Below are 55,767 nucleotides of genomic sequence, written 5' to 3' on the forward strand. Positions count from 1 at the left end.
AAGGGATCCACTCGCTTCCCGCGCTCGACTTGCATGTATTAGGCACGCCGCCAGCGTTCGTCCTGAGCCAGGATCAAACTCTCCATAAAAGTAGTTTGACTTGCTCATCTGCACACCGAATGTGCTTTGTTTCAAATTCCTTCATTAAAGAAGAAATGTTTTGACGTACTGGTTGGTTCGTTCAGTTTTCAAAGATCAAATGTTGTCTGCCGTTTGAAAACAGCGACTTAATCATCTTAACATGTGTTGTTTTTCTTGTCAACAACTTTTTAAATTAATTTGATCAAGTGTTCGGCTGTCGTTTTGGCGACAAATACTAATTTACCATGTCTGAGAAGCAGTGTCAACAACTTTTTTAAATTCAAATTTGAATTGGTTAGTAAGTCGTTTTGTTTCCCGACAACGTTTAATAATATAGCACAGGATTTAAAACATATGCAATACTTTTTTGCTTTTTTCTAATAAAAAAATCCTGTTCGGATGACAGGATTTTTCGATCTGCTAATTCTGCTTCTTTTTCCTGGGCATATACTGCAGGCATTCTTCCCTTGCAGCAAAACGGCGGAAGATCTGAAAAAGGACTTCATACCGTTCTTCCATGGCCTTCTTCATTCCTTGATCAATCCGGGGATCACCCAGATCAAAAGTGATTTCCTCCATTTCCCGCTTTAACAAGTACTCTATCTCACGGCGCTCCTGTTCATTAATAATTAACCCATGCATCTGAAGTACCTCCCTGATAAACAGCTCTATTTATTTCTACCCTAATTTCATTGTTTTTAGCATAGGTTGTCCGCTATTTCATATGTATAGAACATATTGGTAGGAAAGGAAGTCGATCCATGAGCTTTTACACGTGGAAAACCGAAAGACTCAAGCGTTACGGCATTGTCGCTCTCCTTGCTTTATTTTGTGCTCTGGCCCTGTGGATCGGCCGTTGGGAGCAGCTGCCCGCTTTTTCCAATAACGGGGAACCGCGTGCTCTTATACAGGGGAGCGGCGATCAGGATCATATCGCGCTTACCTTTAACATCAGCTGGGGAACGGACAAAGTCAATGAAGTGTTAAAACAGCTGGAAGCCCACCAAGTACAGGCCACGTTTTTCCTAAGCGGGGAATGGGCGGAAAGACACCCGGATATCGTCAAAACCATCCAGGAAGGAAAACATGAAATCGGGATGATGGGCTACACGTACGAAAGCTACCTTGAAAAAGAACCGAACCAAGTAGCCGGGGATTTAAAAAAAGCAGATGAGGCTTTTGCCAAGCTGGGCCTTGATGATATCCAATGGATACGTCCCCCGCACGGTCATATGAATAAGGATGTTCTGAAAACCATAGAACAAAACGGCATGCAGGCTGTCCAATGGAGTCTGAATCCACGGGACTGGGAAAATCCAGGCACGAATACCATCATTGATGCTGTATTAAATGAAAGCTCAAAAGGCGATATCATTGTGATGCACGCTTCGGATTCGGTGAAACAGACCCCTAAAGCTCTTGAAGTGATTCTTCCGGGCCTGAAGCAGAAAGGACTTACCTTCGTCAGTATTACCGAATTAGCCAGCGGAGGGGAAGCCAAAACAAGTCAAATCCAATAATAAAAAACCGCCGTATACGGCGGTTTTTTAAGCTTTTTCAGTATGGTCCTGTCCTGTAAGACGGTGGAGCAGAAGAAGCTGGTAGGCATTGCAGATGAACAAGGGAATGATCATCAGCCATACGTAGTCACTTCCGACAGCTCTAAGCGCCGGCACCCATTCAACCGTTGTGACCACCACCATGAAGAAAAGAGCCGGAAGAAACGCATGAGCATTCGTTTCCTTTGCTTTTATGTAAGCGATAATAAGCGACAACACCAACAGAACAGCCGCTGTCACGATATATCCCCATACAGATGAACCATCCTCAGAAGCCTGATAACGAAAATAAACCAGATCGAAAAGCGTAAAAGCGATTAAAAACAGCTGAACCGGTGTCCAGGCGGAACGGAACAGACCTTTCCCAAATTGGTTGACGGTCAGATAAGCGAAGAAGCCCATCTGACTGATAATGCTGAATATGAAACCCATACCTGCAAAGAATAAAAGCAGACCGAAAAGTTGAAACAATTGAAAGGGCTGCCAAAACTCGGCATACGAATCAAACTTAAAAAAGAAACTGGCTGCCAGGGTGACCCCGCCGCCGATCCATAACGTTGATAAGAATAATTGAACCCACTTACGACTGTTCACAAGCGCTCCCCCTATATGTACAAAAACTTTCTTCCCGTATTTTATCATGAAGCCTGCTTCTTTGCCTCCGAACGCATAAAATTTGTCGAAACGCGAATAGTAAGTGTATGGAGAACATAAGAAAGGGGACATGCAATAATGTCCAGACTCCGTATATTGCTGCCCGTTCTCATTCTTGTTTTCCTGGCCGCTTGTAATGGTTCATCAGGAGCAAGTGAACAGGCGGACTATGATACCACCAAGAAAATGATGGTTGATATCCTTAAATCCGACGATGGAAAAAAGGCGATGACTGAAGTTCTCTCCGATGAGGAAATGCAGCAGTCCATGGCCCTTGAGTCCGAAGTTGTCTCCCAGGCTGTACAGCAGACGTTGATATCTGAAGAAGGCAAAGCTTTCTGGAGTAAGCTTTTTTCCGACCCCACGTTTGTCCAGGAATTCAGCAAAGTTCTGGAGGATCAGCAGAAAGAGCTGATGAAGGGACTCATGAAGGATGCAGAATATCAGAAGTTGATGATTGAACTTTATAAAAACCCCGAAATGATGGAACAAATGGTTACTGTTATGCAGGGGCAGAAGTTTAAGGCCCACTTGGAGACCACGATTGAGGAAACATTAAATAGTCCTGTCTTCCAAGCTAAGATGACAGAAACGCTGTTAAAAGCAGCAGAGGAAATGAGCAGCGGGGAACAGAGTGAACAATCCGAGGAAAGCGGCCAGCAGAGCGGCGGAAGTCAGTCTGAAAGTGGCAGCGAACAAGGCCAAAGCGGTTAACCCCATAAAAAATCACGCGCCCCTTTTCGGGACGCGTGGTTTTTATTAATATTTATCGATCACTTTAGCGGCCATATTCCGATAAATGACACCGATCGGGTGGTCGGCCTGATAAACAGAAGGAGCAAAGACCTCTTCTTCTTCATAAGGCTGCTGCAAGGGAACGTGTCCAAGAACGGCAGTTTGGAGTGTGTCCGCAAGTTTCACACCGCCCCCACGGCCGAAGATAAACTCTTTGTTTCCTGTTTCTTTACTTTCAAAGTAAGCCATGTTCTCCACAACACCAAGGATTTCATGCTCTGTCTTAATAGCCATCTGTCCGGCACGAGCCGCTACGAAAGCAGCTGTCGGGTGCGGCGTCGTTACGATGATCTCTTTGGAAGAAGGAAGCATGGAATGTACGTCCAGGGCTACGTCTCCCGTACCCGGAGGCAGGTCAAGAAGAAGATAGTCAAGATCTCCCCACTCCACTTCCTTAAAGAAGCTTGTCAGCATTTTCCCAAGCATCGGTCCACGCCAGATGATCGGAGAGTTATCTTCAACAAAGAAGCCCATAGATACAACTTTGACGCCAAAGCGTTCAACCGGAATGATTTTTTCTCCACGGACGACCGGGCGTTCTTCCACGCCCATCATATCCGGCACGCTGAAACCATAAATATCCGCATCGATAATTCCAACCTTCTTACCCAGACGCGTTAACGCAACAGCAAGGTTTACAGTTACGGTGGATTTACCAACACCGCCCTTACCACTGGCGATGGAAATAAATTTCGTCTTCGTATTTCCGCTCAGCAAAGAAGCATCCTCTGATTCCTGAGCTGGCTGGAATTTCTGAACGACATCATCAGAGAGTTGATCGAAGCGAAGACCTACTGTAGCCGCTCCGCCGCTTTTCAGGGCATTGACGATCGTCTGCTGCAGTTCCATCTGCTCTGCCGTGTTCGTCTTTCCTATCAGGATTTTCACACTGACGTGGTTTTTCTCCTCCTTAATTTTCACTTCTTCCACTCCACCGGTTTCTTCCAGCGTTCTATGTAAAAATGGATCTTGAATAGGGTTCAGGATTTCTAGTACTTTCTCTTGTGTTAACAAGCCGGTTCACCATCCTTAGAATATGATCGTTTCCTGTAGTATAACATACATGAAACGCTTTCTAAGTGATTTGCTCAAGATCCATTTTCATCAGGGAATTCCCGTTCAGTTACATATCGCAGCACGCCTTGATAGATCGAAGCTGCCATCTGCCTTTGATAATCCTCGGATTTCAATAATTCGCGTTCACGGTCATTGGATAAAAACCCAGCTTCTACCAGAGCCCCCGGTGCCTCCGCATGCTTCAGGATATAGATATTGCTGAGCCCCAGAGCCTCGCGCTTCGTATTGCCCATATTGGTTTGTATCTCAGCCTGGATAAACTTGGCGAGGTATTCACTCTCCTCACTCTCCGGATAGTAAAAGGTCTGTGCCCCGCTCCATTTACCAGATGGGATGGCATTTAAGTGCAGGCTCAAATATAAGTCCGCTTCTTTTTCTTCTATGAATTTCACACGATTGCTTATATCTTCCGACTTTCTCCTGGAAAGCCCGGACGTTCCCTCTGAAGCGAGATCAGCATCTTCGTACCTGGTCATATATACAAGAGCTCCTGCCTGCTGGAGATAATCCTGCAGGTATTCCGCCATCTTCAAGGTAATGACTTTTTCCTCTGTCCCATCTCCACCGATGGCTCCTCCGTCCGGTCCTCCATGGCCGGGATCAAGGACGATAACTTTTCCGGACAGCGGCGATGACCAAACCGTCCACGCATCCTTCACTTCCTGTATCGGATAGGAAACCATGCACACAAGGACAATAACACCAGCCAGCCAAAAAAAGGTCTTCAATCGTCGACTCACAATCGCTCACACTCCCTTGTACTTCCCCTGACTCCATTTATATGGGACAGGAGTCGGGAATATGAGCAGTACAACCTGAACACCGACCTTAAAGCTGAACGTCCAGGAAGATGGAAACACCCCTTTGTTCAGGCTGTGGAAACTGCATCAGAGGAATAAAAAAAGACTCCCAACCATCTGGTTGAGAGTCTTTCGGATCGTCCAAAACTTAACGCTTGGAGAATTGTGGCGCGCGACGAGCACCTTTAAGACCGTATTTCTTACGCTCTTTCATACGTGCGTCACGAGTCAATAGACCTGCGCGTTTAAGTGGTGTACGGTATTCTGGGTCAGCTTTAAGCAATGCACGGGCGATACCGTGACGGATTGCTCCTGCTTGTCCTGTGAATCCACCGCCGTCTACGTTTACGTAAACATCATAGTTACCTTCCGTTTCTGTTACAGCAAGAGGCTGCTTAAGAATCATACGAAGGGTTTCATATGGGAAAAAGTCTTCAGCATCACGTTTGTTAACTACTACACGACCAGTTCCTGGAACAAGACGTACACGAGCTGTTGAGCTCTTACGACGACCAGTACCGGAGTATTGTACTTGTGCCACTAGATTACCTCCTTTAATTATCCGCGAAGTTCGTAAACTTCTGGTTGTTGTGCTTCATGCTTGTGCTCAGATCCAGCATATACATGAAGTTTCTTGCCCATTTTACGTCCAAGACTTCCTTTTGGAAGCATGCCTTTAACAGCAAGTTCAAGCATCTGCTCTGGATATTTCGTACGCATTTCGTTAGCCGTACGGGACTTCAGACCACCAGGGTGGTTGGAGTGACGATAGTATACCTTATCGTTGATTTTGTTACCTGTTAGTTCGATCTCACCAGCATTGATGATGATGACGTGGTCACCAGTGTCAACGTGTGGTGTGTATGTTGGTTTGTTCTTACCGCGAAGGATCGCAGCAACTTCGCTCGCTAAACGGCCGAGTGTCTGCCCTGCAGCATCCACAACATACCATTTACGTTCAACGTTGTTTTCATTTGCCATGAAAGTTGTGCGCATATCGGTTTCCCTCCTGAAATGTTTTATTATCACATAGACTGATTAACTGCTTTATCATTTATCTCAAAGTACGATTAGTTTTCCGGGGCTAACCGTGGTACAGAAATAAAATGCCATAGAATATAATATAACACTCTATATTCATGTGTCAAGGGAATGCACACCTGGATTCGTTGTTTTTTTCCTGAGAAAAAGGATCCAATGACTGGAAAGAAGTCAATCCCCGTCAGTAATCAACCTTCCAGAGGAATAACCCCTGAGGAGGCGCCGTCCTCCCCGCTGATTCACGGGAGCGGGCTTCAAGAATCCCGGGGATATCCTCCGGGGTCCGCTCTCCTTTTCCGACTTCAAGCAGTGTGCCGACGAGAATTCTGACCATATTGTATAAGAAACCGGACCCTTTAAAGGTGAACATCACTTCTTCTCCGCTGCTTTCTACATCCGCTTTAAAAATCGTACGCACCTTGCTCCCCTTGATATCTGTCTTCGGGGAGCAGAACGACGTAAAATCATGTTCCCCTTCAATATAGGCGCACGCCTGTTTCATAGCTGCGACATTGAGAGGGGCTTTGACGTGAGAGGTATAGTGACGGCGGAACAAATCCGGATCCGGGTGGTTTCTCACAAAATACCGGTATTCCTTGCCCGTTGTATCATACCGGGCATGAAAGCCGTCAGCCGGCTGATCGGCTTGCTTCACCTGGATATCATCCGGAAGCATTGAATTCAGCGCCCGCTTCCAATTACTGAGCGGGATTTCAAGCGGCGTATCAAAGTGGATGACCTGGCCGACCGCATGGACACGGGCGTCCGTTCTACCGGAAGCTGTCACCTTTACGGGACTTCCTTTATGAATCTTTTTCAAAGCCTTCTCCAGCTCCGCCTGGACGGTGTTACCGTTCGGCTGGACCTGATAACCGGCATAACGGGTGCCATCGTATGCGATGATCATACGTATCCGATTCATGAACAGCACCTCCGATCATTGACGGGTCAGGAAGAGAGCCGCTGCCAGCAGAATGAAAACCGCATACAGCAGCCAGTCCCTCCGTTCCAGTTTTAACTCTCTCAACTTCGTCCTTCCTTCGCCTCCCTGATAGCCACGCGCCTCCATCGCCATAGCGAGCTCCTCAGCGCGTTTAAAGGCACTGACAAACAAAGGGACCAGTAATGGCACAACTGCCTTCACACGGTCTTTAAAAGCGCCTGTGCGGAAGTCCACGCCTCTGGAAGCCTGTGCTTTCGATATTTTCTCTGTCTCCTGCATCAGCGTCGGAATGAAGCGGAGGGAGATCGACATCATAAGCGCCAGTTCATGTACAGGGAACTTCACTTTTTTTAAGGGGCCCAGCAGTTCTTCGATCGCGTCCGTAATCTCAATCGGCGTTGTTGTTAACGTAAGCAGAGAAGTAACGAGAATCAAAAGGAAGAACCTCAGGGAAATCGCCGCCCCCTGAACCAGCCCTTCCTCATAGACCGCCCAGCCAAACAGCCGGAACGCCACTTCTCCTTCTCTTGTTACAAACAAGTGGAGCAGGAACGTGAAGATCACCAGGAACCAGACCGGCTTCAACCCTTTCATAATATAAGTCAATGGAACCTTTGATAAAAGAGCGCTGGTCAATGCGAATAACGCGAGCACCCCATAGCTCATAACAGAGTTAGCAAAAAAGACGATCACGACATAAAAAAAGATGACAGCGATTTTGGAGCGGGGATCCAAACGGTGGATGACAGAATCGGATGGAATATACTGACCGATAATCAGTGAACTACTCACGATCGCCGCCCCCTTTCACTTTCAGGGCTATTTCCTTTGCTAACTCCGCTATCGTCTGGCCTTCGTATTCCAGAGCAAGTCCGAAATCCCGGGCCCTTTTCAAAAAGGAAACAACTTCAGGCACATCCAGCTGCACATCTTCCAGTGCCTGCTGCTGTTTGAAGATGTCCAGCGGGCTTCCTTCCCTGTAGATCTTCCCGTTGTTCATGATGATGATGTGATCGGCATAAGCGAGGGCATCCTCCATACTATGGGTCACAAGAACGGTTGTAAGCCCCTTTTTATGATGCAGATCATAAAACATATCCATAATCTCTTTACGTCCGTTGGGGTCAAGCCCGGCGGTCGGTTCATCCAGAACAAGCACCTCCGGATTCATAGCGAGCACCCCGGATATCGCCACCCGGCGCATCTGACCTCCACTTAAATCAAAGGGAGAGCGTTCCAATAGTTCCTCCGGGAGTTTTACCGCCTGGACAGCTTCCTTCGTCCGGCGCTTGATCTCCTCCGACTCCACACCGAAGTTCTGTGGACCAAAAGCAATATCTTTCTCTACGGTTTCTTCAAACAACTGGTGCTCAGGGTACTGAAATACGACCCCGACGTTTTCACGCAGCTTCATCAGCTGCTTGTTTTTCTCTCCGGCCTTCATCGCATAGGGACCTACCTGCACCTGTCCCTCTGTCGGCTGAAGCAGACCGTTCAAGTGCTGAATCAATGTAGACTTGCCTGATCCGGTATGACCGATGACCGCCACGAAAGAACCCGAGTGGATCGAAAAGGACAAGTCGTCCAGAGCTCTGTGTTCAAATGGTGTATTCGGCTGATAGGTGTAACTTACATGGTCGAACGTGATGTCCATAATTCCTCCAACAACTCCTGGTGATTCAATGGCTCACGGTTAAGCGGCACACCTTCTGCTTTCAGGTGATCGGCCAATTTACTAACAAACGGAGTATCCAAGCCAATTTCTTGTAAGTGTTCTTTTTTGGAAAATACGTCTCTAGGTGAGCCCTGCATCCAAACCTCACCTTTATTCATGACAATCACCCGGGAAGACTGAGTGACCTCATGGAGATCGTGAGTGATGGTGATCAGGGACAGGTCCCGTTCTTCCTGAACGTGACGGACCGTGTTCATAATTTCCTTCCGCCCTTTCGGGTCAAGCATGGCAGTAGCCTCATCAAGAATGATGAATTTCGGTGACACGGCAAGAACGCTCGCAATGGCCACCCGCTGCTTCTGTCCGCCCGACAGACGGTGGGGTTCCTGCTGTTCATAATCAGCCATTCCTACGGCCGACAGACTCTCTTTGATTCTTTCGATCATCAGTGCCCTGGGCATGCCGTGATTCTCCATACCAAAAGCGACATCATCCTTCACCGTGGTCCCGACAAACTGGTTGTCCGGATTTTGAAAGACCATGCCGACCTGTTTTCTTACATCCCAGATGGTTTCTTCGTTGACAGGCATGCCATCAACCAGGACTTCCCCTTCCTGAGGAAACAGCAGTCCATTCATTAATTTAGCTATGGTCGACTTACCCGAGCCATTATGACCGATGACAGCCACCCATTCATCCGGACCGATCGTAAAGCTTACATTTTTCAATACCCAGGGCATATCCTCCTGATATCGAAAAGATACGTTCCGGAACTCCACTTGTCTCTCTCCCATCTATGTTCCTCCTCTGCTCAGCTGACAATTTCCCGGGAAATATGACACCATTTCCCGTTATAAAGTGAATTTCCCCCTTTATAACGGGAGGTAATCCCGCTGGAGTAAAAAGGTATAAAAAAAGGGCTGGATGTAACCTCATAATGAGATTCACTCCTGCCCTTTTACCCCGATGGTAATCATTATACTAGTTCGATGATTGCCATTTTAGCTCCATCACCTTTACGCTCGCCAAGCTTCAATACGCGAGTGTAACCACCTTGACGGTCCTCGTAGCGTGGGCCGATGTCAGAGAATAGTTTCTGCAGTGCAGTCTGCTCTCCCTCTTCATCAGCTTGTGCATTGTATAGGAATGCTTCCGCTTGACGACGGGCATGAAGATCGCCGCGCTTACCTAGTGTAATCATTTTTTCTACAACAGACTTAAGCTCTTTCGCTTTAGCTTCTGTTGTTTCCAAACGTTCGTGTACGATCAAATCAGTAGCCAAGCCGCGAAGCAAAGCCATACGCTGATCCGTAGTACGTCCTAGTTTTCTAGCCATTGATAATCCCTCCCTTAACTGGAATCTCTTAGATGTGTTCTATCAATCGTCTTTTCTTAGTCCAAGACCTAGTTCGTCCAGCTTGTGCTTCACTTCTTCAAGTGACTTGCGGCCAAGGTTACGAACCTTCATCATGTCTTCTTCAGACTTGTTGGCAAGTTCCTGCACAGTGTTAATACCTGCGCGCTTCAAGCAGTTGTAGGAACGAACAGAAAGGTCAAGTTCCTCGATCGTCATTTCAAGAACTTTTTCTTTTTGGTCCTCTTCTTTCTCAACCATGATTTCAGCTTTTTGAGCTTCATCAGTCAGGCCGACGAAAATGTTGAGGTGCTCCATATAAATTTTAGCGCCAAGAGAGATCGCCTCTTCTGGACGGATGCTGCCATCCGTCCAAACATCCAATGTAAGTTTGTCATAATTAGATGTTTGACCGATTCGAGTATTCTCTACTTGATATGTCACACGGGAAACCGGTGTGAAGATAGAGTCTACGGGAATCACGCCGATGGGTAGATCCTCATGGTTATTTCCTTCAGCCGGACGATATCCTCGACCGCGTTCTGCTGTAATGCGAGCACGGAAGCTGGAATTGCTGTCGAGTGTGGCGATATGAAGATCTGGATTTAATACTTCAACGTCACTATCATGCGTAATATCAGCCGCGGTAACCTTACCTTCACCCTGCACATCAATTTCTAAAGTCTTCTCTTCGTCAGAATACACTTTCAAAGCGAGTTTCTTTAGGTTCAAAATGACAGTTGTTACGTCCTCAACGACACCTTCAATAGTAGAAAATTCATGAAGAACACCGTCAATTTGAACAGAAGTGACAGCAGATCCGGGAAGAGAGGATAATAGGATACGACGCAAGGAGTTCCCTAGAGTTGTACCATACCCACGTTCTAGCGGTTCTACGACGAACTTACCAAAAGTAGACTCATCGCTGATCTCGACCGTTTCAATCTTTGGCTTTTCAATTTCGATCATTTACTCAAAACCCTCCTTCAAAACGTCGAAACCCCGGTTAGACGACAGGTCTAACCGAAATTCCTCAGGTAGGCAGTCCCGATATAAGATAACTGCTTTATGGCTCTGTCTACTGCGGTACTGATTTAAAAGCTATCATAACCCATTATAGACAGGGTGACAAATTCTATTCAGAACTTATTATACGCGACGACGTTTTGGTGGGCGGCAACCATTGTGTGGTACTGGAGTTACGTCACGGATTGCCGTAATGTCAAGACCTGCTGCCTGTAGTGAACGGATCGCAGCTTCACGACCTGCACCAGGACCTTTAACTGTAACTTCAAGAGTTTTCATGCCGTTGTCCATAGCATCTTTCGCTGCTGCTTCAGAAGCCATTTGTGCAGCGAATGGAGTAGATTTACGGGAACCTTTGAAACCAAGAGAACCTGCACTGCTCCAGCTGATTACGTTACCTTGGACATCAGTGATCGTTACGATTGTGTTGTTGAATGTAGAACGGATATGAGCCATACCCGTCTCTATATTCTTTTTCACGCGGCGTTTACGACTGCGAGTGTTTCCTTTACGTGCCATAGGATGAGTTTACCTCCTTTGTATTGTTTATTATTTACGTTTGTTAGCTACTGTACGACGTGGACCTTTACGTGTACGGGAGTTGTTCTTCGTCTTTTGTCCGCGAAGTGGAAGACCACGACGGTGACGGATTCCACGGTAAGAACCGATTTCAATCAGACGTTTGATGTTTAGAGAGTTCTCACGACGAAGGTCACCCTCTACGTTGTGCTTTTCAACAGCTTGACGGATCTTAGCCAGTTCGTCTTCAGTAAGATCGCGAACGCGGGTACTCTCAGATACGCCAGCATCAGCCAGGATGTCTGCAGCAAGGGATTTACCGATACCGAAGACATAAGTTAATGAAACAACCACGCGCTTATCGCGGGGAATATCTACACCTGCAATACGTGCCATAAGTTACGTGCACCTCCTTTAAGATTAACCTTGTTTTTGTTTATGCTTAGGGTTTTCACAGATAACCATGACTTTACCTTTACGTTTGATGACTTTGCATTTTTCGCAAATTGGTTTTACAGAAGGCCTTACCTTCATCATCCATACCTCCTTTAAGATCGGAGTTTTATTTATAACGGTACGTGATACGTCCTTTTGTCAAATCATAAGGAGAAAGTTCTACCGTTACTTTGTCCCCAGGTAAGATTCGGATGAAGTGCATGCGAATTTTACCGGAAACATGAGCAAGAACGGTATGACCGTTTTCAAGTTCAACCTTGAACTGAGCGTTCGGTAAGGTTTCAACGACGGTCCCTTCTACTTCAATTACATCGTCTTTCGCCATCGAGTTGATCTCCCTTCTTCAAATCAGTCACTGCTTCATTGACATATTTTGATACGGCAAATCGAAGCTTGCCATTTGTGACCCGACCAGTTTCCAGAAGGCTGTCCTGGACTTCCGGAGAGACGAAATCCATAAGCTCAACGTGCTGCAAATTCTTTTTCTTTGGTCGATCATACTTACGTTTCTCTCCGTCGGCAAGCAGCACAAAGCGGCCATCCAGCACACCGATCACCACTGCGTACTGTCCTGCCTCACGCCCCTGCACAATACGAACAATTTGACCTATTCGCGGACTCGACTCAGATTCGTTCAAAAACGATCACCTTCATTTAGGATTTTGTTAATATTTCGTAACCCTCATCCGTAATCGCAATGGTGTGCTCAAAATGTGCGCACATCTTTCCATCCTGCGTGACAACCGTCCACTGATCACCCAGCGTTTTCACATAACGTGAACCTGCATTGATCATTGGTTCCACAGCTAATACCATTCCAGGTTTTAATCGGGGGCCTTTGTTGGGAGGTCCGTAATGAGGGATTTGTGGATCCTCATGAAGTTCCTGACCAACGCCGTGACCGACATATTCCCTTACTATGGAGAAGCCTTCAGGCTCCACATAGCTTTGGATGGCATGCGATATATTTGAAAGGCGTTCACCTGGTTTTGCTTCATCAAGTCCTTTGAACAATGACTGCTCTGTAACTCTCAGCAGCTCCAATGTGCCCTCATCAACAGTGCCGACCGGATACGTCCAGGCCGAATCACCGTGATAGCCTTTATATTTTGCCCCAATATCGATACTGATAATATCACCATCGTTCAGGACCCTGTCTCCAGGAATACCATGAACAAGTTCTTCATTGACAGATGCACAGATACTGCCACGGAATCCATTATAACCTTTAAAAGAAGGGATTGCATCCATACTGCGTATGAATTTATCAGCAATCTTATCCAATTCTCCAGTTGTTATACCCGGACGAATGTTTTCTTTCATCTTTTGGTGCGTCAGGGCGACGATGCGTCCTGCTTCACGCATAATATCTAATTCCCGCGGAGTCTTACATATAATCATTCAGCTAGTGCTCCAAGCTTTTGATCAATGTCAACAAATACTTCATTGATGTCTTTATCACCTTCGAAGGAGACCAGATAGCCTTGATCCTGATAGAAATCAAGAAGCGGCTGCTGCTGTTCTACGTTGACCTCGAGGCGTTTCTTAACGGTTTCAGGCTGATCGTCCTCCCGCTGAGTCAATGCTGAACCATCGTTATCGCAGACCCCGTCCTCTTTAGGAGGGTTGAATACAACGTGGTACGTAGCACCGCAGGTCGGGCAGATGCGTCGTCCAGTAAGACGCTCGATAAGCTTCTCTTTTGGAACATCAATATGCAGAACATAGTCCAGTGAACGTTCCATATCAGCCAGAAGGTTGTGAAGGGCTTCTGCCTGGGCAATGGTTCTAGGGAAACCATCCAGCAGAAAGCCTTTCTGACAATCCGGCTTACTTAGACGCTCGCGAACAATCCCGATGGTAACTTCATCCGGAACGAGCTCGCCTTTGTCCATATATGATTTGGCCTCTTGGCCAAGGGATGTTCCTTCTTTGATAGCTAAACGGAACATATCTCCAGTTGAGATATGAGGGATGTCATATTTTTCGACTATTTTCTCTGCCTGAGTACCTTTTCCGGCACCAGGGAGACCCATTAGGATTAAATTCAACGTCTTCCCCTCGCTCTCATTTATTCATTAGCAGGATGTTTATTATTTAATGAATCCTTTATAGTGGCGTTTTACAAGCTGACTTTCAAGCTGTTTCATCATTTCAAGGGCAACCCCTACAACGATGAGCAGGCTTGTTCCTCCAATTTGGACCGTCGGCGGCAGTTGCGCCAGCGAACCAAGAATGATTGGAAGGATAGAGACAGCTGCAAGGAAAATGGATCCTACAAAGGTTAATCGGTACATAACTCGGGTCAGATACGTTTCGGTATTGGCCCCGGGACGAATCCCTGGAATGTAACCGCCCTGCTTCTTCAGGTTTTCTGCCATCTGCTCCGGATTGACCTGAACAAATGTGTAGAAATACGTGAAGGCAATAATTAACGCAACATAGATAATCATTCCAGGCCAGTTCTGGTAATCAAAGATATACTGGATAACAGAAGCTACTTCGCTGTCTTCAAAGAAGCCGGCGACGGTTCTCGGAGCGATAATAAAGGATATCGCAAAGATGACCGGGATAACTCCTGCAGCATTCACTTTGAGTGGAAGGTGTGTGGAATGTCCGCCTACAGGGGAACGATTCACCAAACGCTTCGCATACTGGATTGGAATTTTACGAAGGGCCTGCTGGATGAAGATAACTCCAACCACGACCGCAACGATGACTAGTGCTATCAACGCAATGATCACCAGGTTGATGAACAATTCCTCTCCTGCACCGGAGATGTACTGATCATACAACTGATTCACACCATTAGGAATCGCAGCAACGATACCTGCGAAGATTAGTATAGAAATACCATTCCCTACGCCATGTGCAGTGATTTGCTCGCCAAGCCACATTAGAAAAGCTGTTCCGCCTGTCAGCACAAGCGCAATGACTAAGAACTTGGTAACACCAGGATCCGAGATCAATTGACCTCCTGCCAGAGCGTTAAAACCAATGGACATACCAATGGCTTGAACGAAAGCGAGAACAATAGTTCCGTAGCGGGTAAACTGAGCTAATTTTCGACGGCCAACTTCACCCTGCTGTTTCCATTCAGCAAACTTCGGGACTACATCCATCTGCAGCAGCTGCATGATGATGGAGGCAGTAATATAGGGCATGATCCCCATAGCAAAGATGGAGAAGTTCTGTAATGCCCCGCCTCCGAACGTATTCAGAAAACCAAATGCGTTCTGTTCGTCCATGAATGTGATGGCGTCTCTATTTGTGAAAGGCACCGGGATGAAGGTTCCCAGGCGGAACACAACGAGCATCAGCAAAGTGAAAATGATTTTCCGTCGAATATCACCCACGCGCATAAAATTGGAGATTGTCCGGAACATTAAATCACCTCAGTTTGACCGCCCGCCGCTTCAATTGCTTCTTTTGCGGAAGCAGAGAACTTGTGAGCTTTCACTGTAAGTTTCTTCTCGATAGAACCTTTAGCCAATACTTTGATTCCTGCTTTTTGGTTACTTACCACGCCGGATTCAAGTAGAAGCTCAGGAGTAACCTCTGTACCTTCTTCGAAACGGTTCAGGGCATCAAGGTTAACGATCGCGAACTCTTTACGGTGAATGTTTGTAAAACCACGCTTAGGCAGGCGCTGGAATAGTGGCATCTGTCCACCCTCGAAACCTGGGCGTGTTTTGCTGCCGGAACGCTGACCTTGACCTTTGTGTCCACGTCCGGATGTTTTACCATTACCAGAAGCCATACCACGGCCTACACGGTTGCGCTCTTTACGAGTACCTTTAGCCGATTTAAGTTCATGCAGTTTCATGCGTTGCACCTCCTTATTACTTATCTTCTATTAAACTTCTTTAATCGTAACTAGGTGAGACACCTTATTAGCCATACCTCGGATCGCCGGGTTATCTTCAACTACGACAGTTTGTCGGATCTTGTTAAGACCAAGAGCCTTGACCGTAGCACGCTGATCTTGTGGTCTACCAATAACGCTGCGCGTGAGGGTAATTTCTAACTGATTAGCCATTTTATTTCCCTCCTTATCCTAGTTCTTGTACAGACTTACCGCGAAGTCTTGCAACGTCTTCTGCGCGCTTAAGCTCGCTAAGTCCAGTGAGTGTAGCACGTACCATGTTGATTGGCGTGTTAGAACCAAGAGACTTAGATAGAATGTCTTGAACACCTGCAAGCTCAAGTACCGCACGGACAGGTCCACCAGCGATAACTCCAGTACCTTCTGCTGCCGGTTTCATAAGAATGTTACCTGCACCAAAACGTCCGTTGATTTCGTGTGGAATCGTCGTGTTCTTCACTGGTACTGTGATTAGATTTTTCTTAGCATCATCAATGGCTTTTTTGATCGCTTCCGGTACTTCCTGGGCTTTCCCTGTACCGAAGCCTACATGACCATTTTTATCTCCAACTACAACAAGCGCAGCAAAACGGAAACGGCGTCCACCTTTAACTACTTTCGCTACACGGTTGATAGTGACTACGCGTTCTTCAAGATCAAGTTTGTTAGGGTCGATGTTTAAATTCATTTGTGTCCCTCCTTTAACTATTAAAATTCAAGTCCGGTTTCGCGGGCTGCTTCAGCTAGTGCTTTCACACGGCCGTGATACAAGTAACCTCCGCGGTCGAATACAACAACTTTATAGCCGTTATCGATTGCGCGTTGTGCTACCATTTCGCCGACTTTCTTAGCAGCTTCCACGTTACCAGTCTGGTCAAGGTCAAAACCTTTATCTACAGTAGATGCACTTGCTACTGTTACCTGGCTCTCATCATTGATGAGTTGAGCATAGATGTGGTTGTTAGAGCGGTATACGTTCAAGCGTGGGCGTTCAGCTGTGCCGACAACATTTTTACGAACGCGGGCGTGGCGCTTCTTACGTACGACATTTTTATCTGCCTTCGTGATCATCTTGGTCACTCCTTTCTATACGTTACCTTAGAACCTTATTTAGCTGTTTTACCTTCTTTACTGCGTACACGTTCGCCTTCGTAACGAATTCCTTTGCCTTTATAAGGCTCTGGAGGACGGATAGCACGGATGTTAGCAGCAACAGCACCAACGAGTTCCTTGTCGATACCTTTAACAGTAACTTTTGTGTTGGAAGGAACTTCGATTTCGATTCCTTCGCGCTTTTCGATTTCTACAGGGTGGGAATAACCAGCGTTCACAACAACTGTTTCGCCCTGCTTCTGAGCACGGTAACCGACACCGATGATTTCAAGGTTCTTCTCGAAACCTTTAGATACACCTTCAACCATGTTGCCGATCAGGCTGCGTGTTGTACCGTGAAGAGCGCGGTGCTCTTTGTGGTCGCTTGGACGCGATACAGATAGAACGTTATCTTCAACTGTAACAGTGATGTCCTCGTGGAACGTACGAGTCAGTTCCCCTTTTGGACCTTTCACTGTAATCGTTTTGTTATCCTGGATGATTTCTACACCTTCAGGAATTTCAAGAGTTTTTAATCCTACGCGAGACATATTTTTGCACCTCCTGTCTTGTTCGTTTTATTACCAGACGTAAGCTAGAACTTCGCCGCCGATGGCTTGTTCACGAGCTTCTTTATCTGTTAGGACACCTTTTGAAGTGGATACAACGGCGATACCAAGTCCGTTAAGAACTTTAGGAAGCTCTTCGGAGTTCGCATACACACGTAGACCTGGCTTACTGATACGTTTCACGCCAGTGATTACGCGCTCGTTGTTTTGGCCGTACTTAAGGAAGATGCGAAGAACACCCTGTTTGTTGTCTTCTACAAATTCGTAGTCACGTACGAAACCTTCACGCTTAAGAATATCAGCGATTTCTTTTTTCACATTGGAAGCTGGAAGTTCAAGCTTCTCGTGGCGAACCATGTTCGCATTACGGATACGAGTCAGCATATCTGCAATTGGATCTGTCATTGTCATAACTCTTTTACCTCCTTCCCTGTTACGGGTTTACCAGCTGGCTTTTTTGACACCAGGGATTTGTCCTTTGTATGCAAGTTCACGGAAACAAATACGGCAAAGCTTAAACTTACGTAGTACGGAGTGCGGACGTCCGCAGCGTTCACAACGAGTGTATTCGCGTACTTCGTACTTCTGTTTACGCTGTTGCTTCGCGACCATTGATTTTTTAGCCACTATTTTCCCTCCTTAATGTCAGCTCATTATTTTTGGAACGGCATGCCGAATTGAGCTAATAGTTCACGCGCTTCTTCGTCAGAGTCAGCAGATGTGACAATAACAATATCCATTCCGCGCACTTTGTTTACTTTATCGTAATCGATTTCTGGGAAAATCAATTGCTCTTTAACACCAAGAGTGTAGTTTCCACGACCATCAAAAGCTTTCTTAGAAATACCACGGAAGTCACGCACACGTGGTAGTGATACGGCGATCAGCTTTTGTAGGAATTGGTACATACGCTCTCCGCGAAGGGTTACTTTCGCACCGATCGGCATACCTTCACGTAGACGGAAGCCTGCGATTGATTTCTTAGCCTTCGTAATCACTGGTTTCTGACCAGTAATCATTGTTAGTTCTTCAACAGCTGTATCAAGTGCTTTCGCGTTTTGAACAGCATCACCTACACCCATGTTGACAACAATCTTCTCAACTTTTGGTGTCTGCATGATGGACTCATATTCAAATTTGTTCATCAGAGATGGAACAACTTCTTCTTTATATTGTTTCTTTAGTTCGTTCATCGTGTGGCCCTCCTTTCATCTATGGGTTATTTGTCCAGCGCTTCACCGGATTTTTTCGCGATACGAACTTTCTTATCGTCTTCGACTTTGTAACCAACACGAGTCGGTTCGCCGGTCTTAGGATCAATCGGCATAACGTTTGATACGTGGATCGCAGCTTCTTGAGTCAAGATACCACCCTGCGGGTTTTCTTGAGACGGCTTCGCGTGCTTTTTCACTTCGTTCACGCCTTCAACAAGAACACGATCTTTCTTTGGATAAGCTTCAAGGATAGTCCCCTGCTTGCCTTTATCCTTACCGCTAATGACCATTACTTTGTCACCTTTTTTTACGTGCATTCTTCGCGCACCTCCTTAACAAGGCATTTCATTCAGGCTTTTATAATACTTCTGGAGCTAGAGATACAATCTTCATGAATTTAGCATCACGAAGTTCACGAGCTACCGGTCCGAAGATACGAGTACCGCGTGGTCCTTTGTCATCACGAACGATTACTGCTGCGTTTTCGTCGAAACGGATATAAGAACCATCTTTACGGCGCATACCGCTCTTAGAACGTACGATAACAGCTTTAACTACTTCACCTTTTTTAACAACGCCTCCTGGTGTTGCCTGTTTCACAGTAGCAGTGATGATATCACCAATGTTAGCTGTTTTACGGCCGGATCCACCCAAGACTTTGATCGTTTGGATTTCACGTGCACCAGAGTTGTCTGCAACTTTCAGACGAGATTCCTGTTGAATCATACCATGTAACCTCCCTTCGGATCATCTCCGAGCGAACTTTATTTAGATAATAACAGACTCTTCAACAACTTCTAGAAGACGGAAACGCTTGGATGCGGACAATGGACGAGTTTCCATGATGCGCACGATGTCGCCGTTTTTCGCCTGGTTGTTTTCGTCATGTGCTTTGAACTTTTTGGAATACTTTACGCGTTTGCCATAAAGTTTGTGGAACTTATAAGTTTCTACCATAACAGTGATTGTTTTGTCCATTTTGTCAGAAACAACACGGCCGGTATAAACCTTACGATTATTACGTTCAGTCATGTGAGGGTGACCTCCTCTCATCTATTAGTTATTTACGCCTAGCTCACGTTCACGAGCAACAGTCTTCATACGGGCGATGGACTTGCGAACTTGACGGATACGTGCAGTGTTCTCAAGTTGACCTGTTGCCAATTGGAAGCGTAGGTTGAAAAGTTCCTCTTTAAGAGACTTAACTTTTTGTTCAATTTCGGCAGTGGTTAATTCACGGATCTCATTAGCCTTCATTGATTTCACCACCAATTTCTTCACGTTTTACGAACTTCGTACGGATCGGAAGTTTGTGGGAAGCAAGACGAAGTGCTTCGCGGGCTACCTCTTCAGAAACTCCTGCGATCTCAAACATAATTTTCCCTGGTTTCACAACTGCTACGAAACCTTCTGGAGCACCTTTACCGGAACCCATACGTACTTCTAGGGGCTTAGCAGTATAAGGCTTATCAGGGAAGATTTTGATCCAAACTTTACCGCCACGCTTCATGTAACGAGTCATCGCGATACGCGCTGCCTCGATCTGACGGGCTGTGATCCAAGCTGGATCGATAGCTTGCAAACCATATTCACCGAATGCAACTTCAGTACCGCCTTTAGCACGGCCCTTCAAGCTTGTACGGTGTTGACGACGATATTTAACACGTTTAGGCATTAACATAATGCTGTTCCCCCTTCCTTATTTATCAGTTTTTGTTGGAAGGATTTCACCACGATAGATCCACACTTTAACACCAAGCTTACCGTAAGTGGTGTCTGCTTCTGCAGTACCGTAATCGATGTCTGCACGAAGTGTATGAAGTGGTACAGTTCCTTCACTGTAGTATTCAGCACGAGCGATATCTGCGCCACCTAGACGACCAGATACCTGGGTACGGATCCCTTTAGCTCCTGCACGCATTGCGCGTTGTAGTGTTTGTTTCTGAGCACGACGGAAAGATACACGGTTTTCCAATTGACGTGCGATATTGTCAGCTACAAGTGTAGCGTCAAGATCTGGTTTCTTCACTTCAACGATGTTGATGTGAACTCGTTTACCAGTGAGCTGGTTTAGAGCTTTACGAAGTGCTTCGACTTCAGAACCGCCTTTACCGATAACCATTCCTGGCTTAGCTGTGTGCACAGTAATGTTTACACGGTTTGCTGCGCGTTCGATTTCGACCGTGGAAAGAGCAGCATCTTTAAGACGATTTTCAACATATTCACGAATCTTAATGTCTTCATGTAACAAGTCTGCGTAGTCTTTACCAGCGTACCACTTGGACTCCCAGTCACGGATAACGCCGATACGAAGACCTACCGGATTAATTTTTTGACCCACTGATTATCCCTCCTTTTTTTCTGATACGACCACAGTGATGTGGCTTGTGCGTTTGTTGATCTGGCTTGCGCGGCCCATTGCACGAGGACGGAAACGTTTAAGAGTTACGCCTTCGTTTACAAACGCTTCGGAAACATATAGGTTTTCCGGATCCATTTCATAATTGTGTTCAGCGTTGGCGATCGCAGAGTTAAGAAGTTTCTCAACTACTGGAGAAGCGCCGCGGTTTTTCAGGCGAAGTGTAGCTAGAGCTTCACCCACATTTTTTCCTCGAATTAAATCAATTACAAGACGAGCTTTACGAGGAGCGATACGAACGGTTTTAGCAACTGCTTTAGCTTGCATTAGAGTGCCTCCTCTCTATATTAGCGTTTTGTTTTCTTGTCATCGCCAGAGTGTCCCTTGAACGTACGGGTTGGCGCGAATTCACCTAGTTTATGACCTACCATGTCTTCAGTAACATAGACAGGTACGTGTTTACGACCATCATAAACGGCAATTGTGTGTCCTACGAAGTTAGGGAAGATAGTTGAACGACGAGACCAAGTCTTCACGACCTGCTGTTTGCTATCTTCATTAAGCTTCTCGATTTTCTTCATCAAATGATCATCTACAAAAGGTCCTTTTTTCAGGCTGCGGCCCATGAATAAACCTCCCTTCGCGATTGAGAGACGGGTCCTACTGCCCGCCCGACAATCCCGTTATTTTTTACCGCGTCTACGTACGATATATTTATCAGACGGCTTGTTGCGTTTTCTTGTCTTGTATCCAAGAGTTGGTTTACCCCATGGAGATACAGGAGATGGCATACCGATTGGCGCGCGTCCTTCACCACCACCGTGTGGGTGATCACTAGGGTTCATTACGGAACCACGTACAGTAGGGCGCTTGCCTTTCCAACGAGAACGTCCAGCTTTACCTACGCTGATAAGTTCGTGCTCAAGGTTACCAACCTGACCGATTGTTGCACGGCAAGTGGATAGTACAAGGCGAACTTCACCAGATGTCAGGCGTACTAGAGTGTACTTGTTTTCACGGCCTAGGATTTGGGCAGAAGCTCCTGCAGAACGAACCAATTGTCCGCCGCGTCCCGGCTTAAGTTCTACGTTGTGTACGATTGTACCAACTGGAATATCTTTAAGTTGAAGAGCGTTACCAGGTTTGATATCCGCACCTTCACCTGAAATGATTTCTGTGCCAACCTTAACACCTTTAGGAGCAAGGATGTAGCGTTTTTCACCATCAACATAGTTGATTAGTGCAATGTTAGCGGAGCGGTTCGGATCGTATTCTACTGTAGCAACGCGTCCAGGTATTCCATCTTTGTCACGTTTGAAGTCGATCATACGATACTGACGCTTATGGCCTCCGCCCTGATGACGAACTGTCAGCCTACCCTGGTTGTTACGTCCACCTTTTTTGTGAAGTGGAGTGATAAGGGAGCGTTCAGGTTTGTCAGTTGTGATTTCAGCGAAATCAGATACTGACATGTGTCGACGACCGTTTGTAATCGGTCTGAACTTTTTAATCGCCATCTTTATTTCCCTCCTTCATTATCAATTTGTTAATTATACTTCAAAGAATTCTAGTTCTTCACTGTCCTGAGTCAACTTAATAACTGCTTTCTTACGATCAGAACGATAGCCGCCGTAACGACCCATACGCTTGAATTTACCTTTAAGGTTCATTGTGTTGACGGATTCAACTTGAACACCAAAGATTTCTTCAACTGCTTTTTTAATTTCAGTTTTGTTAGCTTTCGGGCTAACTTCAAACGTATACTTCTTTTCTCCCATAAGATCGGCAGATTGTTCAGTAATGACAGGGCGCTTAATGATATCGCGTGGTTCTTTCATTATGAGAGCACCTCCCCTGCTTTTTCAGCTGCTTCCTTAGTAAGGATCAGCTTGTCATGCGTCAGCAAGTCTAACACACTTACCTGCTCTACAGGGAGAGCATTTACTGTAGGGATGTTATTAGAAGAAAGAGCTACGTTCTTATCTTCTCCTGCTGTAACGATTAAAGCCTTCTCGTTTACGTCTAGTGCGCTAAGCATGTTTACCACTTCTTTTGTTTTTGGAGCGTCAAGAGACAGGCTCTCAAGAACAATTGCGTTACCTTCCTGTACTTTAGAAGAGAAAGCAGATTGAAGTGCAAGACGACGAACTTTTTTCGGCATCGTGTAGCTGTAGCTGCGTGGTGTAGGACCGAATACAGTTCCACCGCCAACCCATTGTGGTGAACGGATAGACCCTTGACGTGCACGGCCTGTACCTTTTTGGCGCCATGGCTTACGGCCACCGCCGGATACTTCAGAACGTCCTTTTACTTTGTGTGTGCCCTGGCGAAGATTCGCGCGCTGCATCAACACAGTTTCGTGTAATACGTGAGTATTAGGTTCAATCCCAAATACGGCTTCATTTAGTTCGATTTCACCAACGTTAGAACCGCTTTGGTTTAATAGTGCTACTTTAGGCATGACATATCCTCCCTTCGTTAATTATTTGCTAGCCTTATTTGCACTTGTAATCTTAACGTAAGATTTTTTCGCGCCTGGTACATTACCTTTGACTAGAAGCAGGTTACGCTCAGCGTCTACTTTAACTACTTCAAGGTTTTGAAGAGTTACCTGCTCACCACCCATTTGTCCAGCAAGGCCTTTGCCTTTGAACACTTTGGATGGGTCTGCACCTTGTCCCATAGAACCGGAACGGCGGTGGAAACGGGAACCGTGTGTTTTAGGTCCAGTGGATTGGTTATGGCGCTTGATTGCACCTTGGAAACCTTTCCCTTTAGAAGTACCTGTCACATCGATTGCGTCACCAGCTTCAAACATATCTACCTTAACCTCTTGACCTAGTTCAAAGTCATCAAGGTTCGCATTACGGAATTCACGAACGTAGCGCTTAGGTGTTGTGTTTGCTTTGTCAGCGTGCCCTTGAGCAGCTTTCTTCAAACGGTTGGATTTTTCATCAGCAAATCCAAGCTGGATCGCTTCATAACCATCATTTTCTGTAGTTTTCTTTTGAAGAACTACGTTCGGCTCAGCCTGAATAACAGTTACAGGGATCAATTCACCGTTGTCAGAGAAAATCTGTGTCATGCCGACCTTGCGTCCTAAGATTCCTTTCGTCATCCGTTACACCTCCTATTATCTTAACGATTTATTATAGTTTAATCTCGATATCCACACCAGATGGTAGATCCAAACGCATTAGTGAATCAACAGTCTGTGGTGTTGGATTAACAATGTCAATCAGACGTTTGTGTGTGCGCATTTCGAACTGCTCACGAGAGTCTTTGTACTTGTGAGTCGCACGAAGTACTGTGTATACAGAACGCTCAGTTGGAAGCGGGATCGGACCAGACACTTCCGCGCCGGAACGCTTAGCTGTATCAACGATCTTCTCTGCAGACTGATCAAGAACTCTATGATCATACGCTTTTAAACGAATACGAATTTTTTCTTTTGCCATGATATTCCCTCCTTCTTCGCCCATTTTTAAAATAGACATTCTCCGCGAAAAAACTTGACCACCAGCCATGGCAAAGGGGCCGGGTGTGTCAACAACCTTTCGCTTCATCGCCTTTTATGACCAACATTATTTATTATAAAGAATAATCCAGGTCAATGCAAGGAAAAATCCATAAATAATTTATCTATGGACACTTTTACTATTATACTGATGTTTGCCGTACATTTCAACCGTCTCTTGCAGATCGACGGTGATCGGTTCTCCGCAAAAATTCCATTATATATTAAAACAAATTTGTACGATTGTTTCAAGTGATAACATAAAAAAAGCAGCAGCCGGATGGCTGCTGCTTTCTAAAATAAGAAAGATCTTATTTAGTGATTGTAGATACAACGCCTGAACCTACAGTACGTCCACCTTCACGGATAGAGAAACGAGTTCCGTCCTCGATCGCGATTGGGGAAATAAGTTCAACTGTCATTTCAACGTTGTCCCCAGGCATAACCATTTCTACGCCTTCAGGAAGTTGAATAACACCAGTTACGTCCGTAGTACGGAAGTAGAACTGTGGGCGGTAGTTAGAGAAGAATGGAGTGTGACGTCCACCTTCATCTTTAGCTAGTACATAAACTTCAGCTTTGAAGTTTGTGTGTGGTGTAATAGAACCAGGCTTAGCTAGTACTTGACCACGGTTGATGTCTTCACGCTTAACACCACGAAGAAGAGCACCGATGTTGTCGCCGGCTTCTGCATAGTCAAGAAGCTTACGGAACATTTCTACACCAGTTACGGCAGTCTTGAAGGATTCTTCAGCCATACCGATGATTTCAACTTCGTCACCGACTTTAACTTGTCCACGCTCAACACGGCCAGTTGCTACTGTACCACGGCCAGTGATAGAGAATACGTCCTCAACCGGCATCATGAATGGCTTGTCAGTGTCACGGTCTGGAGTTGGGATGTGCTCGTCAACAGCGTCCATAAGGTCGTAGATTGCCTGCTCATATTTCTCTTCGCCTTCAAGAGCTTTAAGAGCGGAACCGCTGATTACTGGTACATCGTCACCAGGGAAGTCATATTCAGATAGAAGATCACGAACTTCCATTTCAACTAGTTCAAGAAGCTCTTCGTCGTCTACCATGTCAACTTTGTTCAAGAATACAACGATAGCTGGTACACCTACGTTTTTAGAAAGCAGGATGTGCTCACGAGTTTGTGGCATTGGACCGTCAGCTGCAGATACAACCAAGATCGCGCCGTCCATTTGAGCAGCACCAGTGATCATGTTCTTAACGTAGTCAGCGTGACCTGGGCAGTCAACGTGTGCATAGTGACGAGTTTCTGTTTCGTACTCAACGTGTGCAGTGGAGATAGTGATTCCACGCTCACGCTCTTCAGGAGCACCGTCGATCATGTCGTATGCCATAGCTTCACCAGAACCTGATTTCTTATGAAGAACAGTAGTGATCGCTGCAGTTAGAGTAGTTTTACCGTGGTCAACGTGTCCAATTGTACCAATGTTAACGTGGGACTTGGACCGGTCGAATTTTTCTTTACCCATTGTATATTTCCTCCTTTAGATAAGTAACAATTATAGTTTAAGATTTATATGCAGCTCAGGAGTGTCAGCCACTCCTAAGCTTACATTACAAGTTATACTGTAACTTGTTTAAAAAATCAATTATTGTCCAGAATTTTTCTTGATGATTTCCTCAGAGATGCTCTTCGGAACTTCTTCGTAGTGGTCGAAGTGCATTGTATATGTTCCGCGGCCCTGAGTGTTGGAACGCAACGCTGTTGCATAACCGAACATTTCAGAAAGTGGAACGAATGCTTTAACCACCTGTGCATTACCACGAGTTTCCATACCTTCCACACGTCCACGACGGGAAGTTACGTCACCCATGATATCGCCCATGTATTCCTCAGGAATAACAACTTCTACTTTCATCATTGGTTCAAGTAGAACAGGCTTACACTTGTTTTTCGCCTCTTTAAGTGCCATGGAAGCAGCAACTTTAAAGGCCATTTCGTTGGAGTCGACATCGTGGTAGGAACCGTCATAAAGCGTTGCTTTGATGTCTACCATTGGGTAGCCGGCCAATACACCATTCTCCAAGGATTCTTTAATACCTTGTTCAACGGATGGAATGTATTCACGCGGTACAACACCACCAACAATCTTGTTGACGAATTCGAAACCAGCGCCTTCTTTGTTCGGCTCGAACTCAACCCATACGTGACCGAATTGTCCACGACCACCGGATTGACGTACGAACTTACCTTCCACTTGTGCACTAGCGCGGAATGTTTCGCGGTAGGCAACCTGTGGAGCACCAATGTTCGCTTCAACTTTGAACTCACGCTTCAGGCGGTCAACGATGATGTCAAGGTGAAGCTCACCCATACCAGCGATGATCGTTTGTCCTGTTTCAACGTTAGTTTCAGTCTGGAACGTTGGATCTTCTTCCGCAAGCTTACCAAGGGCAATTGCCATTTTATCTTGGTCAGCTTTGGATTTAGGCTCGATAGCTACAGAGATTACCGGTTCAGGGAACTCCATAGATTCAAGGATGACAAGGCTCTTCTCATCACATAGAGTGTCACCTGTACCCGTGTCTTTAAGACCTACCGCACCAGCGATATCACCAGCATATACTGTGGAAATCTCCTCACGGGAGTTTGCGTGCATCTGCAGGATACGACCTACACGCTCACGCTTATCCTTCGTGGAGTTTTTCACGTATGAACCAGCGGAAAGTGTTCCGGAATATACACGGAAGAATGTCAATTTACCAACGTACGGGTCTGTGGCAACTTTAAACGCCAGACCGGAGAATGGCTCGTTGTCATCAGCTTTACGTACAATGTGCTCTTCCGTTTGTGGTACGTGACCTTCAATTGGAGGTACATCCAATGGAGATGGTAGATAATCGATAACACCATCAATTAGAAGCTGTACACCTTTGTTCTTGAAGGCAGAACCACAGAAGACTGGGTAGAAGTCAACACTTAGAGTAGCTGTACGGATAGCCGCCTTAAGCTGTTCGTTCGTGATTTCTTCTCCCTCCAGATACTGCATCATCAAGTCTTCATCAAGTTCAGCAACAGCTTCTACAAGCTTGCCGCGGTACTCTTCAGCCTGATCTTTGTAGTCATCTGGAATTGGGCGTGCTTCTGCACGAGTACCCAGGTCATCCATGTAGTAGTAGGCTTCCATCGTTACAAGGTCGATGATTCCTTCGAATTCATCTTCCGCACCGATAGGAAGTTGAACAGCTGCAGCATTTGCACCAAGGCGGTCTTTCAACGTGCCAAGGGAGTAAATGAAGTCAGCTCCTACTTTGTCCATTTTGTTAACGAACACGATACGTGGAACACCGTACGTAGTAGCCTGGCGCCAAACAGTTTCTGTTTGAGGCTCAACACCGGATTGGGCGTCAAGAACAGCTACGGAACCATCAAGCACACGCAGGGAACGCTCAACTTCAACAGTGAAGTCTACGTGTCCAGGAGTGTCAATGATGTTGATACGGTGGTCTCTCCACTGAGCAGTAGTAGCGGCGGAAGTGATTGTAATTCCGCGCTCCTGTTCCTGCTCCATCCAGTCCATTTGGGAAGCTCCTTCGTGAGTTTCACCAATTTTGTGGATACGTCCTGTGTAGAAAAGAATACGCTCAGTCGCCGTTGTTTTACCAGCGTCGATGTGAGCCATGATCCCGATATTCCGGGTCTTTTCCAAGGAGAACTCTCTAGCCATGAATCTTTCTCCTTCCTGTTTGAACAGTTATTTTTTTGGTGATTACCAACGGTAGTGAGCGAATGCTTTGTTCGCTTCTGCCATTTTGTGCATTTCTTCGCGGCGTTTAACGGAAGCACCAGTGTTATTCGCTGCATCAAGAATTTCGTTAGCAAGGCGCTCTTCCATCGTTTTCTCTCCGCGTAGACGCGCATAGTTTACGATGAAACGAAGACCTAGAGCCTGACGACGTTCTGGACGAACTTCAACTGGTACCTGGTAGTTGGAACCACCTACACGACGTGCGCGTACCTCCAATACAGGCATAACATTCTTCATTGCTTCGTCGAATGCTTCCATCGCATCGTTTCCGCTGCGCTCCTGAACAAGTTCAAAAGCTTTATAAAGAATCTTTTGAGCTTTTCCGCGCTGACCGTCAACCATGATCTGGTTGATCAAACGAGTAACAAGTTTAGAGTTATACATTGGATCTGGCAACACATCACGTTTTGCTACTGGACCTTTACGTGGCATATGTTCCCCTCCCTTCTCACAAATGTTTTAGTTTATATTAAGCGATACTTTCATATCGTTTATTTTTTAGCTTTTGGCTTTTTAGTACCGTACTTGGAGCGGCCCTGCATACGACCGTCAACACTTGAAGTATCAAGTGCACCACGTACGATGTGGTAACGCACACCCGGCAAGTCTTTAACTTTACCGCCACGGATAAGAACAACACTGTGCTCTTGAAGGTTGTGGCCGATACCAGGGATATAAGCGTTAACCTCAAGCTGGTTAGTCAAACGAACACGTGCATATTTACGAAGTGCAGAGTTCGGTTTCTTCGGTGTCATTGTACCAACACGTGTGCAGACACCACGTTTTTGTGGAGCAGCTAGATCTGTCATACGCTTTTTCATGCTGTTATAGCCTTTGTTCAAAGCTGGAGAGTTCGTCTGCTTTGTTTTGCTCACGCGTCCTTTACGTACCAATTGGTTAATAGTTGGCATGGTTGTATCCTCCCTTCATTTTTTAATACCACACATCCAGGTGGTTCATAAAAAGGCAAAAAACAAAGCTTTCGCGTTTGAACGCCAAAACTTTATTGCTTTATCGCCACTGTAGCCGCACCAACGTCAATACCGCATGCATTCCCGAGTTCATCCATAGAAGGAACCCGTGTATGGGGAATGTTCAGTTGCCGGGCCAGTTCAGCTACTTTTAGTGTCATGGACTGATCGGCATCGTCAGCCGTTATGACCTCGTTCACTTCACCATTTTTCATGGCTTTCAGTGTCTGTTTCGTTCCAATAATGATATCGGAACCAGCCTGTGCTACTTTTTCATAAGACATCTTCATATCCTCCAAAGTAACAAGGATAAATGGAAGCACCTTGATAATATTATCACTCACCCAAATGCATGTCAACTGCATTCGGGTGAGATTTTTAGTGCTTCCTTCTTTTTTACCCTTTGTTAGCATCTACTTCTCTTTTTATGGCTGCGTTACCTCTTCAGGTGTGGCTGAAGTTTCGGTCTGCGCACCCTCGGATTGTGCCTGAATCTTGCGGTAGCGGGTCATACCCGTACCTGCAGGAACAAGTTTACCGATAATTACGTTCTCTTTCAAGCCGAGCAGTTCGTCACGCTTACCTTTAATGGCTGCATCTGTCAGGACACGAGTCGTTTCCTGGAAGGATGCGGCGGACAAGAAGCTGTCTGTTTCAAGAGACGCTTTCGTAATACCCAGGATGACCGGACGGCCGACTGCCGGCTGACCACCTTCCATGAGTACTTTCTGGTTGGCTTCTTTAAATTGGTGAATTTCAAGAAGGGATCCAGGTAGAACATCTGTGTCACCAGAATCAAGTACGCGTACTTTGCGGAGCATTTGACGGACCATAACTTCCACGTGTTTATCAGAAATTTCTACACCCTGCATACGGTATACTTTCTGAACTTCTTTAAGAAGATATTCCTGTACTCCGTCAAGCCCTTTGATCGTCAACAACTCTTTCGGATCGATAGAACCTTCAGTCAACGCATCTCCGGATTTCACTTCGTCTCCAACACTTACTTTCATACGTGCACCATATGGAGCTGTGTAGGAACGGGATTCAACCGCACCCTGGACAACGATCTCCTGTTTCTCTTTCACTTCATTCACTTCGTGGACAGTACCGTCAATTTCAGTGATGACAGCCTGACCTTTCGGATTACGAGCCTCCACGATCTCCTGGATACGAGGAAGACCTTGTGTAATATCGTCTCCGGCTACACCGCCTGTGTGGAAGGTACGCATTGTAAGCTGTGTACCCGGCTCACCGATGGATTGTGCTGCGATAATACCGACAGCTTCTCCAACTTCCACCTCATCACCAGTGGCAAGGTTTCGGCCGTAACACTTCTTACATACGCCGTGCTTCGTATTACAAGTAAACGCAGTACGGATGACAACGTCCTTGATACCGGAATCTTCGATCTGCTTCGCAGTATCTTCAGAAATGACTTCATTTCTCTCTGCAAGAACATGGCCTGTTTCAGGGTGTTCAATTTTCTGGAACGCTGTACGACCAATCAGACGGTCGATCAACGGTTCGATGATTTCAGTGCCTTCCTGAAGGGCGGAAACAGTCAGACCGCGGTCTGTTCCACAATCATCTTCACGGACAATGACGTCCTGGGCAACGTCTACAAGACGACGAGTCAGATAACCTGAGTCGGCAGTCTTAAGGGCCGTATCGGCAAGACCTTTACGTGCACCGTGTGTGGAGATGAAGTATTCAAGTACTGTCAGACCCTCACGGAAACTGGACTTGATTGGTAGTTCAATGATTCGTCCAGCCGGGTTGGCCATCAGACCACGCATACCCGCAAGCTGCGTAAAGTTAGAGGCGTTACCACGGGCTCCGGAATCACTCATCATGAAGATCGGGTTACGTGGATCGAGGGATTTCATCAGACGGTTCTGAATGTCATCCTTCGCTGCACCCCAGATTTCGATAACTCGGTCATAACGTTCTTCCTCGGTGATCAAACCGCGGCGGAACTGCTTCATGACCTTATCGACTTTCTTCTGACCTTCATCAAGAATTTCCTGTTTCTCCGGAAGTACGACGACGTCGGATACACCGACTGTAATACCAGCCTTCGTAGAATAAGCAAAACCAAGGTCCTTCATACGGTCAAGCATCTTGGACGTTTCACTGATGGAGAAGCGTTTGAACACTTCCGCGATGATGTCTCCAAGGATGCCTTTTTTGAATGGAGGGACTTCATCGCGCTTGGCAATTTCTGCGCGGATGTCTGTTCCATTTTCAACAAAGTAATGATCCGGAGTCTTGATTTCCAGGTTTTCTTTCGTCGGTTCATTAATATAAGGGAAAGAACTAGGCAGCATTTCGTTGAAGATCAACTTACCGACCGTAGTCAGAAGAAGCTGCTGGTTCTGTTTTTCTGTAAATGTTTCGTTATTCAAGGAACTTGCCTGAACGGCTACACGTGTGTGCAGGTGGGCATAACCATTTTGGTAAGCCATCAGCGCTTCGTTCAAGTCCTTGAAGAACATACCCTCTCCTACTGCGTTGGTACGCTCAAGAGTGAGGTAGTAGTTACCAAGTACCATATCCTGTGACGGCGTAACAACCGGTTTTCCGTCTTTCGGGTTCAGGATATTCTGAGCCGCAAGCATCAGGATACGTGCTTCAGCCTGAGCTTCTGAGGACAATGGTACGTGCACGGCCATCTGGTCACCGTCAAAGTCAGCGTTGTATGCCGTACATACGAGTGGGTGCAGACGAATGGCGCGTCCTTCTACAAGCGTTGGTTCAAATGCTTGGATACCAAGGCGGTGAAGCGTTGGTGCACGGTTAAGAAGAACCGGGTGCTCTTTAATGACATCTTCAAGAACGTCCCATACTTCATGGTGGACACGTTCAATCTTACGTTTCGCTGACTTGATGTTGTGAGCAAGTCCACGGGAAACCAATTCCTTCATAACGAAAGGCTTGAACAATTCAAGAGCCATTTCCTTCGGAAGACCACACTGGTACATTTTCAGAGATGGTCCAACAACGATAACGGAACGTCCGGAATAGTCAACACGCTTACCAAGAAGGTTTTGACGGAAACGTCCCTGCTTCCCTTTCAACATGTGGGAAAGAGATTTAAGCGGACGGTTACCAGGACCTGTAACCGGTCGGCCGCGGCGTCCGTTATCAATAAGGGCGTCGACAGCTTCCTGCAGCATACGTTTCTCGTTCTGAACGATGATCGTAGGAGCTCCAAGATCCAATAGACGCTTCAGACGGTTGTTACGGTTAATCACACGACGGTAAAGGTCGTTCAAATCAGATGTGGCGAAGCGTCCACCATCCAGCTGCACCATCGGGCGCAGTTCTGGAGGGATGACAGGAAGGACATCCAGAATCATCCATGACGGATCGTTACCAGAGTGACGGAAGGATTCCAACACTTCCAGGCGCTTGATCGCACGTGTGCGTCGCTGACCCTGAGCGGTTTTCAGTTCTTCCTTCAACGTGTCTACTTCTCCATCCAAGTCGATATCGAAAAGAAGTTTGCGGATGGCTTCAGCACCCATAGCAGCCTGGAAGCCTTGTCCGAACTTCTCACGGTATGAACGGTACTCTTTTTCAGATAGCAGCTGCTTCTTCTCAAGAGCCGTCTCGCCTGGGTCGGTCACGATATAAGCGGCGAAGTAAATCACTTCTTCAAGCGCTCTTGGTGACATATCCAGTACAAGTCCCATACGGCTTGGGATACCTTTGAAGTACCAGATGTGAGAGACAGGGGCAGCTAGTTCAAGGTGCCCCATACGCTCACGGCGTACTTTTGCTTTTGTTACTTCTACACCACAGCGGTCACAAACGACGCCCTTATAACGGACGCGTTTGTATTTTCCACAGTGACATTCCCAGTCTTTTTGAGGCCCGAAGATTCGCTCACAGAAAAGACCGTCTTTCTCTGGTTTCAACGTACGATAGTTGATCGTTTCCGGCTTTTTAACCTCACCATAGGACCAAGAACGAATCTTATCCGGTGAAGCGAGGCCTATTTTCATATACTCAAAGTTGTTTACATCTAGCAAGGGGCCTACCTCCCTTTCAGTATCCAGGTTTTACCCTAAGCTTAGAACACGAGCGACAGCAGTGTTTCTAACTTAATCGTCTAAGTTCAAATTCTCGGATTCTTTGGTTTGCTCTTCTTCGATATCGCGCATTTCAATCTCTTCCTCATCACCGGAGAGAATCTTCACATCCATACCAAGACTTTGAAGTTCCTTGATAAGAACCTTGAAGGATTCCGGTACACCAGGTTCCGGTACGTTATCTCCTTTGACGATGGCTTCGTATGTCTTCACACGACCAACAACGTCATCGGATTTAACTGTCAGGATTTCCTGCAGGGTATAGGCAGCACCATATGCTTCAAGAGCCCATACCTCCATCTCACCGAAACGCTGACCACCGAATTGCGCTTTACCACCAAGTGGCTGCTGCGTAACCAATGAATATGGTCCAGTTGAACGGGCGTGAAGTTTATCATCAACCATGTGCGCCAGTTTGATCATGTACATGACTCCGACGGATACACGGTTATCAAACGGATCACCGGTACGTCCATCATACAGGATCGTTTTCGCATCACGGGCCATGCCTGCTTCCTGTAACGTTTCCCATACGTCTTCCTCACGGGCACCGTCAAATACCGGCGTAGCAATTCTTTCACCCATCAAACGAGCCGCCATACCCATGTGCAGCTCCAGCACCTGACCGATGTTCATACGGGAAGGTACACCAAGTGGGTTCAACATGATATCAACCGGTGTTCCATCTGGAAGGAACGGCATGTCCTCTTCCGGAAGAATCTTGGAAATAACACCTTTGTTACCGTGACGTCCGGCCATCTTATCGCCTTCAGAAATCTTACGTTTCTGAACGATATAGACACGGATCAGCTGGTTCACTCCTGGTGGAAGCTCATCTCCGTCTTCACGGTTGAAGATTTTCACATCAAGCACGATACCACCGGCACCGTGAGGTACACGAAGGGACGTATCACGGACTTCACGAGCTTTTTCACCGAAGATGGCATGAAGAAGGCGTTCTTCTGCAGATAGCTCGGTTACCCCTTTTGGCGTAACTTTACCAACAAGAAGATCTCCGTCACTAACTTCCGCACCAACACGGATGATTCCGCGGTCATCCAGATCACGAAGTGCGTCTTCACCAACGTTAGGAATATCACGAGTGATTTCTTCTGGTCCAAGCTTCGTATCACGAGCTTCGGATTCATATTCTTCAATGTGAATGGATGTGTATACATCATCTTTTACAAGGCGCTCACTCATAATGATCGCATCCTCGTAGTTGTAACCATCCCATGTCATGAAGGCAACAAGCGGGTTCTGTCCAAGAGCCAGCTCACCCATATCCATGGATGGACCATCGGCAAGGATTTCCCCTTTTGTCACACGATCACCTTTAGAAACAATCGGACGCTGGTTATAGCAGCTTCCCTGGTTGGAACGGATAAACTTCTGAAGGCGGTAGCGGTCAAGATCGCCCTCAACCTCTTTGCCATCTACTTCAGAAATACGGCGGACGCGGACTTCTTTCGCTTCCACACGCTCGACGATTCCTTCGTGCTTACAAATAACAGCAGCACCGGAGTCTTTACCAGATACATATTCCATACCTGTACCTACAAGAGGAGCATCCGGCTTAAGCAATGGTACAGCTTGACGCTGCATGTTCGCACCCATCAATGAACGGTTGGAGTCATCGTTCTCAAGGAAAGGAATACATGCCGTCGCAGCTGATACAACCTGCTTCGGAGATACGTCCATGTAGTCAAGGCGGTCACGGGCTACGACCGTGTTCTCCCCGCGGAAACGTGCGATAACTTCTTCATCTGTGAAGGCGCCATCGTCATCAAGCTTCGCGTTCGCCTGAGCCACCACGTAATTATCTTCCTCATCGGCAGTCAAGTAGTCGATTTGCGCTGTTACTTTATTCGTATCCGGATCAACACGACGATACGGCGTTTCGATAAAGCCGAACTCGTTTACTTTCGCATAGGATGAAAGGGAGTTGATCAATCCGATGTTCGGACCTTCCGGTGTTTCGATCGGACACATACGCCCGTAGTGGGAATAGTGTACGTCACGAACTTCAAATCCTGCACGTTCACGAGTTAAACCACCTGGTCCAAGGGCGGAAAGACGACGTTTGTGTGTCAATTCCGCAAGCGGGTTGGTCTGGTCCATGAACTGGGAAAGCTGTGAGCTTCCGAAGAACTCTTTAATGGACGCAATAACCGGGCGAATGTTAATCAACTGCTGTGGTGTAATCGATGATGTGTCCTGGATGGACATACGCTCACGAACCACACGCTCCATACGGGAAAGACCAATACGGAACTGGTTCTGAAGCAGTTCACCTACAGAGCGCAGACGACGGTTACCAAGGTGGTCAATGTCATCTGTTCCGCCTACATCATGCAGCAGGTTGAAGAAGTAACTGATCGAAGAAAGAATGTCAGCAGGAGTAATGTTCTTCACATCACGGTCAATGTTGGCATTGCCGATAACGTTGATGGAACGCTCCCCTTCCGGATCAGTCGGGTCAACGATCTTAACGGACTGTACTTGGATCGGATCTTCAAGAACACCTTCAACAGGGTCAAGCGTCTCTTCACTCAACGTACCTTCCTGATCATCGAAGTAAGGGATCAGTTTATTCAGAAGACGGCGGTCAATTTTATCGCCTTTTTCAGCGATGACTTCGCCTGTTTCCTCATCGACCAGCGTCTCCGCCAGTGTCTGGTTGAACAAACGGTCCTTAATATGAAGCTTTTTGTTCATTTTATATCGTCCAACACGCGCTAGGTCATAGCGTTTTGGATCGAAGAACCGGGAAACCAGCAAGCTTTTCGCGTTCTCTACTGTAGGCGGCTCACCAGGGCGCAGACGCTCGTAGATTTCAAGCAGGGCTTTCTCGGTAGTCTCCGTGTTATCTTTCTCAAGCGTGTTCTTCAAGTATTCGTTATCGCCGATAAGATCAATGATCTCCTGGTCGGTACCGAATCCTAAAGCACGCAGCAGAACTGTAATCGGCAGTTTACGCGTACGGTCAATACGTACGTGCACAACGTCTTTGGCATCTGTTTCAAATTCCAGCCACGCTCCGCGGTTTGGAATAACGGTTGCCGTATAGCCGCGTTTACCATTCTTATCAATTTTCTTGTTAAAGTACACACTCGGAGAGCGGACGAGCTGAGATACGATGACACGTTCAGCACCGTTGATTACGAAGGTACCTGTGTCTGTCATCAATGGGAAGTCACCCATGAATACTTCCTGCTCTTTCACTTCACCTGTCTCATTGTTAAGAAGGCGTACTTTCACTCGAAGTGGTGCGTTATATGTTACATCGCGATCCTTTGACTCATCGACTGGATACTTTGGTTCGCCAAGGCTGTAGTCTACGAATTCAAGCGATAGATTACCTGTGAAATCTTCGATAGGGGAAATGTCCTGAAACATTTCCTTCAACCCTTCTTTTAAGAACCAATCGTAAGAAGCGGTTTGAATTTCAATCAGGTTCGGTAGCTCTAATACCTCACTGATACGTGCATAACTTCTGCGCTGGCGGTGTCGTCCATACTGAACTAGTTGACCTGTCAACTGATTCACCCCTCAAATCAAGCATTTTAATAACGAAAAAAGGGTCCGGCAAGACATGCCGAACAGGCTTGCGGTTGATCTTGCCACAAGCATATTTAAACATCTACAGCAATTGCAGATGGTGATTCTTCATTTCTCTCTAACGTTAGACAAAAAAGAAAAAGGCTTTTCATACATAAAAACCTCATTTACTTTCAGCGTTCGATTTTACCATTCTGACCATCCCGCAAGTTTTTTATACGATTTCGAAAAAAAGACTTGACAGATTTCAGATATATTGGCATTTTTCAATACTAGCACAAGTGAATACGCTAGTCAATCTTTTTTGCTCTGAGAATATAATAGCCTTTCTGTTTCAGAACGACTTCGGATTCCCCGAACAATTCTTCAAGCTTCTGCTTCGCAGACGGCGCTCCCTGCTTCTTCTGAATAACCACCCATATTTCTCCTCCCGGCACCAGGGCCTTCGACGCCTCTTCAAACATCGCGTGGACGACCGGCTTACCGGCACGAATGGGCGGATTGGTCAAAACAGCAGCAAACTTCCTGTCCTGCACACCTTGAAGGCGATCGCTCTCCAAAATGGTTACATTATCAACTTCATTGGCAGCCGCATTCTTTTCTGCGAGATGGAGAGCCCGTTCATTTACATCCACCATCACAAAACAGCGGTCACTAAAAGCTTTCGCGAGAGACAGCCCGATAGGACCATACCCGCAGCCAAGATCAAGGATTTCTCCTTCCACTTCCGGAAGCTGAAATGCATCAATCAGCACTCTAGACCCGAAGTCTACTTCATTTTTGGAAAAGACGGCATGATCTGTTGTAAAGGAAAACGGGAAACCTTTCAGTTCAAAGGACCACGTCTTTTCTTCACTCGCCGCTAATGTCTTTTTTGAATAATAATGCTCCGACATATTCGAACACCTTCTCCATTGTCTGAATTTTAGAGAATAAAAAGTCTATTAAGAAAAAGAAAGCCCGCCGATATATCAGCGAGCTTTTCTCCAAGGTTTTCCTTACTTAAGTTCGATAGTAGCGCCTGCTTCTTCAAGCTGAGATTTGATTTCTTCAGCTTCTTCTTTAGAAACGCCTTCTTTGATCGCGCTTGGAGCACCATCAACCATTTCTTTAGCGTCTTTAAGACCAGCACCAGTGATTTCGCGTACAGCTTTAACCACTTTGATCTTAGAAGAACCAGCAGATTCTAGTACTACATCAAATTCAGTTTGCTCTTCGGCAGCTTCAGCACCACCAGCAGGAGCACCAGCAGCTACAGGGGCTGCAGCAGATACACCAAATTCTTCTTCAATTGCTTTAACTAGGTCGTTAAGCTCAAGAACAGACATTTCTTTAATCGCTTCGATAATTTGTTCGTTAGACATGAGAAATTTCCTCCTTAGTTTTGTTGTTTTATTTTAAACGAATGCTAACTTACGCACTTTCTTCTTCTTTTTGATCCGCGACCGCCTGCGTAGCATAAGCGAAGTTGCGGATTGGAGCTTGTAGTACGCTTAGGAACATAGATACAAGACCCTCGTAGTTTGGAAGGTTGGCAACTTCTTTGATCTGCTCAAGAGTTGCGACCTGGCCTTCTACTACACCGCCCTTGATTTCAAGATCTTCATGATCTTTAGCGAAGTTGTTAAGGATTCTAGCAGGAGCTACCGCATCTTCTGCGTGGAAAGCAATTGCTGTTGGTCCTTGCAATACTTCATCAAGGTCAGATAGTTCAACTTCTGCAGCCGCACGGCGAATCATAGTGTTTTTATGCACTTTGTATTCTACGCCGGCTTCACGAAGCTGATTACGAAGTTCAGTGACTTCAGCTACATCAAGACCGCGGTAATCTACTAATACAGCAGATTTACTGTTGCGGAACTTTTCAGCTAGATCAGATACAATCTGTTTCTTCTGTTCGATAATACCGCTCATCGTTCCACCTCCTATTGACTTTTCATCATACCGTTCGAAGGTTTTCTTAATAAAGAAAAACACCCCCACATAGACATGGAGGTGTTTTCCATAAAGCAGGGCATATGGCGCTGCTTTATTTTATATCACACACCTCGGCAGGAATTTAAGCGGAAGACCGCCCCTGCTGTCTACGGTATAACGTATTCTTTTTATACAACGCTATTTAGTATAAAACACTAATAACGGAAAGTCAACACTTTTTATTACTTCGTGTAAGCAGAAACGTCTACTTTGATTCCAGGCCCCATCGTAGATGAAACAGCAGCGTTACGCATATAAGTTCCCTTAGCAGCCTGTGGCTTCGCTTTAACCAATGCATCTGTAATGGCAGCGAAGTTTTCAGCCAGTTTTTCTTCATCGAAAGAAGACTTACCGATTGGAACGTGAATGTTTGCTGCTTTATCAACGCGGTACTCTACTTTACCAGCTTTGATTTCGTTCACAGCTTTTTCAACTTCGAACGTTACCGTACCGGTTTTAGGGTTTGGCATAAGACCTTTTGGTCCAAGTACACGACCAAGTTTACCAACTTCAGCCATCATGTCTGGTGTTGCAACAACAACATCAAAATCGAACCAGCCTTGGTTGATTTGGTTAATCAAGTCCTGCTCTCCTACGTAGTCTGCACCAGCAGCTTCAGCTTCCTTCGCTTTATCACCTTTAGCGAAAACAAGCACACGCTGGGATTTACCTGTACCGTGTGGAAGCACCATCGCGCCACGGATCTGCTGATCCGCTTTTTTAGGGTCTACACCCAGACGGAAAGCTGCTTCAACAGTTTCATCAAAGTTAGCTTTTGAAGTTTCTTTTACAAGCTTGATCGCTTCCTGCACATCGTAAGCTTTTGTACGGTCAACAAGTTTTTGAAGTTCTTGCTGCTTTTTCGTTTTTTTAGCCATTTTAATTTCCTCCTCTTGTGGTTTTAACGGATTTTCCTCCCACGAATAAAGGTTGCGAAAGAGTCACAAGCTCCATTTCCGCAACCTTCTCCTATCTCCATGTGACGCTGTGGGATTAGTCTTCGATTGTGATTCCCATGCTGCGCGCTGTACCTTCAACCATGCGCATAGCAGCTTCAACGTCAGCCGCATTTAAATCAGGCATTTTCGTTTCTGCGATTTCGCGAACTTGGTCACGTTTAACAGAAGCAACTTTGTTACGGTTCGGCTCACCGGAACCTGATTCAATACCAGCCGCTTTCTTAAGAAGAACAGCAGCAGGTGGAGTTTTAGTAACGAATGTAAATGAGCGGTCCTCATATACGGTAATTTCAACCGGAATAATCGTACCCGCCTGTTCCTGCGTACGAGCGTTAAACTCTTTACAGAAACCCATGATATTGATACCTGCTTGACCTAGTGCCGGTCCTACTGGCGGCGCTGGGTTAGCTTTACCCGCAGGGATTTGAAGCTTAACTACGTTAATTACTTTTTTAGCCACGAGACACACCTCCTTAAAGTCCGTGATGTGGTAATAGGGATTCACCCTCCCACTCCATTGCGATATGCAAAAACCTGTATTTTACAGGGCGCATATAGAACATAAAAATTCTAGCATCTTTAACTCTAATATGCAAGGGGAGAGATGAATTTTATAATTTTTCGATTTGAGTGAAGTCCAACTCGACCGGCGTTTCACGTCCGAACATATTGACGTGGACTTTAACCTTCTGCTTATCTGTGTCAATGTATTCGATCGTACCGGTGAAGTTGGCAAAAGGCCCATCTGTTACTGTAACACTTTCCTTCACCTCAAAGTCAACCTCTGCCTTCGGCTGTTCGTTCATACCCATCCGCTTAAGGACGGTTTCTACTTCCTCTGGGAGTAGAGGAATCGGCTTGGATCCTGAGCCTGTGGAGCCGACGAATCCGGTTACACCCGGTGTGTTCCGAACGACATACCAGGAATCATCCGTCATAACCATTTCCGCAAGAACATAGCCTGGGAAGACCTTCTTCTTCGCGATTTTCTTTTTGCCGTTTTTAATTTCAGCTTCCTCGTCTTCCGGGACAAGAACACGGAAGATTTTATCTTCCATACCCATTGACTCCACGCGCTTTTCAAGGTTTGTCTTCACCTTATTCTCATAACCTGAGTACGTGTGCACTACATACCATCTTTTTTCCATAATCACAGGACAAGTGCTTGCCCTTCCCTCCCTTGTATTAGAGTGATGAAAAATTCTCCAACATGAAAAAACCCGCGGAACGGGTTTTTTGTAAGTCTATCTCCTATTATAGCATAAAATCCACTCTACTATTCTTGAGCAATGAGTTCAAGCACCTGGGAAATCCCAAGATCAACAATAGCAAAGAACACAGCTACGAAAGCGACCGTTCCGAGAACGGTAATGGTGTAACGCGTCAATTCCTGACCCTTCGGCCAGCTGACCTTCTTCATCTCCCGTGCTACATTCTTGAAGAACTTAAACATGCTGCAATACCCCCAAACTTGCGCCATCCGGCTGCTTCTCTACTTTGTCTCCCGGTGCAACGTGTGTTTCCCACAGTTTTTGCAGAACTTACGTACCTCGAGACGTTCAGATTGGTTGGAACGATTTGTATATGAACTATAATTTCGATTGAGACATTCTGTACAAGCTAATATTACTTTTTTCCGCATTTCCGTCGCCTCTCTTTTAAGAGGTTTACACATACTCATTTAATGTAGCATTCAAAGGTTACGGTGTCAATGCAGCGTTCAGAGCGTGATTTCACTGATCTCCAGGTACTTTTCAAGCTTCCTCTTCACCCGCTGCAGCGCATTATCAATAGACTTCACGTGTCTGTCGAGCTCTATTGAAATTTCCTGATAGGAGCGTCCATCCAGGTACAATGTAAGAACCTTTCTTTCAAGGTCGCTCAGCAGTTCGGACATTTTCTCTTCCATATCAGCGAATTTTTCTTTATTCACAATTAATTCCTGAGGGTCAATGGCTTTGGAACCGGCGATGACATCAAGCAGGGTTCTGTCTGATTCTTCATCATATATCGGCTTGTCCAAAGAAACGTAGGAGTTTAATGGGATATGCTTCTGTCTGGTGGCGGTTTTAATGGCGGTGATAATCTGACGGGTGACACACAGTTCTGCGAATGCTTTAAAAGACGAGAGTCTGCCTTCACGATAATCGCGGATGGCTTTGTAAAGGCCTATCATACCTTCCTGAACAATATCTTCTCTGTCGGCTCCAATAAGAAAGTAGGTTCGAGCCTTTGCGCGCACAAAATTCTTGTACTTATTGATCAAATAGTCAAGCGCCTGGACCTGTCCTTGATTAATCCTCTCAACGATCGCTTCATCATCAAGCTTGCTAAGATCCAACTCACTGCTGCTTTTCTCCGTTTGTAAGATGCTCACACAGGATCCCTCCGACCGTGCTACCTAAATATAGCAATATTATACAGTAAGCGCTTGAAAAGCGTCAACAAGTTGTCAGAATTATTTATCTCCTCGCCGCCATTTCTCAAAGAGTTCCCGCATTTCTTTATTGATGGGAATCTTGGATTGATACGGGTACAAGTTATGGTTTTCTACGTCTTTTTCAATCTGGTTTTCTATATTCCGCACTTCAATATAAAGCTCGCGGGCCGATTTCCGGAAAGCTCCCTGGCCGAAGATCGTACGCTGCTCGGCATAATCCGATGTCGCCACATACACCTGTGTGCGGACATCGTTTAAGTCACCTGCTAATTTTTCGATACGTTCATCCGCCGTTTCATTTTCTTTTGTAAAGATGACTTCCACTTTGTAATTTTTATGTTTTTTTTCAAGACCACGGACATGATAGGCGTCGAATACGATAATGATCCTGTCACCGGTGTAGGATTGATACTCCGCCATCATTTCGATTAACAGATCCCGGGCCTGGCCGAGATCCTTATCCCTTAATTTCACCAGTTCCGGCCAGGCTCCGATCATGTTGTAGCCGTCAACAATTAATACAACCATCCGTCACTCACCCAGCGGATGCCGTTTGCGATGGACTTCGTACATAAGCAGAGATGCCGCAACGGAAGCATTCAACGAAGTTACTTTACCAGCCATCGGCAGGCTGACGGTCCAGTCGCATTTGTCTTTTGTCAGGCGGCTCATACCACGGCCTTCACTTCCAATCACAAGGGCAATCGGCATGCTGCCGTCCAGCTGTCTGTAATCCTCTGTACCCTCTGCATCTGTGCCGACAACCCAGACGAACCGTTCCTTCAGTTCATCAATCGTACGTGCCAGGTTGGTGACACGTGCAACCGGGATGTATTCGATCGCTCCTGTCGACGTTTTTGCCACAGTGGCCGTAAGAGCAACGGACCGGCGTTTGGGAATGATGACGCCATGAGCCCCGGCTGCATCTGCTGTACGCAGGATGGACCCAAGATTATGGGGATCTTCAATTTCATCACAGATAATGAAAAACGGTGCCTCTCCTTTTTCCTCCGCTTTGGCAAACAGGTCTTCAATGTCGGCATAGTCATAAGCCGCAACGGAAGCTGCTACACCCTGGTGGCTGCCGTCCACGAGCTGGTCAATTTTTTTCTTCGGTACCTTCTGAACGTTGACTCCCTGTTCTTTAGCCAGCTGCTCCAACTTTTTGAAAGCCTGGTACTGGAGCTGATCGGATACCATCACCTTGTTGATGGAGCGTCCGGACCGCAGCGCTTCCTGCACCGGGTTTTTCCCTATGATCCATTCTCCGTTTGTCATGAATGTTCGCTCCTTTCTTCTACGTGCTTTTCTACGTGCTTTATGGAATAGTCAATCAGAGTTTCCAGTCTTTCGGTACGACCGGATAAATACAAAAAGCCGAGCACGGCTTCAAATGCTGTGGAGTAACGATAAGTCTGGACATTCGTGCTTTTCGGTACAGACCCGGATTTGGCGTTGCGCCCCCGTCGGAGGACACCCTGTTCCTCCTCCGTTAATAGGCCATCCTCCTGCCAGGCTTGGACAACAGCGGCCTGCGATCCAGCTGATACGAACTGGACCGCTGCCTGATGAAGCTGCTGTGGTTTTACTTCTCCTTTTTCCAAGAGGTGGTGCCTGACATAGAGTTCATACACGGAATCCCCCATATAGGCGAGAGCCAGACTCTTCATCTGTTTAATATCCTTCATGCCTTCAGCCCCGCTTCCAGCGCGTTCCCTGTGATGTATCCTCCAGGATAATATGACGGTCTTTCAGCTCATCACGGATCTGATCGGCACGCTCAAAGTTACGGTCTTTCCTAGCTTGTTTACGCTCTTCAATCAATGCATCGATTTCTTCATCAAGAAGATCTGTTTCTTCTCCAATTTGAATACCAAGTACACCCATCAGTTCTGCCAGCGTCTGTTCAAATGCATCAAGCACATCGACATGTGTCTGACTTTCCTGTAAGTAAAGGTTGGCGGCCTTGGTGAGATCGAAAATGACAGAAATCGCATTCGCCGTATTAAAATCATCGTCCATTTCCTTAATGAACTGTTCCTTGAATCCCTGTACCTTCTCCAGCCACTCATCACGGTCTGCCTGCAGGCTCATAGACGTATCTTTGCGGTGGCGGACATTTTCATAAGCGTTCTGAATCCGCTCGAAACTGCTCTTGGCCCCTTTCAACAACTCATCACTGAAATTGATCGGATGACGGTACTGGACACTCAGCATGAAGAAGCGGATAACTTTCGGATCATGCTTTTTCACAAGATCATGAGCAAGAATAAAGTTTCCGAGGGATTTCGACATTTTTTCGTTGTCGATATTAATATACCCATTATGCATCCAGTAACGAGCAAAGGATTCTCCATTATGGGCCTCAGACTGTGCAATCTCGTTCTCATGGTGGGGGAAGGTAAGGTCCTGGCCGCCCGCATGAATATCAATCGTATCCCCGAGATACTTTTTAGCCATAGCCGAGCATTCTATATGCCAGCCCGGACGACCGGTTCCCCAGGGGCTTTCCCAGGTGATTTCCCCCGGCTTTGCATTTTTCCAAAGTGTGAAATCGAGCGGATCTTCTTTTTTATCTCCAACCTCAATGCGGGAGCCGGAACGAAGCTCATCCACGGACTGATGAGAAAGTTTGCCGTAATTGTCAAAGGAGCGGGTACGGAAATACACATCTCCGCCTGCTTCATAAGCGTATCCTTTATCAACGAGTCCTTGAATGAAGCTGATGATTTCTTCCATGTTTTCTGTTACGCGGGGATGATCGACCGCTTCTTTCACTCCAAGAGCACCGACATCCTCCTTGTAGGCATCAATAAACCGGTTGGCGATATCTGTCACGCCTTCTCCCATTTCGTTAGCCGCTTTAATCAATTTGTCATCCACATCTGTAAAGTTAAGCACATAGTGGACATCATAGCCGCGGTATTCAAAATAACGGCGGACGGTATCGAAGACGATGGCCGGGCGGGCATTTCCGATGTGGATGTAATTGTAAACGGTCGGTCCACACACATACATCTTTACCTTGCCTTCTTCAATGGGTGTAAATGGTTCTTTCCTTCGCGTTAAAGTGTTATATACGTTAATCGCCATTGGTCTTCACTCCTTCTTTCTCTTTCAGCTGTTCACGCAGCTGCTGTATTTCTTTTTCGAGATTGTTCAGCCGGTCATAAACAGGGTCCGGCAGTTTATGGTGGTCAAGGTTTTTCTGGACTTTCCTGCCGTTCTGGATCACGACATGCCCCGGGATCCCGACGACTGTGGAATTGTCCGGGACGTCCTTCAGTACGACAGAGCCGGCCCCTACCTTGGAATTTTCTCCTATAGTGATGGATCCAAGAACTTTCGCTCCTGTAGCAACGAGGGAATTATCGAGCAGCGTCGGGTGGCGCTTGCCTTTTTCCTTCCCTGTCCCTCCGAGAGTCACACCTTGGAAAATCGTCACATTATCGCCGATTTCGCACGTTTCCCCGATGACTACACCCATGCCGTGGTCGATAAAAAAGCGGCGGCCGATCTTTGCGCCCGGATGGATTTCGATTCCGGTTAAGAAGCGGCTCCACTGGGATATCAAACGGGCAGGAAAAAAGAATTTCCTCTTGTGAAACGCATGGGCCACCCGGTGGCCCCAGATGGCGTGGAGGCCGGAATAGGTAAGAATGACTTCAATGTAAGAACGAGCAGCAGGATCCTGATCAAACACGACATCCACATCTTCCTTGAACATTTTAAAAAGCCCCATACTTGCTCCCTCCTTTGGATAACACAAAGCAGAAAAAAAGCGCCCCTGTGCCTTAGGCACAGAGACGCTTGAACGTGGTTCCACTCTGTTTGGGAAACATGAAATCCTTTCCCCTCTCAAGCCTTGATAACGGCAGGCGGCCGCTTCAGCCTACTCATATTCAGCGGAAGACTCCGAGGTGCATTTCAAGGAACTCTCTACAAATCACTTCCAGCCCAGGGTGATTCTCTCTGCAGAAGAGGTGGTTCCTTTACTTCTCCTCATCAACGTTTCGTATAGGTAACTCTACTATATGATATTATTTCCTTCCTGTGAACGAATTAAGCTTGTAATTTGCTTAATACATCATCCAGGCGGACGGTAACCGTTTCAAGTCCAAGCAGATGAATCGCGTCAGGAAGCTCAGGACCGTGTGTCTGACCGGTTGTAGCGACACGGATCGGCATGAAGAGTTTCTTCCCTTTATGGCCGGTTTCTTTCTGCACCGCTTTAACTTGAGCTTTAATGTTGGCCGGCGTGAACTCTTCCAGATCCTGAAGGTTCTTCTTGAATGTTTCAAGCACCTCAGGCACCTGCTCGCCCTGAAGCACTTCCATAGCCGCTTCATCGTACTGAATTTCCTGTTTGAAGAAAAGCTCCGTCAACTCGACGATTTCTGCTCCGTAGTTCAACTGCTCCTGGTAAAGGCCGATAAGTTCCTTCACCCATTGATGGTCTGCTTCACTCATGTCTTCCGATACGCGTCCGGCTTTCACAAGATGAGGAAGAGCAAGCTCGACGACCTGATCAAGGTCTGCGGCTTTAATATACTGGTTGTTCATCCATTTCAGCTTCGCCGCATCAAAGACAGCCGGGGACGTGGAGAGACGATCGGCATCGAAAATATCGATCAGCTGCTCCTGCGTAAAGATTTCCTCTTCACCGACCGGGGACCAGCCAAGCAGGGTGATGAAGTTGAACAGCGCTTCCGGCTTGTAGCCAAGATCATTGTATTGGGAAATGAACTGAAGAATATGCTCATCACGCTTACTCAGTTTTTTACGGTCTTCGTTCAGGATCAGCGTCATGTGACCAAATTTCGGAGCTTCCCATCCGAATGCTTCATAAACCATCATCTGCTTCGGTGTGTTGGAAATGTGCTCTTCTCCACGCAGCACGTGGGTGATTTTCATAAGGTAATCATCAATGGCTACAGCAAAATTGTACGTTGGAGTCCCGTTTTTCTTAACGATGACCCAGTCTCCAAAATCACTGGATTCAAACGTAATATCACCCCGTACAATATCATTGAACGTGTACGTATGGTTCTCCGGCACACGCAGACGGATACTCGGTTCGCGTCCTTCTGCTTCAAATTCAGCGACTTGTTCCTGTGTCAGGTTTCTGTGCGCTCCGGAATACTTAGGAGCTTCTCCGCGCGCCATCTGCGCCTCGCGTTCCGCTTCCAGTTCTTCGGCTGTCATATAGCATTTGTAAGCCAGACCGCGCTCCATCAGCTCGTCGACATACTTTTTGTAAATGTCCAGACGCTCCATCTGACGGTAGGGGCCGTACTCTCCGCCCAGATTCGGACTCTCATCCCATTCAATCCCGAGCCATTTCAAATAGTCGAGCTGGCTTTGTTCGCCGCCTTTCACATTCCGTTTTTCATCGGTATCCTCGATGCGGACAACCATTTTCCCTCCTGCGTTCTTTGCAAACAGGTAATTGAACAATGCTGTTCTGGCATTTCCGATATGAAGATATCCTGTTGGACTTGGTGCATACCGCACACGTACTTCGTTTGTCATAATTGTTCTCCTTTCCGGTAACCGGTCATAATCCTAGACTTATTTTATCATTTTCCCTCAGGATTGTGGATTCTTTTGCAACAGAACAACCGCCTGGGCCGCAATTCCTTCTTTTCGGCCGGCAAAGCCGAGCTTCTCTGTCGTTGTCGCTTTCACATTGATAAGATCGATCTCTGTCTGGAGCAGATCAGCAATGTTTTCTCTGATTTGTTCGATATAAGGGGCCATTTTAGGAGCCTGCGCAATGACCGTACAGTCCATATTTCCAAGCGTGTACCCTTTTTCCCCGACGATTTTCCATACATGCTGAAGAAGACGGCCGGAGTCTGCATCCTTAAACTCCGGGTCGGTATCCGGAAAATGTTTCCCGATATCCCCTTCCCCGACAGCTCCAAGACAAGCATCCGCAATCGTATGAAGCAGAACATCAGCATCGGAGTGTCCGAGAAGCCCTTTTTCATACGGAATCTCGATTCCCCCGATGATACACGGACGCCCTTCTGTCAGCTGGTGTACATCAAAACCTTGTCCAATTCGAAACATGGCGTGTGTCTCCTTTTCCTTTTGATTATTCAAATAGGCCTCCGCCTTATGTAAATCCTCAGGAGTTGTCAGCTTAATATTGTCGTAACTTCCTTGAACAACCGCTACTTCTTTTCCGGACTGTTCCACTAATGACGCATCATCTGTACCGTAGTATCCACGTTCCCGCGCCTCTTCATGCGCTCTGGTAATCAGATCATATTGAAAAGCCTGCGGCGTCTGTGCGGCCCATAGTTTGTTACGGTCGAGAGTTGTCAGCCTTGTGCCCTCTTTCTGTTTAATCGTATCCGTGACTGGGACGGCCAGCAGGGCGGCCCCTTTATCTACAGCCGTTTCTGCCAATGTATGAAGGCTTTCCTCCATAACAAATGGACGTGCTCCGTCATGAATCAGCACAGGAAAGGTTTGATGGCGCACAGCGGAAAGTCCTTCGTACACACTGTCCTGACGCTCCGCTCCCCCATCCACAGCCCTGATGGGTGTGGACGATGGAAAACGCTCCAGCAGAGCTTCCATCTGCTCCCGCTCCTGTTCATTCGTAACGAGAATGATCTCCTCACACCAGGTATCTCTTTCAAAGACAGCTAATGTATGAAGAACCAGAGGTTTATCATTAATGTTTATAAATTGTTTATTGTGCCCTGCACCCATCCGCTTTCCCTGTCCGGCCGCAAGCACAATCGCTGTGTATTTTATCATAATATCCACCTTGAGCGAGATAGTGTTGTGAAATTCCCCATAAAAGAACAAAAGCGATAACATACGTGTTATCACTTTTGTTTTTCTCTATTTAGTTTATACCGTTTTTAAAGGGCTTTTTCAAGTGATTTAGGCTTTGCGAAAATCATGCGCCCTGCTGATGTCTGCAGGACACTGGTGACCACCACTTCGATCGTCTTGCCGATGAAGTCTTTCCCTTCCTCAACGACGATCATGGTCCCGTCATCCAGATAAGCGACACCCTGATTCTGTTCTTTCCCATCTTTGATTACCTGGATCGTCATCTCTTCACCCGGTAGTACGACAGGCTTCACAGCATTGGCAAGATCATTAATATTCAGCACCTGAACATTTTGAAACTCACAGACTTTATTCAAGTTAAAGTCGTTGGTTACGACGATCCCGTCGGTGACTTTTGCCAGTTTCACAAGCTTACTGTCTACTTCCTGGATATCCTCAAAATCGCCTTCGTAGATCTCGACATTGACAGGAAGATCTTTCTGCAGGCGGTTTAAAATATCCAGGCCTCTGCGGCCGCGGTTTCTCTTCAGCCCGTCGGAGGAATCAGCAATATGCTGAAGCTCTTCCAGTACAAACTGGGGGATGACAATCGTCCCTTCCAAGAAGTGCGTCTCACAAATATCTGCGATTCTTCCATCAATGATGACGCTGGTATCAAGAATTTTCTGCTTTGGAATCAAGGACTCATCCACGGACGCTCCCGAAGAGCCTTCCGTTTCGTCCTCCGCTTTTTTCTCCTTTTTGGAAACGAGATTCAAAAATTCATCTTTACGCTTAAATCCGACCTGGAAACCGAGGTACCCAAGCAGCACAGTCAAAGCGATCGGCACGACCTGGTTGATGACCTGGATTTGAATATCCTGGACAAACACGTTAATCAAGTACGCAATCAGCAGTCCAACGATTAAACCTAAACTTCCGAACAGTAAATCAGCGACAGGTGCCCGGACAAGAGAATCCTCCACCCATCGAATGAAATCCACAATATAATCTACGATCCAGAATGTTAATAAAAATAAAATAAGTGCTCCTATTACAGCTCCCATGACAGCTTGAATCCAGGTCTGCCACGTAAGCCCCATGGTTGTAAACAGTTCAGGGAAATAGAGGTAACCGATGGTTCCGCCGGTAATAACAATAAACAACTGTACAATACGTTTAAGCACTTGCATTCACCTCCTCAAACACAGTATGACCAAACCTCACAACCATTAATCATATAAAAAGGAATGATGGTCTTAAACTTAGCATAACTTCCATTTTTAGTCAATGAGCAAAACATTCATCATACCATATTTATTTTAAATAAGTCAATGTTCTTATATATGACGATCTACAAACAGTTGTTCCTGTATGCGGTCGAGACCGTCTCTGATCTTCGCTGCCCGTATTTCTCCTACACCATCCACTTTCACGAGATCTTTCGGAGAAGCCTGGATCAAATCGTCGAGTGTGCTGAACCGCTCCACCAGATGTTCGATAATTAAAAATGGAAGGCGCGGAATACGGCTGAGAATACGATAGCCGCGTGGGTGGACCGGGTCGGAAAGTTTCGTCCCCGTTGAATACCCCAGCAGTTTCAGCACCTGTTCATCAGAGAGCAGTTCCGGATTGGTCACTTCCTGCATCTTTTTCAAAATGTAGTATGGTTCGTAATCCGGCCGGCGGCTGTAATCCTTCATAAGAAGCTCCGCCTCTTCCTCTATGTTGGAGACAAGTTCTGTGAGCTGGAGCTGAATCAGGCGCCCTTCAATTCCGAGCTCATTCACATAATTTAATATTTCCGTTTTTGTACGTAGAACCATTTCAATCCGGTGGACCACCTGAACGACCTCGGAAAAGGAAACCATGTTCTCAAATTCCATTGCTCCAAGATTAGTCACGCTTTGATCGAGCACGTTTTTATATTTTTCCAGTGTCTGAATAGCCTGATTGGCTTTTGTCAGGATGACGCCGATATCCTTCAATGAATACCGGAGCGAGCCTTTGTACAGTGTAATGACATTCCTCCGCTGGGAAATAGCAATGACAAGCGACCCTGTCTGCTTGGCCACCCGCTCAGCTGTCCGGTGACGCATACCTGTTTCATTGGATAGAATGTCAGGATCCGGCATCAACTGGGCATTGGCGTATAAAATTTTCGACGCCTCATCATTAAGGATGAGCGCCCCATCCATTTTAGCCAGCTCATATAAATGAGCAGGAGTGAAATCGGACTGGATGTGAAATCCCCCATCCACGAGTTCCCGCATTCCATCTCCATACCCAAGGACGATTAAGCCTCCCGTGTTTGCACGGAGGACATTATCAATGCCGTCCCTGAGTGGTGTCCCCGGGGCCACCAGTTTCAAAATGTCACCAATTCCGTTTTCCTTGATTTCGTGCCATTCCATTTATGTCTCCCCCAATGTGACCTTCATAGCTTCCTGGACGGTGCTGACTCCAATCACTTCAATCTGGGTGGGCGGCGTCCAGCCATCCATATTCTTTTTAGGAATGATGACCCGTTTGAATCCAAGTTTCGCTGCTTCCTGAACGCGCTGCTCAATCCTTGCTACACGACGGATTTCACCAGTCAACCCGACTTCCCCGACGACTACATCATCTCCGTTGGGAGACTGGTTGCGGAAGCTTGAAGCAATGCTGATCGCCACAGCAAGGTCAATGGCTGGTTCATCCAGCTTCACACCGCCGGCCACTTTGACGTAGGCATCCTGATTCTGAAGCAGAAGACCGGCCCGTTTCTCTAGAACCGCCATCAGCAGCGGGACCCTGCTGTTATCAAGACCCGTGGCCATACGCCTTGGGTTCCCATAAGCCGTGGGAGAAATGAGGGCCTGAATCTCAACGAGCACCGGGCGCGTCCCTTCCATGGAGGCCACAACAATCGAACCAGCCGCTCCCTGTGACCGCTCCTCAAGAAAGATCTCCGAAGGATTCAGCACTTCTTCAAGACCCTTTTCCTTCATCTCGAAGATCCCCATTTCATGGGTGCTTCCGAAGCGGTTTTTTACACTTCTCAGAATACGGAAGGTGTTATGCTGCTCCCCTTCAAAGTAAAGGACGGCATCCACCATATGCTCGAGAAGACGAGGCCCTGCGATCGATCCTTCTTTAGTAACATGCCCCACAATAAAAATCGGGATACCTTTACTTTTAGCAATTCTCATCAATTGACTCGTACATTCTCTCACTTGGGAAACGCTCCCGGGTGCAGACGTGACATCCTCTTTGAATATCGTCTGAATGGAGTCAATGACAACGAATTTCGGATCAATCTGTTCTATCTGATTCATGACGTCTTGAAGGTTCGTTTCGGACAATACGTAGAGTTCATCAGACGTGATGCTCAAACGTTCCGCTCTCAGTTTCGTCTGCCGGGCCGATTCTTCCCCTGATATGTAGAGGACTGGAAAATCTTTATCAGCGATTTGTGCGGAAACCTGAAGGAGTAATGTTGACTTACCGATACCCGGGTCTCCCCCGATTAAAACTAAGGACCCCGCAACAATACCGCCGCCGAGTACACGGTTAAGTTCAGGCATATCTGTCGGCATCCGCGGCTCTTTCTGTGATTTGATCTGTGTTATCTTTTCAGGTTTTGCTGCTGCCGTAGTGGAACTTGTCTGGAATACGTGACGGGAATTGGCAGCTGGAGCCGACATTTCCTCCACAAGCGTGTTCCACTGATGACACGCCGGGCATTTCCCCATCCACTTTGGTGTTTCATATCCACATTCCTGGCAGACAAACTTTGTCTTTCTTTTTGCCAAGAGATCACCTCTTCTATTCCTATGATTGTATACGAAAAAGATTGTGAGGAAGTTTCACAGTCTTATCATTTTTATTAAATGTTGTGATTCAAATCATACCGGAATAAGAAAAAAATCGGAAGGCAGACACCTTCCGATTCTTTACTCATGCAGTCAGCTTGTTGAAGACTCCTGCTGCGTATGAACAACGAAGTTCTTTTCGTCATCCAGATCAATTTTCACTTTCTGCCCTTTGGCAATGTTTTCTTTAAGAAGCTCTTCGGACAACAGATCCTCGACGTTTTTCTGGATGGAACGGCGCAGTGGTCTTGCCCCGTACTCCGGATCGAAGCCGGAATCTGCGATATGGGTGATCGCTGCATCTGTAAGCGTGAAGTCGATTTCCTGCTCCAACAGGCGTTTGCGGAGCTCTTCCGCCATAAGAACAACGATGTCCTTCATGTGCTTCTTCTCAAGGGAATGGAAGACGATCGTTTCATCGATCCGGTTCAGGAATTCAGGACGGAAGGCTTTCTTCAAGGCATCCGTAACTTTGGACTTCATGTCCTTGTAATCCTGATCGGCTTCTCCCATAGAGAATCCAACATATTTATTCTGCTTAAGCTCCTGGGCCCCAACGTTGGATGTCATAATCAGCACCGTGTTACGGAAATCGACGACGCGGCCCTTGGAATCTGTCAAACGACCATCTTCCAGAACCTGCAGAAGGATGTTAAAGACTTCCGGGTGTGCCTTTTCAATTTCATCCAGAAGAACGACGGAGTAAGGCTTGTTACGCACTTTCTCAGTCAGCTGGCCGCCTTCATCGTAGCCGACATAGCCTGGAGGAGAACCAACGAGACGGGACGTGCTGTGTTTCTCCATGTACTCGGACATGTCGATACGGATCATAGCATCTTCCTCGCCGAACATGCTTTCTGCAAGGGCACGGGCCAGTTCGGTTTTACCTACACCTGTAGGTCCAAGGAAGATGAAGGAACCAATTGGACGCTTCGGATCTTTCAGACCGGCACGGGCACGGCGGATCGCCTTGGAAATAGCTTTCACCGCTTCTTCCTGACCAATGACACGGTTATGAAGCGTTTCTTCAAGGTTCAACAGCCGCTCACTTTCATCTTTGGTCATCTTGGAAACAGGAACGCCGGTCCAGACAGAAACGACGGAGGCGATATCCTCAACAGTGACTTCAGAGTCTTCCTGTCCCTGCTTTTCCTTCCACTCGTCTTTCGTCTGTTCCAGTTCGTCACGAAGACGCTGCTCGCTGTCGCGAAGGGAAGCGGCCTTCTCGAATTCCTGGCTCTGTACAGCGGCATCTTTCTCCTTGCGAACCTCTTCAAGCTTCTGTTCCAGCTCTTTTAAGTTCGGTGGAGCTGTGTAGGAACGCAGTCTCACTTTGGATGCTGCTTCATCAATCAAATCGATCGCTTTATCCGGAAGGAAGCGGTCAGTGATATAACGGTCGGAAAAACGGACGGCAGAATCAATGGATTCATCTGTAATCGTCACACGGTGATGCGCTTCATAGCGGTCACGCAGTCCCTGAAGGATCTGTACGGACTCGTCAAGCGTCGGCTCATCCACCTGTATTGGCTGGAAGCGCCGCTCGAGAGCTGCGTCTTTTTCAATATACTTACGGTATTCATCGAGGGTTGTCGCACCAATACACTGAAGCTCACCACGGGCAAGTGACGGCTTAAGGATATTGGAAGCGTCAATGGCACCTTCGGCCCCACCGGCGCCGATCAGCGTATGAAGCTCATCAATGAATAGGATGATGTTGCCGGCCTGTCGGATTTCCTCCATGACTTTTTTCAGACGGTCCTCAAATTCACCGCGGTATTTCGTACCAGCGACAACCGTTCCCATATCAAGGGTCATCACGCGTTTTTCACGAAGAATTTCAGGTACTTCGTTATTCATGATCTGCTGAGCAAGGCCTTCAGCAATGGCTGTTTTACCAACACCCGGTTCACCTACAAGAACCGGATTGTTCTTCGTACGGCGGCTCAACACTTGAATAACGCGTTCAATTTCCTTACTGCGGCCGATCACGGGATCAATGTTTCCTTCCTTCGCAATCGCCGTTAAGTCGCGGGCAAGCGAGTCAAGGGTCGGCGTATTCGCATTCGCCGCCTGAGCTCCTGAGCCGCCTCCTCTGCGGTTCTGCCCTCCTGTGGACTCATTGTTCCCAAGAAGTTGAAGAACCTGCTGACGGGCTTTATTCAAGCTCACACCAAGGTTGTTTAATACTCGCGCCGCTACTCCCTCTCCTTCGCGGATCAAACCGAGAAGAATGTGTTCGGTTCCGACGTAGGAATGACCAAGCTTGCGCGCTTCATCCATGGAAAGCTCGATCACCTTTTTCGCACGCGGTGTATAGTGAATCGTCTGGGAGACTTTCTCTCCCTTGCCGATCAACTTCTCGACTTCCTGCTGGATTTTAGAGGACTCCAGACCTAAAGCCGTTAAAGCTTTGGCTGCAATGCCTTCTCCTTCACTGACTAGTCCAAGCAGAATATGTTCTGTTCCAATATTGTTGTGTCCTAAACGGACGGCTTCTTCCTGCGCTAAAGCAAGTACTTTCTGCGCTCTTTCTGTAAATCGCCCAAACATCATGGACATTCCCTCCTAACATTATTCTTTATGCTCAAGCTGGAGCCTCTCACGGATGAGCGAAGCTCTCCTTACATCCCTCTCATCTGGGGATAACGTCGTTTCAGCGTACTGCTGTAGAAACCCCGGCTGTGTCAAAATCACCAGTTCATTCAGAATCGTTCTCGGAATATGGTCAATGA

71 protein-coding genes, 1 rRNA gene and 2 other annotated features (1 of these 74 only partly in view) are annotated in these 55,767 nt (G+C 46.7%); of the genes, 2 read left to right on the forward strand and 70 right to left on the reverse strand.

Features of this window, described 5'->3' with window-relative positions; genetic code table 11:
• A 16S ribosomal RNA gene (locus GLV97_RS17865) occupies nt 1-89 on the reverse strand; the annotation flags it as partial.
• A gap of 412 nt (nt 90-501) precedes the next feature.
• Nucleotides 502-723: a hypothetical protein gene (locus tag GLV97_RS17870; RefSeq protein ID WP_160839812.1), complete on the reverse strand. Its 222-nt coding sequence runs from the start codon at nt 721-723 to the stop codon at nt 502-504.
• Between the two features lie 119 nt (nt 724-842).
• On the opposite strand from GLV97_RS17870, the gene GLV97_RS17875 reads away from it, so the two are divergent.
• On the forward strand, nt 843-1,601 hold the full coding sequence (locus GLV97_RS17875; RefSeq protein WP_160890266.1) for a polysaccharide deacetylase family protein: 759 nt from the start codon (nt 843-845) through the stop codon (nt 1,599-1,601).
• A gap of 27 nt (nt 1,602-1,628) precedes the next feature.
• Here the strand turns inward: GLV97_RS17875 and GLV97_RS17880 are convergent, their stop codons facing one another.
• Complete coding sequence (locus tag GLV97_RS17880; RefSeq protein WP_160842419.1) at nt 1,629-2,234, reverse strand: KinB-signaling pathway activation protein; 606 nt, start codon at nt 2,232-2,234, stop codon at nt 1,629-1,631.
• Between the two features lie 138 nt (nt 2,235-2,372).
• On the opposite strand from GLV97_RS17880, the gene gerD reads away from it, so the two are divergent.
• On the forward strand, nt 2,373-3,008 hold the full coding sequence (gene gerD, locus GLV97_RS17885; RefSeq protein WP_160839815.1) for a spore germination lipoprotein GerD: 636 nt from the start codon (nt 2,373-2,375) through the stop codon (nt 3,006-3,008).
• A 45-nt stretch (nt 3,009-3,053) separates the two neighbouring features.
• Here the strand turns inward: gerD and GLV97_RS17890 are convergent, their stop codons facing one another.
• The 67 genes from GLV97_RS17890 to GLV97_RS18220 form a co-directional block, all read right to left on the reverse strand.
• Nucleotides 3,054-4,103 (reverse strand): Mrp/NBP35 family ATP-binding protein, encoded by a 1,050-nt coding sequence (locus GLV97_RS17890; protein ID WP_160890267.1) that lies wholly within the window; start codon nt 4,101-4,103, stop codon nt 3,054-3,056.
• A gap of 74 nt (nt 4,104-4,177) precedes the next feature.
• Nucleotides 4,178-4,906 carry an N-acetylmuramoyl-L-alanine amidase CwlD gene (cwlD, locus tag GLV97_RS17895; protein ID WP_160839817.1) on the reverse strand — a complete coding sequence of 243 codons (729 nt, stop codon included), beginning with the start codon at nt 4,904-4,906 and terminating at the stop codon, nt 4,178-4,180.
• 208 nt (nt 4,907-5,114) lie between these two features.
• Nucleotides 5,115-5,507 (reverse strand): 30S ribosomal protein S9, encoded by a 393-nt coding sequence (gene rpsI / locus GLV97_RS17900; RefSeq protein ID WP_027953389.1) that lies wholly within the window; start codon nt 5,505-5,507, stop codon nt 5,115-5,117.
• 17 nt (nt 5,508-5,524) lie between these two features.
• The gene (gene rplM, locus GLV97_RS17905; RefSeq protein WP_027953390.1) at nt 5,525-5,962 is read right to left on the reverse strand and encodes a 50S ribosomal protein L13; all 438 of its coding nucleotides are present in this window, start codon (nt 5,960-5,962) and stop codon (nt 5,525-5,527) included.
• 226 nt (nt 5,963-6,188) lie between these two features.
• Entirely contained in the window at nt 6,189-6,929 is a 741-nt protein-coding gene (gene truA, locus GLV97_RS17910) for a tRNA pseudouridine(38-40) synthase TruA (RefSeq protein WP_160839818.1), read from the reverse strand.
• A gap of 15 nt (nt 6,930-6,944) precedes the next feature.
• Complete coding sequence (locus GLV97_RS17915) at nt 6,945-7,742, reverse strand: energy-coupling factor transporter transmembrane component T family protein (protein WP_160839819.1); 798 nt, start codon at nt 7,740-7,742, stop codon at nt 6,945-6,947.
• A complete protein-coding gene (locus tag GLV97_RS17920; protein WP_160890268.1) occupies nt 7,735-8,604 on the reverse strand; it encodes an energy-coupling factor ABC transporter ATP-binding protein in 870 nt (289 codons plus the stop codon). The genes GLV97_RS17915 and GLV97_RS17920 overlap by 8 nt, the downstream gene beginning before the upstream one ends.
• On the reverse strand, nt 8,580-9,419 hold the full coding sequence (locus GLV97_RS17925; protein WP_160839821.1) for an energy-coupling factor ABC transporter ATP-binding protein: 840 nt from the start codon (nt 9,417-9,419) through the stop codon (nt 8,580-8,582). The genes GLV97_RS17920 and GLV97_RS17925 overlap by 25 nt, the downstream gene beginning before the upstream one ends.
• 182 nt (nt 9,420-9,601) lie before the next feature.
• Nucleotides 9,602-9,961: a 50S ribosomal protein L17 gene (gene rplQ, locus GLV97_RS17930; protein WP_027953395.1), complete on the reverse strand. Its 360-nt coding sequence runs from the start codon at nt 9,959-9,961 to the stop codon at nt 9,602-9,604.
• A gap of 42 nt (nt 9,962-10,003) precedes the next feature.
• Nucleotides 10,004-10,948 carry a DNA-directed RNA polymerase subunit alpha gene (locus GLV97_RS17935; RefSeq protein WP_160839822.1) on the reverse strand — a complete coding sequence of 315 codons (945 nt, stop codon included), beginning with the start codon at nt 10,946-10,948 and terminating at the stop codon, nt 10,004-10,006.
• 180 nt (nt 10,949-11,128) lie between these two features.
• Nucleotides 11,129-11,524 carry a 30S ribosomal protein S11 gene (gene rpsK / locus GLV97_RS17940; RefSeq protein ID WP_027953397.1) on the reverse strand — a complete coding sequence of 132 codons (396 nt, stop codon included), beginning with the start codon at nt 11,522-11,524 and terminating at the stop codon, nt 11,129-11,131.
• Nucleotides 11,525-11,554: 30 nt separating this feature from the next.
• A complete protein-coding gene (rpsM, locus tag GLV97_RS17945) occupies nt 11,555-11,920 on the reverse strand; it encodes a 30S ribosomal protein S13 (protein ID WP_160839823.1) in 366 nt (121 codons plus the stop codon).
• Nucleotides 11,921-11,944: 24 nt separating this feature from the next.
• Entirely contained in the window at nt 11,945-12,058 is a 114-nt protein-coding gene (gene rpmJ, locus GLV97_RS17950; protein WP_002509257.1) for a 50S ribosomal protein L36, read from the reverse strand.
• 28 nt (nt 12,059-12,086) lie between these two features.
• Nucleotides 12,087-12,305, reverse strand: a complete 219-nt coding sequence (gene infA / locus GLV97_RS17955; protein WP_027953399.1) for a translation initiation factor IF-1 — start codon at nt 12,303-12,305, stop codon at nt 12,087-12,089.
• Nucleotides 12,283-12,618, reverse strand: coding sequence for a KOW domain-containing RNA-binding protein (locus tag GLV97_RS17960; RefSeq protein ID WP_160839824.1), 336 nt, complete (start codon nt 12,616-12,618; stop codon nt 12,283-12,285). The genes infA and GLV97_RS17960 overlap by 23 nt, the downstream gene beginning before the upstream one ends.
• A gap of 16 nt (nt 12,619-12,634) precedes the next feature.
• Nucleotides 12,635-13,381 (reverse strand): type I methionyl aminopeptidase, encoded by a 747-nt coding sequence (map, locus tag GLV97_RS17965; RefSeq protein ID WP_160839825.1) that lies wholly within the window; start codon nt 13,379-13,381, stop codon nt 12,635-12,637.
• Nucleotides 13,378-14,031 carry an adenylate kinase gene (locus GLV97_RS17970; protein WP_160839826.1) on the reverse strand — a complete coding sequence of 218 codons (654 nt, stop codon included), beginning with the start codon at nt 14,029-14,031 and terminating at the stop codon, nt 13,378-13,380. Before GLV97_RS17970 ends, map begins: the two co-directional genes overlap by 4 nt.
• Nucleotides 14,032-14,073: 42 nt before the next feature.
• The gene (gene secY, locus GLV97_RS17975) at nt 14,074-15,366 is read right to left on the reverse strand and encodes a preprotein translocase subunit SecY (RefSeq protein WP_160839827.1); all 1,293 of its coding nucleotides are present in this window, start codon (nt 15,364-15,366) and stop codon (nt 14,074-14,076) included.
• Nucleotides 15,366-15,806 carry a 50S ribosomal protein L15 gene (gene rplO, locus GLV97_RS17980; protein ID WP_160839828.1) on the reverse strand — a complete coding sequence of 147 codons (441 nt, stop codon included), beginning with the start codon at nt 15,804-15,806 and terminating at the stop codon, nt 15,366-15,368. The genes secY and rplO overlap by 1 nt, the downstream gene beginning before the upstream one ends.
• A 30-nt stretch (nt 15,807-15,836) precedes the next feature.
• Nucleotides 15,837-16,019, reverse strand: a complete 183-nt coding sequence (gene rpmD, locus GLV97_RS17985) for a 50S ribosomal protein L30 (RefSeq protein WP_027953405.1) — start codon at nt 16,017-16,019, stop codon at nt 15,837-15,839.
• 13 nt (nt 16,020-16,032) lie between these two features.
• Entirely contained in the window at nt 16,033-16,533 is a 501-nt protein-coding gene (rpsE, locus tag GLV97_RS17990) for a 30S ribosomal protein S5 (protein ID WP_027953406.1), read from the reverse strand.
• 20 nt (nt 16,534-16,553) lie between these two features.
• Nucleotides 16,554-16,916 (reverse strand): 50S ribosomal protein L18, encoded by a 363-nt coding sequence (gene rplR, locus GLV97_RS17995; RefSeq protein WP_160839829.1) that lies wholly within the window; start codon nt 16,914-16,916, stop codon nt 16,554-16,556.
• A 35-nt stretch (nt 16,917-16,951) separates the two neighbouring features.
• Complete coding sequence (rplF, locus tag GLV97_RS18000; RefSeq protein ID WP_160839830.1) at nt 16,952-17,488, reverse strand: 50S ribosomal protein L6; 537 nt, start codon at nt 17,486-17,488, stop codon at nt 16,952-16,954.
• A gap of 30 nt (nt 17,489-17,518) precedes the next feature.
• Entirely contained in the window at nt 17,519-17,917 is a 399-nt protein-coding gene (gene rpsH, locus GLV97_RS18005) for a 30S ribosomal protein S8 (protein WP_027953409.1), read from the reverse strand.
• A 30-nt stretch (nt 17,918-17,947) separates the two neighbouring features.
• On the reverse strand, nt 17,948-18,133 hold the full coding sequence (locus GLV97_RS18010; protein ID WP_027953410.1) for a type Z 30S ribosomal protein S14: 186 nt from the start codon (nt 18,131-18,133) through the stop codon (nt 17,948-17,950).
• A 26-nt stretch (nt 18,134-18,159) separates the two neighbouring features.
• Nucleotides 18,160-18,699 (reverse strand): 50S ribosomal protein L5, encoded by a 540-nt coding sequence (rplE, locus tag GLV97_RS18015; protein ID WP_160839831.1) that lies wholly within the window; start codon nt 18,697-18,699, stop codon nt 18,160-18,162.
• Between the two features lie 26 nt (nt 18,700-18,725).
• Entirely contained in the window at nt 18,726-19,037 is a 312-nt protein-coding gene (gene rplX / locus GLV97_RS18020) for a 50S ribosomal protein L24 (RefSeq protein ID WP_027953412.1), read from the reverse strand.
• 40 nt (nt 19,038-19,077) lie between these two features.
• Complete coding sequence (rplN, locus tag GLV97_RS18025; RefSeq protein ID WP_027953413.1) at nt 19,078-19,446, reverse strand: 50S ribosomal protein L14; 369 nt, start codon at nt 19,444-19,446, stop codon at nt 19,078-19,080.
• A gap of 42 nt (nt 19,447-19,488) precedes the next feature.
• Entirely contained in the window at nt 19,489-19,752 is a 264-nt protein-coding gene (gene rpsQ / locus GLV97_RS18030) for a 30S ribosomal protein S17 (protein ID WP_027953414.1), read from the reverse strand.
• Nucleotides 19,753-19,776: 24 nt separating this feature from the next.
• The gene (gene rpmC / locus GLV97_RS18035) at nt 19,777-19,977 is read right to left on the reverse strand and encodes a 50S ribosomal protein L29 (RefSeq protein WP_027953415.1); all 201 of its coding nucleotides are present in this window, start codon (nt 19,975-19,977) and stop codon (nt 19,777-19,779) included.
• Nucleotides 19,967-20,401, reverse strand: coding sequence for a 50S ribosomal protein L16 (gene rplP, locus GLV97_RS18040; RefSeq protein ID WP_027953416.1), 435 nt, complete (start codon nt 20,399-20,401; stop codon nt 19,967-19,969). The genes rpmC and rplP overlap by 11 nt, the downstream gene beginning before the upstream one ends.
• A gap of 18 nt (nt 20,402-20,419) precedes the next feature.
• Nucleotides 20,420-21,061, reverse strand: a complete 642-nt coding sequence (gene rpsC / locus GLV97_RS18045; protein WP_160839832.1) for a 30S ribosomal protein S3 — start codon at nt 21,059-21,061, stop codon at nt 20,420-20,422.
• A 3-nt stretch (nt 21,062-21,064) separates the two neighbouring features.
• Entirely contained in the window at nt 21,065-21,406 is a 342-nt protein-coding gene (gene rplV / locus GLV97_RS18050) for a 50S ribosomal protein L22 (protein WP_027953418.1), read from the reverse strand.
• Nucleotides 21,407-21,426: 20 nt separating this feature from the next.
• The gene (gene rpsS, locus GLV97_RS18055; RefSeq protein ID WP_027953419.1) at nt 21,427-21,705 is read right to left on the reverse strand and encodes a 30S ribosomal protein S19; all 279 of its coding nucleotides are present in this window, start codon (nt 21,703-21,705) and stop codon (nt 21,427-21,429) included.
• Nucleotides 21,706-21,762: 57 nt separating this feature from the next.
• Nucleotides 21,763-22,596 carry a 50S ribosomal protein L2 gene (gene rplB / locus GLV97_RS18060; RefSeq protein WP_160839833.1) on the reverse strand — a complete coding sequence of 278 codons (834 nt, stop codon included), beginning with the start codon at nt 22,594-22,596 and terminating at the stop codon, nt 21,763-21,765.
• 33 nt (nt 22,597-22,629) lie between these two features.
• Nucleotides 22,630-22,917: a 50S ribosomal protein L23 gene (gene rplW / locus GLV97_RS18065; protein WP_160839834.1), complete on the reverse strand. Its 288-nt coding sequence runs from the start codon at nt 22,915-22,917 to the stop codon at nt 22,630-22,632.
• Nucleotides 22,917-23,540: a 50S ribosomal protein L4 gene (gene rplD, locus GLV97_RS18070; RefSeq protein ID WP_160839835.1), complete on the reverse strand. Its 624-nt coding sequence runs from the start codon at nt 23,538-23,540 to the stop codon at nt 22,917-22,919. The genes rplW and rplD overlap by 1 nt, the downstream gene beginning before the upstream one ends.
• Before the next feature lie 21 nt (nt 23,541-23,561).
• Entirely contained in the window at nt 23,562-24,197 is a 636-nt protein-coding gene (gene rplC, locus GLV97_RS18075) for a 50S ribosomal protein L3 (RefSeq protein ID WP_160839836.1), read from the reverse strand.
• Between the two features lie 31 nt (nt 24,198-24,228).
• Nucleotides 24,229-24,537 carry a 30S ribosomal protein S10 gene (rpsJ, locus tag GLV97_RS18080; RefSeq protein WP_027953424.1) on the reverse strand — a complete coding sequence of 103 codons (309 nt, stop codon included), beginning with the start codon at nt 24,535-24,537 and terminating at the stop codon, nt 24,229-24,231.
• Nucleotides 24,538-24,907: 370 nt separating this feature from the next.
• On the reverse strand, nt 24,908-26,098 hold the full coding sequence (gene tuf, locus GLV97_RS18085) for an elongation factor Tu (RefSeq protein ID WP_160839837.1): 1,191 nt from the start codon (nt 26,096-26,098) through the stop codon (nt 24,908-24,910).
• Nucleotides 26,099-26,218: 120 nt separating this feature from the next.
• Nucleotides 26,219-28,297: an elongation factor G gene (fusA, locus tag GLV97_RS18090; protein WP_160890269.1), complete on the reverse strand. Its 2,079-nt coding sequence runs from the start codon at nt 28,295-28,297 to the stop codon at nt 26,219-26,221.
• A 42-nt stretch (nt 28,298-28,339) separates the two neighbouring features.
• Nucleotides 28,340-28,810, reverse strand: a complete 471-nt coding sequence (gene rpsG, locus GLV97_RS18095; protein WP_160839839.1) for a 30S ribosomal protein S7 — start codon at nt 28,808-28,810, stop codon at nt 28,340-28,342.
• A gap of 59 nt (nt 28,811-28,869) precedes the next feature.
• Nucleotides 28,870-29,289, reverse strand: a complete 420-nt coding sequence (gene rpsL / locus GLV97_RS18100) for a 30S ribosomal protein S12 (RefSeq protein WP_027953428.1) — start codon at nt 29,287-29,289, stop codon at nt 28,870-28,872.
• A gap of 92 nt (nt 29,290-29,381) precedes the next feature.
• Nucleotides 29,382-29,633, reverse strand: coding sequence for a 50S ribosomal protein L7ae-like protein (locus GLV97_RS18105; RefSeq protein WP_160839863.1), 252 nt, complete (start codon nt 29,631-29,633; stop codon nt 29,382-29,384).
• 141 nt (nt 29,634-29,774) lie between these two features.
• Complete coding sequence (gene rpoC, locus GLV97_RS18110; RefSeq protein WP_160839840.1) at nt 29,775-33,386, reverse strand: DNA-directed RNA polymerase subunit beta'; 3,612 nt, start codon at nt 33,384-33,386, stop codon at nt 29,775-29,777.
• A 72-nt stretch (nt 33,387-33,458) separates the two neighbouring features.
• A complete protein-coding gene (gene rpoB, locus GLV97_RS18115) occupies nt 33,459-36,986 on the reverse strand; it encodes a DNA-directed RNA polymerase subunit beta (RefSeq protein ID WP_160839841.1) in 3,528 nt (1,175 codons plus the stop codon).
• A gap of 311 nt (nt 36,987-37,297) precedes the next feature.
• Nucleotides 37,298-37,903: a class I SAM-dependent methyltransferase gene (locus GLV97_RS18120; protein WP_160839842.1), complete on the reverse strand. Its 606-nt coding sequence runs from the start codon at nt 37,901-37,903 to the stop codon at nt 37,298-37,300.
• Between the two features lie 102 nt (nt 37,904-38,005).
• Nucleotides 38,006-38,371: a 50S ribosomal protein L7/L12 gene (gene rplL / locus GLV97_RS18125; protein WP_160839843.1), complete on the reverse strand. Its 366-nt coding sequence runs from the start codon at nt 38,369-38,371 to the stop codon at nt 38,006-38,008.
• 49 nt (nt 38,372-38,420) lie between these two features.
• Nucleotides 38,421-38,921, reverse strand: a complete 501-nt coding sequence (gene rplJ, locus GLV97_RS18130) for a 50S ribosomal protein L10 (RefSeq protein ID WP_160839844.1) — start codon at nt 38,919-38,921, stop codon at nt 38,421-38,423.
• A gap of 45 nt (nt 38,922-38,966) precedes the next feature.
• Nucleotides 38,967-39,115: a sequence feature (ribosomal protein L10 leader region), on the reverse strand.
• A gap of 51 nt (nt 39,116-39,166) precedes the next feature.
• Nucleotides 39,167-39,862, reverse strand: coding sequence for a 50S ribosomal protein L1 (rplA, locus tag GLV97_RS18135; protein ID WP_027953435.1), 696 nt, complete (start codon nt 39,860-39,862; stop codon nt 39,167-39,169).
• Between the two features lie 115 nt (nt 39,863-39,977).
• Entirely contained in the window at nt 39,978-40,403 is a 426-nt protein-coding gene (gene rplK, locus GLV97_RS18140) for a 50S ribosomal protein L11 (RefSeq protein WP_027953436.1), read from the reverse strand.
• A gap of 151 nt (nt 40,404-40,554) precedes the next feature.
• Nucleotides 40,555-41,091, reverse strand: a complete 537-nt coding sequence (gene nusG / locus GLV97_RS18145; protein WP_160839845.1) for a transcription termination/antitermination protein NusG — start codon at nt 41,089-41,091, stop codon at nt 40,555-40,557.
• A 128-nt stretch (nt 41,092-41,219) separates the two neighbouring features.
• Nucleotides 41,220-41,396 carry a preprotein translocase subunit SecE gene (secE, locus tag GLV97_RS18150; protein ID WP_027953438.1) on the reverse strand — a complete coding sequence of 59 codons (177 nt, stop codon included), beginning with the start codon at nt 41,394-41,396 and terminating at the stop codon, nt 41,220-41,222.
• Between the two features lie 39 nt (nt 41,397-41,435).
• Nucleotides 41,436-41,585: a 50S ribosomal protein L33 gene (rpmG, locus tag GLV97_RS18155; protein ID WP_160839846.1), complete on the reverse strand. Its 150-nt coding sequence runs from the start codon at nt 41,583-41,585 to the stop codon at nt 41,436-41,438.
• A gap of 78 nt (nt 41,586-41,663) precedes the next feature.
• On the reverse strand, nt 41,664-42,320 hold the full coding sequence (gene sigH, locus GLV97_RS18160) for an RNA polymerase sporulation sigma factor SigH (RefSeq protein ID WP_160839847.1): 657 nt from the start codon (nt 42,318-42,320) through the stop codon (nt 41,664-41,666).
• 81 nt (nt 42,321-42,401) lie between these two features.
• On the reverse strand, nt 42,402-42,911 hold the full coding sequence (locus GLV97_RS18165) for an NYN domain-containing protein (RefSeq protein ID WP_160839848.1): 510 nt from the start codon (nt 42,909-42,911) through the stop codon (nt 42,402-42,404).
• A gap of 3 nt (nt 42,912-42,914) precedes the next feature.
• Nucleotides 42,915-43,661, reverse strand: coding sequence for a 23S rRNA (guanosine(2251)-2'-O)-methyltransferase RlmB (gene rlmB, locus GLV97_RS18170; protein WP_160839849.1), 747 nt, complete (start codon nt 43,659-43,661; stop codon nt 42,915-42,917).
• Nucleotides 43,658-44,071, reverse strand: a complete 414-nt coding sequence (locus GLV97_RS18175; RefSeq protein ID WP_160890270.1) for a Mini-ribonuclease 3 — start codon at nt 44,069-44,071, stop codon at nt 43,658-43,660. Before GLV97_RS18175 ends, rlmB begins: the two co-directional genes overlap by 4 nt.
• A gap of 4 nt (nt 44,072-44,075) precedes the next feature.
• On the reverse strand, nt 44,076-45,476 hold the full coding sequence (cysS, locus tag GLV97_RS18180; RefSeq protein ID WP_160839851.1) for a cysteine--tRNA ligase: 1,401 nt from the start codon (nt 45,474-45,476) through the stop codon (nt 44,076-44,078).
• Nucleotides 45,466-46,125: a serine O-acetyltransferase gene (gene cysE, locus GLV97_RS18185; RefSeq protein ID WP_160839852.1), complete on the reverse strand. Its 660-nt coding sequence runs from the start codon at nt 46,123-46,125 to the stop codon at nt 45,466-45,468. Before cysE ends, cysS begins: the two co-directional genes overlap by 11 nt.
• A 57-nt stretch (nt 46,126-46,182) precedes the next feature.
• Nucleotides 46,183-46,401: a binding site (T-box leader), on the reverse strand.
• Nucleotides 46,402-46,445: 44 nt separating this feature from the next.
• Entirely contained in the window at nt 46,446-47,915 is a 1,470-nt protein-coding gene (gene gltX, locus GLV97_RS18190) for a glutamate--tRNA ligase (protein ID WP_160839853.1), read from the reverse strand.
• 57 nt (nt 47,916-47,972) lie between these two features.
• A complete protein-coding gene (locus GLV97_RS18195; protein ID WP_306462713.1) occupies nt 47,973-49,220 on the reverse strand; it encodes a bifunctional 2-C-methyl-D-erythritol 4-phosphate cytidylyltransferase/2-C-methyl-D-erythritol 2,4-cyclodiphosphate synthase in 1,248 nt (415 codons plus the stop codon).
• A gap of 44 nt (nt 49,221-49,264) precedes the next feature.
• Nucleotides 49,265-50,365, reverse strand: coding sequence for a PIN/TRAM domain-containing protein (locus GLV97_RS18200; protein ID WP_160839855.1), 1,101 nt, complete (start codon nt 50,363-50,365; stop codon nt 49,265-49,267).
• 153 nt (nt 50,366-50,518) lie between these two features.
• Nucleotides 50,519-51,592, reverse strand: coding sequence for a DNA integrity scanning diadenylate cyclase DisA (disA, locus tag GLV97_RS18205; protein WP_160839856.1), 1,074 nt, complete (start codon nt 51,590-51,592; stop codon nt 50,519-50,521).
• Nucleotides 51,593-52,972, reverse strand: a complete 1,380-nt coding sequence (gene radA, locus GLV97_RS18210) for a DNA repair protein RadA (protein ID WP_160839857.1) — start codon at nt 52,970-52,972, stop codon at nt 51,593-51,595.
• A 153-nt stretch (nt 52,973-53,125) separates the two neighbouring features.
• Nucleotides 53,126-55,588, reverse strand: a complete 2,463-nt coding sequence (clpC, locus tag GLV97_RS18215) for an ATP-dependent protease ATP-binding subunit ClpC (protein ID WP_160839858.1) — start codon at nt 55,586-55,588, stop codon at nt 53,126-53,128.
• 18 nt (nt 55,589-55,606) lie between these two features.
• Nucleotides 55,607-55,767, reverse strand: the 3' end of a protein-coding gene (locus GLV97_RS18220; RefSeq protein WP_160839859.1) for a protein arginine kinase. It continues 910 nt past the right edge of the window; the window shows 161 of its 1,071 coding nt (coding positions 911-1,071); its start codon lies off the right edge, out of view; it ends in the stop codon at nt 55,607-55,609.

It is taken from the genome of Halobacillus litoralis, assembly GCF_009856355.1.
GTDB lineage: Bacteria > Bacillota > Bacilli > Bacillales > Halobacillaceae > Halobacillus > Halobacillus litoralis_B.

Excerpts from the sequence above, each read along its gene's own strand:
- rplB (WP_160839833.1), bottom strand. The coding sequence starts at position 22,596 with ATGGCGATTAAAAAGTTCAGACCGATTACAAACGGTCGTCGACACATG.
- rplL (WP_160839843.1), bottom strand. The coding sequence starts at position 38,371 with ATGTCTAACGAACAAATTATCGAAGCGATTAAAGAAATGTCTGTTCTT.
- rplD (WP_160839835.1), bottom strand. The coding sequence starts at position 23,540 with ATGCCTAAAGTAGCACTATTAAACCAAAGCGGTTCTAACGTTGGTGAA.
- rplO (WP_160839828.1), bottom strand. The coding sequence starts at position 15,806 with ATGAAACTGCATGAACTTAAATCGGCTAAAGGTACTCGTAAAGAGCGC.
- nusG (WP_160839845.1), bottom strand. The coding sequence starts at position 41,091 with ATGGAAAAAAGATGGTATGTAGTGCACACGTACTCAGGTTATGAGAAT.
- rpsK (WP_027953397.1), bottom strand. The coding sequence starts at position 11,524 with ATGGCACGTAAAGGAAACACTCGCAGTCGTAAACGCCGCGTGAAAAAG.
- rplQ (WP_027953395.1), bottom strand. The coding sequence starts at position 9,961 with ATGGCTAGAAAACTAGGACGTACTACGGATCAGCGTATGGCTTTGCTT.
- rplP (WP_027953416.1), bottom strand. The coding sequence starts at position 20,401 with ATGTTAATGCCTAAACGTGTTAAATATCGTCGTCAACACCGTACAAGC.
- rpsQ (WP_027953414.1), bottom strand. The coding sequence starts at position 19,752 with ATGACTGAACGTAATAATCGTAAGGTTTATACCGGCCGTGTTGTTTCT.
- gerD (WP_160839815.1), top strand. The coding sequence starts at position 2,373 with ATGTCCAGACTCCGTATATTGCTGCCCGTTCTCATTCTTGTTTTCCTG.
- rplC (WP_160839836.1), bottom strand. The coding sequence starts at position 24,197 with ATGACGAAAGGAATCTTAGGACGCAAGGTCGGCATGACACAGATTTTC.
- rplA (WP_027953435.1), bottom strand. The coding sequence starts at position 39,862 with ATGGCTAAAAAAACGAAAAAGCAGCAAGAACTTCAAAAACTTGTTGAC.
- rlmB (WP_160839849.1), bottom strand. The coding sequence starts at position 43,661 with ATGACAAACGGAGAATGGATCATAGGGAAAAACCCGGTGCAGGAAGCG.
- gltX (WP_160839853.1), bottom strand. The coding sequence starts at position 47,915 with ATGACAAACGAAGTACGTGTGCGGTATGCACCAAGTCCAACAGGATAT.
- secY (WP_160839827.1), bottom strand. The coding sequence starts at position 15,366 with ATGTTCCGGACAATCTCCAATTTTATGCGCGTGGGTGATATTCGACGG.
- rplF (WP_160839830.1), bottom strand. The coding sequence starts at position 17,488 with ATGTCTCGCGTAGGATTAAAAACTCTTGAAATTCCTGAAGGTGTAGAA.
- GLV97_RS18165 (WP_160839848.1), bottom strand. The coding sequence starts at position 42,911 with ATGGTTGTATTAATTGTTGACGGCTACAACATGATCGGAGCCTGGCCG.
- clpC (WP_160839858.1), bottom strand. The coding sequence starts at position 55,588 with ATGATGTTTGGGCGATTTACAGAAAGAGCGCAGAAAGTACTTGCTTTA.
- truA (WP_160839818.1), bottom strand. The coding sequence starts at position 6,929 with ATGAATCGGATACGTATGATCATCGCATACGATGGCACCCGTTATGCC.
- rpmG (WP_160839846.1), bottom strand. The coding sequence starts at position 41,585 with ATGCGGAAAAAAGTAATATTAGCTTGTACAGAATGTCTCAATCGAAAT.
- GLV97_RS18105 (WP_160839863.1), bottom strand. The coding sequence starts at position 29,633 with ATGTCTTATGAAAAAGTAGCACAGGCTGGTTCCGATATCATTATTGGA.
- GLV97_RS17925 (WP_160839821.1), bottom strand. The coding sequence starts at position 9,419 with ATGGGAGAGAGACAAGTGGAGTTCCGGAACGTATCTTTTCGATATCAG.
- map (WP_160839825.1), bottom strand. The coding sequence starts at position 13,381 with ATGATTATATGTAAGACTCCGCGGGAATTAGATATTATGCGTGAAGCA.
- rpsG (WP_160839839.1), bottom strand. The coding sequence starts at position 28,810 with ATGCCACGTAAAGGTCCAGTAGCAAAACGTGATGTGTTGCCAGATCCA.
- GLV97_RS18120 (WP_160839842.1), bottom strand. The coding sequence starts at position 37,903 with ATGTCGGAGCATTATTATTCAAAAAAGACATTAGCGGCGAGTGAAGAA.
- rpmC (WP_027953415.1), bottom strand. The coding sequence starts at position 19,977 with ATGAAGGCTAATGAGATCCGTGAATTAACCACTGCCGAAATTGAACAA.
- rplW (WP_160839834.1), bottom strand. The coding sequence starts at position 22,917 with ATGAAAGAACCACGCGATATCATTAAGCGCCCTGTCATTACTGAACAA.
- rpsL (WP_027953428.1), bottom strand. The coding sequence starts at position 29,289 with ATGCCAACTATTAACCAATTGGTACGTAAAGGACGCGTGAGCAAAACA.
- tuf (WP_160839837.1), bottom strand. The coding sequence starts at position 26,098 with ATGGGTAAAGAAAAATTCGACCGGTCCAAGTCCCACGTTAACATTGGT.
- rpsJ (WP_027953424.1), bottom strand. The coding sequence starts at position 24,537 with ATGGCAAAAGAAAAAATTCGTATTCGTTTAAAAGCGTATGATCATAGA.
- infA (WP_027953399.1), bottom strand. The coding sequence starts at position 12,305 with ATGGCGAAAGACGATGTAATTGAAGTAGAAGGGACCGTCGTTGAAACC.
- rpsS (WP_027953419.1), bottom strand. The coding sequence starts at position 21,705 with ATGGGCCGCAGCCTGAAAAAAGGACCTTTTGTAGATGATCATTTGATG.
- GLV97_RS17935 (WP_160839822.1), bottom strand. The coding sequence starts at position 10,948 with ATGATCGAAATTGAAAAGCCAAAGATTGAAACGGTCGAGATCAGCGAT.
- GLV97_RS17920 (WP_160890268.1), bottom strand. The coding sequence starts at position 8,604 with ATGGACATCACGTTCGACCATGTAAGTTACACCTATCAGCCGAATACA.
- disA (WP_160839856.1), bottom strand. The coding sequence starts at position 51,592 with ATGGAATGGCACGAAATCAAGGAAAACGGAATTGGTGACATTTTGAAA.
- rplR (WP_160839829.1), bottom strand. The coding sequence starts at position 16,916 with ATGATCACGAAGGCAGATAAAAATGTCGTACGTAAGAAGCGCCACGCC.
- cysE (WP_160839852.1), bottom strand. The coding sequence starts at position 46,125 with ATGGGGCTTTTTAAAATGTTCAAGGAAGATGTGGATGTCGTGTTTGAT.
- rpsM (WP_160839823.1), bottom strand. The coding sequence starts at position 11,920 with ATGGCACGTATTGCAGGTGTAGATATTCCCCGCGATAAGCGCGTGGTT.
- rplN (WP_027953413.1), bottom strand. The coding sequence starts at position 19,446 with ATGATTCAACAGGAATCTCGTCTGAAAGTTGCAGACAACTCTGGTGCA.
- rpmJ (WP_002509257.1), bottom strand. The coding sequence starts at position 12,058 with ATGAAGGTAAGGCCTTCTGTAAAACCAATTTGCGAAAAATGCAAAGTC.
- rpmD (WP_027953405.1), bottom strand. The coding sequence starts at position 16,019 with ATGGCTAATCAGTTAGAAATTACCCTCACGCGCAGCGTTATTGGTAGA.
- GLV97_RS17870 (WP_160839812.1), bottom strand. The coding sequence starts at position 723 with ATGCATGGGTTAATTATTAATGAACAGGAGCGCCGTGAGATAGAGTAC.
- rplV (WP_027953418.1), bottom strand. The coding sequence starts at position 21,406 with ATGCAAGCTAAAGCAGTTGCTAAAACCGTTCGTATCGCTCCTCGTAAA.
- rplE (WP_160839831.1), bottom strand. The coding sequence starts at position 18,699 with ATGAACGAACTAAAGAAACAATATAAAGAAGAAGTTGTTCCATCTCTG.
- cysS (WP_160839851.1), bottom strand. The coding sequence starts at position 45,476 with ATGGCGATTAACGTATATAACACTTTAACGCGAAGGAAAGAACCATTT.
- fusA (WP_160890269.1), bottom strand. The coding sequence starts at position 28,297 with ATGGCTAGAGAGTTCTCCTTGGAAAAGACCCGGAATATCGGGATCATG.
- secE (WP_027953438.1), bottom strand. The coding sequence starts at position 41,396 with ATGTTTAAGTTCTTCAAGAATGTAGCACGGGAGATGAAGAAGGTCAGC.
- GLV97_RS18175 (WP_160890270.1), bottom strand. The coding sequence starts at position 44,071 with ATGAAGGATATTAAACAGATGAAGAGTCTGGCTCTCGCCTATATGGGG.
- rpsH (WP_027953409.1), bottom strand. The coding sequence starts at position 17,917 with ATGACAATGACAGATCCAATTGCAGATATGCTGACTCGTATCCGTAAT.
- rpsE (WP_027953406.1), bottom strand. The coding sequence starts at position 16,533 with ATGAATTTAAACATCGACCCTAACAAACTTGATCTTGAAGAACGCGTA.
- rplX (WP_027953412.1), bottom strand. The coding sequence starts at position 19,037 with ATGCACGTAAAAAAAGGTGACAAAGTAATGGTCATTAGCGGTAAGGAT.
- rplJ (WP_160839844.1), bottom strand. The coding sequence starts at position 38,921 with ATGAGCGGTATTATCGAACAGAAGAAACAGATTGTATCTGATCTAGCT.
- GLV97_RS18195 (WP_306462713.1), bottom strand. The coding sequence starts at position 49,220 with ATGTTATCGCTTTTGTTCTTTTATGGGGAATTTCACAACACTATCTCG.
- GLV97_RS17875 (WP_160890266.1), top strand. The coding sequence starts at position 843 with ATGAGCTTTTACACGTGGAAAACCGAAAGACTCAAGCGTTACGGCATT.
- rplM (WP_027953390.1), bottom strand. The coding sequence starts at position 5,962 with ATGCGCACAACTTTCATGGCAAATGAAAACAACGTTGAACGTAAATGG.